Below are 57671 nucleotides of genomic sequence, written 5' to 3' on the forward strand. Positions count from 1 at the left end.
CGGCATGATCCTGACCGTCTTCACGATGCGCATCGCCGCGGCAATCGGTTTCCTGCAGATGAAGCGGTGGGGACACCAGTGGATGATCATCACCTGCTGGATGGGCATCTTGATCTGGTGCCTCTACGTGTTCAACATGACGATGTACGCCGACGTGCGCTATGCCGGTGTCGTCCTGCCCGTGGTCGGCTGGTGGCTCTACGACATCTTCTACATCACCCCGTTCCTGGCGATCCCGTATCTGCACTCGGTCAACCGCGAAATCTTCTCGGATTGAGCTCATGTCCAGACTCATCGACCACACTCAGCGACTCGGCCATACGAGCAGATGATGGCGCCCCAGGTCAGGCAGACGGCACGGGAGTTGCGCAGGCTGCAGACGCGCGAACGGATCCTCGGCGCCGCGATCGCCGAATTCCAGGCCTCGGGGATGGCGGGCGCCGACATCGGCGCGATCGTCTCGGCGGCCGGCGTCGCGCACGGCACGTTCTTCTTCCATTTCCCGAGCAAAGAGCATGTCCTGCTGGAGCTGGAGAGGCGTGAAGAGTCGCGTATGGCAACGGAGTTCGCGCGATACCTGGACAAGAAGCACGACCTGGCCTCGGCGCTCGCAAAAGTGGTCGAGCTGATCTCCGCGCTGGAGCGACGCTTCGGCCCGCTGCTGTTCAAAGAACTACTGGCGCTGCACTTCTCGCCGACACGGCCGAGCACCGACGAATGGTCCGACCACCCCGTGATCGTGTCGCTCGTCGGCGCGATCGAGCGGGCCCGCGGCGACGGGGAGATCCACCCCGAAGTCGACGCGTTCTACAGCGCGGCGTTCTTCCTGCTCGGCATCTACGGCGTGCTGACCACCGTCGCCCGCGGCGACATTCGCGACGCGATGCTGGCCAACCTGATCACCACCGCACGACGAGGACTGGAGACCCGATGACCACCCCGAAAAATCCACTCAGCGAGGGGAACTGACATGACCGGATGGATCTGGGAGATCTTGCGTTACGTCGCCGCCTGGGGCGGCACCGGACTGATCATCTGGTTCTGGTACTGGATGTTCTCCAACATCGGCACCTTCTGAACAGATGTCCGAACTCTCCGATGCCCACGCCATGGCGGTCGAACGCAGCTGCGCGCTGACCGCGGTCGCGCTGAGCGGGCAGCGCCGCACGGGCGCATACCTCGTGAGCGGCAGGCATCGTGGCTTCGGCATGAGCTCGATGCTCGACGTCGTGCACGTCCCCTACCCCGTTCGGACGCCGGACTGGACCCGCCGCACGCTCACCTGCGGCATCGCCCTGCAGTGCTCGCCGTCGAAGGACCGGATCACCGACTACCGTCTCAACGAGCTGTCCGCGCGCGAACTGAGCGCGCTGCATCTCGTCGAGGCCGGCGTCGCACTGGGCTGGGTGGCCGCGACGTGGCCGGGCCTGGTCCCCGAGTTCCGGCGGGTCCTTCCCGAACTCGCCCCCGCCGATACCGACATGGACGCCGAAGAGATGCTCAACCGGGCGATCGCACTGGCGCGCACCGGTCAACCGCTGACTGTCGATCCGCTCATCGGGCGCCTGCCGCGGGCGTACACGCTGCCTCAGGGGCTGTCCGACAAGCTGCGGCGCTCGTTCGGGCGACTGCCGTGGACCACCAACCAGAAGCGGGTGCCACAACCCCATTCCGTGCCCGCCGGCGGCGACGGCGGGGTCCGCAACCCCAACCTGCCTCCGCCGAGCCGCCCGCAGGACAACGACCTCGACGTCACTCCCGAGCACCGCCCGGGCATCCCGTATCCGGAATGGAACGCGTGGACCGAGAGCTTCATGTCCGACCACGTCGCCGTGCTGGAGCGGGCGCACGACGGACGGTCCGGCGAACCCGGAGCCGTCGCGGTCGACGTGCGCAAGTGGTTCGAGAAGAACACCCACCGCGCGATGAAGAACCGCCTCGAGGACGGCTCCGACCTCGACGTCGACCAGTACGTGTGCCACTACATCGACGTGACCACAGGAGAAGCGGTCGAGCCGCGGATCTTCCGCGAACTGCTGCCCGCCAGCCGGGACGTCTCGACGGCCGTGCTGCTCGACGGCAGTTCCTCGCTCGGGGTGCACGGCGGCACGGCCTTCAAGCTGGAACTCGCCTGTGCCGACGCGCTGTCGCGGGCGATGACGGCCGCGCGTGAGCGCCACGGCATCTTCGTCTTCACCGGCAACACCCGCCACCGCGTCGAAGTGACCTGCCTCAAGGACTTCGCCGATCGCCGGTTCGTCCCGCCCGGCGGCCTGGGCCTGGCGACCGGCGGCTACACCCGTCTCGGCGCGCCGCTGCGCCACATGACGAGCAGGCTGCTCGCGCAACCCTCGGAGCGGCGTCTGCTGATCGTGATCGGCGACGGGTTGATCTCCGACGAAGGCTACGAGGGTCGCTATGCCTGGGCCGACGCCGCCCACGCCGTCGAGGAGGCCCGCGACGCCGGGGTCTCGATGTACTACGTCGGGATCGGCCCGGTGCGGGTCGACCCGCTGCCGGAAGTGTTCGGCCCCAACCGGTCTCAACGAATCCGGCGCGTCGAAGACCTTCCGCGCGTCCTCGCCCACGTCCACAAGGAGCTGGTGGCAGCATGACCGAGCAGACATACCTCGCCAACGGCAACGAGGTTCGGCTTTTCGAGCAGGCCTGTCGGCAGCGTCTGCCGGTGATGCTGACCGGGCCCACCGGATGCGGAAAGACGCGCCTGGTCGAGCACATGGGTCTGCTGCTGGGCCGTCCCGTGGTGACCATCAGCTGCCACGACGACCTGACGAGCTCAGACCTCGTCGGACGGTTCATCGTCACCGGCGGCGACGTGGTGTGGACGGACGGACCGCTGACCCGGGCGGTCAAGGCCGGCGCCATCTGCTACCTGGACGAAGTCGTCGAGGCCCGGCACGACTCGCTGGCCGTGCTGCACTCACTGACCGATCACCGGCGCACGCTGTACCTCGACCGGGCCGGTGAAGTCGTGCGGGCGCCGGAGGAGTTCATGCTGGTCTGCTCCTACAACCCGGCCTATCGCAGTTCTCTCAAGGAACTCAAACCGTCGTTCCGGCAACGGTTCGTCACGCTGCCGATGTGTTACCTGCCACCCGACCGGGAAGCCGAGGTGATCGTCGCGGAGGCCGGCATCGGACTTCCGACCGCCCAGCGCCTGGTCCGGTGCGCCACCGCGATCCGCACCGCCGACGAAGCGTTTCACTTCGAGCCGCCCTCGACCCGCGTCCTCGTCACCGCGGCACACCTGATCGCCGCAGGCGCATCGGAGTTGGAAGCCGCCGAGGCGTGCGTACTCGCACCGCTGTCCAGCGACGGCGGCGTGTCCGAAGGCCTGCGTGAGGTGGCCGCGGCCAGCCTCGCCGACGCCGACAGCCCGAACCCGAACCGCTAGGAAGGAACCGACACATGGTTGACCAGAAGGAAAAGAACCGCAAGAAGGCCCTCATCATCCTGCAGGTCGTGGTCTACGGATACCTGCTGGCCATGTTTCTCATCCAGCTCTACATGTCGTTCGCCCGGGGCTGGTGGGAGCTGTGAACATCCCACTCCTGAACCGCAAGCCGGCCCCGACGGTCACCGCGTCCGTGCCGCTGACCGGCTCGGTGAACCTGGAGGAGCACCACGACGAATCACGACTTGCCCAGCGCCGCGCCGACAAGTGGATGATCGTCGGCGCCGCGCTGATGGGAATGTGGGCGCCCGGCCTGATCGGCCTGCCCATCTTCATGCGCGGGGTGTGGTTGCAGCGGCAGGCATTACGGGCAGGGCTGTCGGTGCGCCCGATGATCGTCACGCTGATCGGCTATCTGGTGCTGATCGACGGCATGCTCAACAGCCTCGGCTGGGCACTCGACCTGGTCGCCAACCACACCCTGATCAACCGGGTGCTGATGGTCGGCTGGGGCGCGATGTTCGACGCGGGCTACTTCTGGCACTACAACGAGGCGTGGATCGGCGGCGCGGCCGCGCCCGGTGAGAAGTCGATGGTGTTCGGCATGATCCTCACCGTCTTCGCGATGCGCTGCGCCGCGGCGATCGGGTTCCTGCAGATGAAGCGCTGGGGACACCAGTGGATGATCATCACCTGCTGGATGGGTGTGCTCATCTGGTGCCTGTACGTGTTCAACATGACGATGTACGCCGACGTGCGCTACGCGGGGGTCGTGTTCCCGGTCATCGGCTGGTGGCTCTACGACATCTTCTACATCACACCGTTTCTCGCGATTCCCTACCTGCACACGGTCAACCGCGAAATCTTCTCGGACTAAAGGAGTTCAACTGTGACGACTTCTGTGGGCAACACCGAAGAGAAGACCGAGGATCTGCCCCCGGGCACCACGCCGTACTACGCGCGAATGCACAAGTGGATCAAGCGCGCCGTGCTCGTGTGCCTGGTCGCGCTCGTCATCGAGGGCGCGTTCACCCTGCCGTTCATGGCGGTCTACTACGGGTACCCGACGCTGAGCCTCACCGAGATCTGTAGCGAACTGCTGAAGGTGCGCTACTCCGACGACACGCTCGAATGCCAGGTGCCCTATCCGATTCTCGGACCACCGGAAGGTGCCGAGGGCAAAGACACCGCCCAGGACGAATGGGGTATCCAGCCCGTCCCGAAGTACAACCGGATCGGGTTCCGCGAACTGGTGCAAATCCATCAGGAACGTGAAGCGCGCGTGGCACGGGAGGCCGCGCAACAGGAGTCGCCGTGACCCGGACACCGGAACGGCATGCCGAGAACTGGGATCTGCGGCATCCGGACTTCAACGACAACGATTTCCTGTATGACGTGTACGCGGTGATGCGCGCCAAGTCGCCGTTCGCCCGGACCGACAACCCGTTCCTGAGCGCGACGCCGGCGGGAGCGTGGGTGGCGGTGCGCTACGCCGAATGCGTACAGATCCTCCAGGATTGGGAGCACTTCTCCAGCAACCCGACCCCGGAGGGTGCCGAGCAGCTCGCCGGTGATCTGGTGATCACCCTCGATCCGCCGCGACAGCAGAAGTTCCGCAAAGTGCTCAACCCGTACTTCTCGCCGGCCCGGATGAAAGCCCTGCGGCCCGAGATCGGCGTCGAAACCGACCGCCTCATCGACGATTTCATCGAGACGGGTTCTGGTGACCTCGCCGCCGTCGCGTGGCGCCAACCCGGCATCGTGTTCTTCAAGTACCTGCTGGGCATGCCCGTCGACGACGTTCCGCTGTGCGTCGAGCTCACCGACACCGCGCTCAACGGGGCCACCGAACAGGACCGCATGCCGGCCTGGGGCGGGTTGTACCAGCACCTGCACGATGCCGTGACCGCACGGCGGGGTCAACCACCGCGCGACGACATGATCGACGTGCTGCTGTCCGCCGAGATCGACGGAGAGCAGCTGGCGTTCGCCGACGTCGTGTCCAACGCGATGCTGCTGGTGCAGGCCGGCCTCGAGACGACCGCCAGCGCGATGTCATTCGCCTACCACTATCTGGCCACCAACCCCGCCGAGCGGGACCGACTCATCGACGACCCCGACCTCCTCACCCGCGCGGTCGAGGAGTTCATCCGCTTCGCCGGATCGATTCACGGCATCCCACGCACCGTCGCGAGAGAGGTCGAGCTGAGCGGCTGCACCTTCTCCCCCGGCGAATCGGTGATCGTCAACTACGCCGCCGCCAACCGCGACGAGCAGGAATTCCCCGACGCGCACCGCTGCATCCTCGACCGTCGCGACAACCGGCACCTCGGATTCGGCGCCGGCGTGCACCGTTGTCTGGGGTCCAATCTCGCCCGTCTGGAATTTCAGGTCGGCCTCGAGCGGGTGTTGACCCGGATGCCCGACTTCGCCCTCTCGCCAACCTCGAAGGCCGAATTCCACGGCAACTCGGTGACGCGCGGGTTCCGCTCGGTACCAGTAGTTTTCACACCCGGGAAGCGGGTGACTGCGTGACCTACCGCGTCGTGCAATGGACAACCGGCAACGTCGGCCGGAAGTCGGTGCATGCCGTCATCGCCAACACCGGTCTGGAACTGGTCGGCTGCTATGCGTGGTCACCCGACAAGGTCGGCAGGGACGCCGGCGAACTCTGCGGTGTCGGCCCGATCGGGATCACCGCCACCGACGACGTCGACGCGCTGCTCGCGCTGCGTCCGGACTGCGTCGTCTACAACCCGATGTTCGCCGACGTGGACGAACTGATCCGCATCCTCGGCGCAGGCGTCAACGTCGTCACCACCTCCGAGTTCATCAACGGTCACCGTCTGGGCGCCGACCGGGACCGGATCGTCGACGCCTGCCTGCGGGGCAACGCCACCCTGTTCGGCAGCGGCATCAACCCGGGCTTCATCCAGCTGTTCGCCGTCGTCACCGCAGGGATCTCCGATCGCGTGGACCGGATCTCCATCGTCGAGTCCTTCGACACCACGATCTACAATTCGCCCGCCACCGAAATCCCCATGGGCTTCGGCTATCCCATCGACCACCCCGATCTTCCGGCGATCACCGAGGCCGGGTCCGGCATCTTCGGCGAGGCGGTACAGCTGGTCGCCGACGCGCTCGGCGCCGAACTCGACGACATCCGGTGCGAGACCGAGTACGCCCAGACCACCGACACCCTGCACCTGCCCGGCGACTGGACCATCGGCCCGGGCTGCGTCGCGGGCATCGACGTCCGGTGGATCGGCAGCATCGACGGCCGTGACGTCATCGACATCCGCGGAATCTGGACGAAAGGCCAGGCGCTGGAACCGGTCTGGTCAACAGCGTTCGGCTACACCGTCACTGTCGAAGGCCGGCCGTCCATCAAGAGCACGCTGAGCTTCGAGCCTCCCCCGGACTTCGTCGCCGAGACCCTCGACGATTTCGTCATGCTCGGGCTCACCATCACCGCGATGCCCGCGATCACCGCGATACCCGCCGTGGTCGCCGCGCCCGCGGGTATCGCCACCTACACCGACCTGCCGCTGCTACTTCCCCGCGGAGTACTCGCACCACGCTGAAGGGTGATCCCATGTCGCAGAGGACCTATCGAGTGATCCAATGGATGACGGGCGATGTCGGGCGGGTCGGTGTGCGGCACTTCGCCGAGAACCCGGTGTTCGACCTGGTCGGTGTGCTGGTGCACAGCAAGGACAAGGTCGGCAGGGACGCCGGCGAGATCGCCGGCACCGGCCCGATCGGCGTCGCCGCCACCGACGACGTCGACGCGGTCATGGCCCTCGACGCCGACTGCGTGTTCTACACGCCAATCATCATGGATGTCGACACCGTGTGCCGGCTGCTGCGCACGGGCAAGAATGTGGTGACGACGGCCGGTTTCTTCCATCCCAGCAGGGACTTCCGCGAAGCCGGCGAGCAGATCCGCGCTGCGTGCGCCGACGGTGGCGCGTCGTTCCACGGCGGTGGGATTCACCCCGGATACGCCGGCGACATCCTGCCCTTGACCCTGGCGCGCGTGATGAGCCGGATCGACAGCATCCACGTCTACGAGGTCGTGGACGTCCTCAAGGATGCGCCGGTCGATCACATCGACTGGATGGGCTTCGGCAAGGACAAGGACGCATTCCTGGCCGAGCCGACAATTCTGGGTCTGGGTCTGCCGTTCTTCGCCCAGTCCATGCACATGGTCGCCGACGGTCTCGGCGTGACGATCGACGAGGTGACCGCCGCCGACATCGAGGCCGCCACCGCCGTCGAGGACATCCCCCACGCCGAGGGCGCGATTCCGAAGGGCACCGTCGCCGCGCAGCGGCACGAGTGGACCGCGTGGGTGGACGGCAGGCCGCTCATCGTCTTCCACGCGATCTATGTGTCGGCGGGGCCCGATCTCCTGGACCCGCCGTGGGACTGGGGTGAGACCCGCTACGAGATCGTGATCGACGGCGCCCCCCCGACCGAGCTGACCCTCAAAGGAGTACGGCAGCCCGACGGCGCCCTGTCGCACCCCGGCTACGAGTGGACGGCCATGGCCGCGATCAACGCGATTCCCGCGGTCTGCGACGCCCCACCGGGCTGGCTCAATCACCTCGACCTCGGCCTCATCCGCCCCCGCGGTCTGGTCCGCCCATGACCGCCGATCCGAAGCTGCACCACGTTGTCTTCGCCGTCGCACCCGACCGCCGGGCAGCAGCCGTACAGATGTTCACCGACCTCGGATTCGCCTTCAACACCGCCGAACTCGCCGAACTCGGCATTCACGTCCACCTGGACTGGGACCGCGGCATCGAACTGATCAGTCCCATTCCGGGGTCTGACGGGTCGGTGGCAGCCTCGGTCACCGAGTTCCTCGACCGTCACGGCGACGGCGTCTACACGGTGGTGATCCGTGTTCCGGACGCCGCGGCGTCGGAGACGGTGGCCGAACGGTTCGGGTCGGCCACCCGGTTCCGGCAGAGCTTCTCCGGCGGGGACTCCTACCTCGACGAGATCGACCTGTCGGTGCTCGGCCTGCCGCTGACCCTGCTCTCCACCAACGTGTCATGAGCGCGCTGCCGCACGTCCTCTACAGCGACCTGCCGATGGCCGCCGACCGGGGCGCAGGCTGGGCGACGCTGCGCGAGTTCGGTCCGGTGGCCTACGGGGACGGCTGGTACTACCTCACCCGACGCGACGATGTCCTTGCTGCCCTGCGCAATCCGGAGGTGTTCTCGTCACGGATCGCCTATGACGACATGATCAGCCCGGTGCCGCTGGTGCCGCTGGGTTTCGATCCACCCGAGCACACCCGGTACCGCCGGATTCTGCACCCCTTCTTCAGCCCCCAGGCACTAGGGGTGCTGTTACCGTCGCTGCAGGCACAGGCCGCCGATATCGTCGAGACGATCGCGCAGCGCGACGCGTGCGAGGTGATGGCCGAGCTGGCCACCCCGTATCCGTCACAGGTGTTCCTGACCCTTTTCGGGCTTCCGCTGCAGGACCGGGAACGCCTGATCGCGTGGAAGGACACGATCATCGCGTTCAGCCTGACCAACGACCCCACCAGCGTCGATCTCACCCCTGCGGTCGAGCTGTATGGCTACCTCACCGAAGCTGTTGCCCGGCAACGCGAAAAGCCACGCGAAGGCATCCTGTCGCATCTGCTGCACGGTGACGAGCAGCTGACCGACAACGAGGCGGTCGGACTGTCGCTGGTGTTCGTCCTGGCCGGGTTGGACACCGTCACCTCCACCATCGGCGCCACCATGCTCGAGCTGGCCCGCCGCCCCGAACTGCGCGCGGCGCTGCTCGGGGACCCCGACGGTATCGCGGGTTTCGTCGAGGAGATGATCCGGCTGGAGCCGGCGGCACCCGTCGTCGGACGCGTCACCACCCGGGAGGTGACGGTCGCCGGCGTGACGCTGCCCAAAGGGGCCGAAGTGCGGCTGTGCCTCGGCGCGATCAACCGCGACGGTGCCGACGAGCATTCGGGGGACGACTTCGTGCTGGACGGAAAGCTGCACAAGCACTGGGGTTTCGGCGGCGGCCCGCACCGTTGCCTCGGCTCGCATCTCGCCCGGATGGAATTGCGCCTCGTCGTCACCGAATGGCTCTCCCGCATCCCCGACTTCGAACTCGCCCCCGGCTACGTCCCGGAGATCACCTGGCCGTCAGCGACGTGCACACTGCCCACGCTTCCGCTGATCCTGACGAGTAAGACGCCGTGACCGCGGCCGCCACCAAACCGAGCGTCTTCGACGCCGGCCTTCCGACCCTGAGCTACGACGTCACCGACACCCCGCAGCAGATCTATCCGCAGTTCCGGGAAGCCCAGCGCATCGCACCGATCGCGCTGGGACCGATCGGCCCCGAGGTGCTGTCCTACGAGATGGCCCGCACCGTGCTGCGCGATCCGCGGTTCGTCATCCCGCCCGGCATCCACCTGTCGGCGCACGGCATCACGTCGGGACCGTTGTGGGACAAAGTGACACGCAGCATCCTCAACATGGAGGGTGACGAACACCGTCGGCTGCGCAGTCTGGTTTCGCGGGCCTTCACGCCGCGCGCCACCGCGCGCATGCACGACGCCATCCACCTGGTGGTGAACGAACTCCTCGACGCCATCGGTGACGCCGGGAAATGCGAGTTCGTCGCCGAGGTGGCCCGCCCGTACCCGATCCCGATCATCTGTGCCCTGCTCGGCGCACCCCGCGAAGACTGGCAGTTGTTCTCGCGTTTGGCGGAGGACATCTTCAAGATCGTCAGCTTCGACTGCGATCTCGCCCAGGAAGAGCCGGTCGTACTGAAGGCGTGGGCTGAGTTCGACGACTACATCGACGGCATGATCGCCGACCGGCGCCGGCACCTGAGCGATGACCTGCTGTCCGACCTGATCCGCATCGAGGACGGTGGCGACCGCCTCGACGCCACAGAACTGCGGATGCTCGCGTTCTCCGTCCTGGTCGCCGGAACCGACACCACGCGCAGTCAATTGGCGGCGTCTGTGCAGGTGCTGTGCGAGCATCCCGACCAGTGGGCGCTGCTGCGTGCCGATTCCGACCTGGCGATGCGCACCGTCGAGGAGACCATGCGGCACTCGCCGTCGATGTGCAGCACCGTCCGCAGCGTCACCGCTGACGTCGAGGTCGGCGAATACACCTTCCCTGCAGGGACATTCATCCTCGTGAACACCTACGCAGCCAACCGGGACCACACCGTGTACGACGATCCGACCCGCTTCGACATCACCCGCGAGGACCCGCCGCCCATCCTCACCTTCGGCGGCGGCGTGCACCACTGCCTCGGCGCCAACCTGGCGCGGCTGGAACTCGCCGAAGCCCTCAAGATCCTGTCCCACCGATTCCGCTACGCACGCCGGACAGGACCGGTGCCGTGGAAGCCCCTGCTCGGACTCAGCGGACCGACCAGCCTGCCGTTGGAGTTCGGCCAGTGAAGTTCAGGGTTGATCCGGACGTGCTGCACTCGGTGGCCGAGCAGGTGGCCGGTCTGCCGCTCGACGGTGGCGAACTCATCACCCGCACCGTGGAACTGTTGGCCGACGCATATCCCGGCCTGATCGACGACGGACCCGGGCGCTGGGTGGGCAGTAAGGCCGGTGGCGTGCTCGGCAAGGTCCGCTTCCTGTACTTCAGCCCGCGCGAGTACCTGGTGATCTTCGGATCTCCCACTGGTACACAGGGCTTTTCCGGACGCTACAAACACGTCGACATCCACAAGTTCCTGCTGGCGGGCCGGATCGACTCCTACGACCTCGAATCCGACGACACCACCGCACTGCCCCCGCTGCTGCCCGGCGGGCACACCTGCCTGGACCGCGGCCACGCCCGCGGCTTGACCATCCACCCCGGGTCCTGGCACCTCGAATACGGCCGCGGCGCCGTCGCCACCACGCTTCCGTTCGCGATGGTGGATACATTGTTGGTGTCGCTCGAGTTCGAATCGGTGCGCCGTTCGACAGTGGAGTTCGCGAAGCTGGTGCGGCGCCGGAGGAGGTAGGCCGCATGCGGGTCGTCATCGCCGGTGGTCACGGCAAGATCGCGCTGATCACCGCACGGCTGTTGTCCGTGCGCGGTGACTCCGTGGCGGGGTTGATCCGCAATCCCGACCACGCCGACGATCTCCGCGTCGCCGGTGCGGAGCCTGTCGTGGTCGACCTGGAGAACACCACCAACGGCGTGGTCTCCACGCACCTGCGGGGCGCCGACGCCGTGATCTTCGCCGCCGGCGCCGGACCGCGCAGCGGCGCCGCCCGAAAAGAGACCGTCGACCGCGACGCCGCGATCCTGCTGGCCGACGCCGCCGAAGCCGCGGGCGTACCGCGCTACGTGATGGTCTCGTCGATGGGTGCCGACGCCGCCGCACCCGACGACGCGGGGGACGACGTGTTCGTCGCCTACCTGCGCGCAAAGGGTGCTGCCGACGACGTGATCCGGGCGCGCACAAGCCTTCTCGCCACCATCGTGCGACCAGGGTTGCTCACCGACGACGAACCGACCGGACGGGTTCGGATCGCCGAGCACACCGGCCGCGGCAGCATCCCACGCGCCGACGTCGCCGCCGTGCTGGTCGCGGTGCTCGACACACCGGACACTGCGGGCCGGACGTTCGAGGTCATCTCCGGCGACGCCGCGGTCGCGGACGCGGTGGCCGCCCTGACGTAGGCGCGGCCCCGCGTTGAGCGGTCAGGACGGCGCGAAAACCGTCCGGAAGCGGTCCAACGACTCCTGGATGTCGCCTCGCAGCGCGCCGGCGACCACCATGCCGATCGGGCCGAACAGCGCGGGCCCACCGAGGTGGATGTCGAACGTCACCGTCGACGCCGTCGGTTCTTGCTCGCTGGGCATGATCTTGCCCATCAGTTTCACCTTGACCCCGCCGACGCCGTGGCCGTTCAGCGTCATCGCCTCCGGCGGGCGGTAGTGCACCACCGTCCAACTGATCCGGTTGGGCATGCCCTTGACTTCGACGATCGAATCGAGCTGAGTGCCCTTCTCGATGACATCGGGCAGCTTGGACCGCCACACCCGGTGGATGGACAGCCACTCCCGGTAACGGGACAGGTCCGACGCACTCTCCCACGCCTTCTCGGGCGGCAGCGGCACGTCGACGGACACCGAAAGCTTGGCCATGCTGCGACCGACCTACGAGGTGGGCGGGGCCGTCGGCGGCTGCTGCTGCTGAGGGGTGGTGGGCGGCGGCTGGGGCGGCGGAACGTGCCCCGACTGCTGGCCCGGCGGCACCGGCCCGGCGTTGTCGGCGACGGCCTTCTTGGCCGCCTCCTGCACCTTGTCGACGGTCGAGGCGTACTTGCCCTGTGTCTTCTTGTCGACGAGGTCACCGGCCTTGTCGATCACGGTGTCGACCTTGTCGGCATTCTTCGAGAGAAGATCCTTGGCCTTGTCGAGAAATCCCATGGAGGCAACTTTACCGCTCGCGGACACGCCACAATCTGCGGTGTTCTCCCAGCACACGGCCCTGCACCCACCAGATCACCTCGATGGCGACTGCGGCGGCCAGCCCGATTCCCAGCGCCATCGACGTGAGCGCCGTGTTCGACGGGTCGAGGATGAACAGCTCGCGGGCCAGCGGGATGCTGAAGATGACGACATAGGCCAGACCGGACACCGCGACCAGCGCCACCCGCCACCATTCGTAGGGCCGCGCCACCACCGAGAGCACCCACACCCCGGCTACCAGCAGCGTGATCAGCGCCGCGGTGGACGCCTGCGTCTGCTCGGCCTCCGTCGCGGCCCGGCCCTGGTATGCCAGCAGGTACGACGTGAACGTCGCCGCGCCGACGACGATCCCCGAGGGCAGCGCCGAGGTCATCACCCGGCGCACGAAGCCGGGATGGGCGCGTTCGTTGTTGGGGGCCAGCGAAAGGACGAAGGCCGGGATGCCGATGGTGAACCAGGCCGCGATGGTGACGTGGATGGGCTGGAACGGGAACAGCAGCGGGTCGGAGCCGAACAGCTTCGCCGACAACCCGCCCAGGCCGACGAGCACCGCCAGCAGCACCGAGTAGACGGTCTTGGTGAGGAACAGGTTGGAGACGCGTTCGATGTTGCCGATCACCCTCCGGCCCTCGCCTACCACGTACGGCAGCGTGGCGAACTTGTTGTCCAACAACACGATCTGGGCCACCGCGCGCGACGCCGAGCTCCCCGAGCCCATCGCGACGCCGATGTCGGCGTCCTTGAGGGCGAGAACGTCGTTGACACCGTCGCCCGTCATCGCGACGGTGTGGCCACGGGACTGCAGCGCGTGCACCATCGCGCGCTTCTGATCGGGCCGCACCCGGCCGAACGTGGTGCACTGCTCCAGCGTGTCGGCGAGGGCGTCGGGCTGATCCGGCAGCCTGCGCGCGTCCATCGTCTCACCCCCGAGACCGAGCGAGCCGGCCACCGCGCCCACCGACACGGCGTTGTCACCGGAGATGACCTTCACCGAAACTTTCTGCGACGCAAAGTAATCGAGGGTGTCGCGGGCGTCGGGGCGGATCCTCTGCTCGAGCACGACCAGCGCTGACGGGGTCACGGTGCCCGGCGCGTCCGGCGCGTCGACGGAGCGGTCGCTTGATCCGAGCAACAGCACGCGCAGGCCCTGCGCGCCGATCCGCTCGGCCTCCTCGGCGGCCGTCGAGGTCGGGTCCAGCAACACATCGGGTGCCCCGATCACCCAGTTGCCGTGATCCCCATAGGAGGTACCGCTCCATTTGGTCGCGGACTTGAACGGGGCGGTGGCGGTCGCGGTCCAGCCGGGCGGCATCTTGTAGGCCTCCGCGATGGCGGCCATGCTGGCGTTGGGCCGGGGGTCGTCGGCGGCCAGCTGCGCCAGCACGTCGGCCACCGCGCCCATCCCCCGGTCGCTTCGCTCCCCCCCTGCGAGCCGCGCATCGATCCTCTTCACCTCGCTGACCCGCATCCCGTTCTCGGTCAGCGTCCCCGTCTTGTCCGCGCACACCACGTCGACGCGGGCGAGGCCCTCGATCGCCGGCAGCTCGTTGACCAGGCACTGCCTGCGGCCCAGCCGGATCACCCCGACCGCGAACGCGATCGAGGTCATCAGCACCAGCCCCTCGGGAACCATCGGCACCAGCGCCCCGACCATCGCGAGCACCGCGCGCCGCCACCCGGCGTCGGTGGTGAACAACTGTGTGTAGATGGTCAGCGCGCCCGCAGGCACCAGCAGGTAGGTGATGAACTGCAGAATCTTGTTGATCCCATTGCGCAGTTCGGATTTCACCAGGGTGAACTTGCTGGCCTCCTCCGCCAACTTCGCCGCGTAGGCCTCACGGCCGACCTTGGTGGCGCGGTAGGCGCCGCTGCCCGCGACGACGAAGCTTCCCGACATCACGTGATCGTCGATGCCTTTCGCGATGGCGTCGGCCTCACCGGTCAGCAGGGATTCGTCGATCTCGAGGTTGGACTCCTCCAGGATCACGCCGTCCACCACGATCTGGTCTCCTGGACCGAGCTCGATGACGTCGTCGAGCACGACCTCGCTGGGCGCCAGCGGCAACGAGACGGATCCGGTGCCGGATTTCCTGCGCACCAACGGTTTCGCCTGTCCCACGATGGCGAGCTTGTCCAAGGTCTGCTTGGCACGCAGCTCCTGGATGATGCCGATCGCGCTGTTGGCGATGATGAGCAGACCGAACGCGCCGTTGATCACCGAACCGGTGGCCAGCACGATGATCAGCAGCACACCTAGGATCGCGTTGATGCGGGTGAACACGTTGCCGCGGACGATCTCCGAGACGCTGCGTGCCGCGCGGGTGGGGACGTCGTTGGTCTTACCCTCGGCGACGCGCTGCGCCACCTCGGCCTCGGACAGGCCGGTGACCACAGAAACCGTCATCGGGTGAAGACTCCCTTGCCCTCGTCGTCGAAATACTCCAGCGTCAGGGAGCCTGCATCGAACGTCGCCGCCGAAACCGTTCCGGGAGGGGCGTTCTCGGACGAGACCGGGAAAGTGAAGACGTTTCCGTCCCAGGGCTGCAGTTTGAACACACCGCGCGGGCCGAGTGCCAGCTCAAGGTGCCCGTCGCGTTCGGTGACCGTGGCGGGGCCCCAGTAATCGTTGCGGTACACGCCGGTGTAGGCCGCCAGCGGCCCGTGCGTCCGCGCGTTTGCGGGACGCTGCTGTCCGACCAGCGATCCCACCGGCTTGTCCATGTCCTCGAAAGCCTTGGCGTACAGCGCATACCAGTCCTGGCGGATCTCGCCGAACTGGACGAGATCGGCGAACTGGGCGGTCAGCGTCTCGGGAATACCGGTCGGGGTGGCGTTGGTCAGCGCGACGATCGCGACGTCCGCCGACGGCAGGAAGAGGACGTTGGTCGCGGCGCCGAGTTCGAAGGCCCCGGAATGGCTGAGCTGGGTGCGTGCGGCCGACGTGGTGCCCACGTTGAAGCCGTATCCGTAGAAGCCGGACCGCATCGCCGGTTCGCTGCCGCGGGACGAGGTCACCTGTGGGGTGATCGCGGGCAGCAGCGCCGTCGGATCGATGAGCTGGTTGCCATCGTGCCGCCCGTCGGCCAGCACCATCGCCATCCACCGCGTCATGTCATTGACCGACGAACTCGCTCCGCCGGCGGGCGACTGGGCCTGTGCGTCACGGACGAACCGCGGTTGGTATCCGCCGTCAATGCGGATGTGCCCCACCGCCCTGTCCCGCCGGGACTCGTAGTCGCTGAACCGGTAGCTCGTCGCACCCATTCCCAACGGGCGCAGCAGGGTGTCGGCGGCGAGATCCTCCCAGCTCTTCCCGGCACCCGTCGCCACCGCTTCGGCACCGGCGGTCAATCCGAAGTTGGTGTAGGCGTATGACGTCCGGAACTGGTCGAGTGGGAGCTGGCGCAGCCGCTCCAGCACCTGGCGACGGTCGTAGCCGAGGTCTTCGAGCTGATCTCCGGCGTGGTCGGGCAGTCCGGAGCGGTGCGAGAACATGTCACCGACCGTGACCATCTGCGTGACGGCCGGATCGGAAAGGGCGAACCAGGGCAACCGTGACACGATCGGGGTGTCCCAGCTGACCTGGTTCTGCCCGACCAGCGCCGCCACCGCCGTCGCGCTCAGCGGTTTGGACAGCGAGGCCAGCTGGAACACGGTGTCGGCATCGACCTCGTTGTGAGGCTCGTCGGACATCGTGTTGTTTCTGACGCCGAAACCCTTGGCGTACACAGCTTTTCCTCCGTGTACCACCGCCACCGCCATCCCTGGAATGCCTGATTTGGACATCAGGTCCTCGGCGAGGCCGTCGAGTTTCGCAACGGCATCGGCGACCGCGTTCTCCGGCAGCGGCATCGCAGGCACCAGCGGGGGTGGCACGTCGGATGCCGGGCTGGGCGCCGGCGTGCTCGACGCGGCGGGTTCGGCGCCTTCGGTGCCGCACCCGGCCAGCAGTGCGGCCGTCAGCGCGAGCGCGGCCACCCGGGCCCGGGGTTTCATGGTCAGCACCGTAACGCGTCGAGGCGCCCTAGAACCGCCACCACGGGTCGAATGTCGACTCCGGGACCACCCGCTGGCCCGGCATCGGCACCGCGACACGCACCCGCTCGGCGTCGGCGGCGGTCAGCAGGCGCTCGGCCGGCTCGGCCCACGGATGCGGCGCCAGCCGGAACGTCGCCCAGTGGATCGGCACCATCAGGCTGTTGTCGACGTCGGCCAGGTCGAGGTGGGCCCGCACCGCTTCCTCGGGGTTCATGTGGATGTCGGCGAACGCCGGGTGGTAGGCGCCGATCGGCAGCAGCGTGAGATCGAACGGACCGTGCTCGGCGCCGATCTCGGCGAAGCTCTTCGTGTAGCCGGTGTCGCCGCCGAAGAACGCCTTGTGCGTCGGCCCGGTGACCACCCACGACGACCACAGCGTGGAGTCGCGGGCGAACAGCCGTCCGGAGAAGTGCCGCGCCGGTGTGCAGATCAGGGTCAGGTCCCCGATGCGGTGGGCCTCGTTCCAGTCCAGCTCGACGATGCGGCTCTCGGGGATGCCCCATTTGCGGAGGTGAGCGCCGATGCCCAGCGGTACCACGAACGGGGCGCGCTGGGTGTGCGCGAGCGCGACGATGGTGTCGATGTCGAGATGGTCGTAGTGGTCGTGGCTGATGATGACGGCGTCGACCGCGGGCAGCGCCTCGATCAGGACAGGCACATCGTGCATCCGCTGCGGGCCGACCGCGCGCGACGGGGAGCACCGGTTGCTCCACACCGGGTCGGCGAGCACGCGGTAGCCGTCGACCTCGATCAATGTGCTGGAGTGGCCGTACCAGCTGGCTGCGGCGGGCGCAGGCGTCGGATCGACCACCGGCGGGTCGGCCAGCGGGATGGGGCCCGGCGGCGTGCCCTGCGACGCGAAGTTGGCGAGGTCACGCAGCAGCATGCGCTGCAGGTCGCGGTCCATCGTGATGCCGGACGGCGGCTCCAGGTTGACGAACTTCCCGTCCTGGTAGTGCGGCGAGCGGCGCGCGACCGGCGCGATCTCCGGCGGGGTGGCGCCGAGTGCGGCGGGAGTCCCCTGCAGCGCCCGCAGCACCCACCCGCCGGCGAACAGCGAGGCCGTCCCGAACCCGAATCTCAGCGCCGTCCGCACCTCCATCAGGCGCCCTGAAACCTCGGGGGCCGCTTCTCGATGCGCGCCACCTGCGCCTCGATGATGTCCTGGCTGGACCAGGCGCGGTCGAAGAGTTCCTGATGCGCGGGCCACGGCTCCTCGTAGGCGCCGTCGTCGTTGAGGACCCGCTTGGCGTGCTGCAGTGCCAGCGGAGCGAACCCGGCGATCTCCTGCGCCCAGGCCTGCGCGTCGGCCAGCGTGCCGATCCTGTTGGCCATCCCGGTGTGCAACGCCATGTCCGCGGTGAGCCGCTCCGCGGCCAGCAACATGCCTCTGGCCCGGCCCGCGCCCACCAGCGACGTCAACCGGCGGATGCTCCAATTGTCCAGGGCGATACCGTATTTCGCGACGGGGAACTGGAAGTAGGCTTCCGGTGCCACCACCCGCAGGTCGCAGATCATCGACAGGATGACGCCCGCGCCGATCGCCGGGCCGTTGACCGCGCCGATGACGGGAAACGGAGCCCTGTCGATCGCCAGGTTGAGCTCCCTAGCCTTGTCGGGCAGCTCGTCGGCGACACCCTGGCCGCCGGACAGGTCCGCCCCGGAGCTGAACACGTGGCCCGCCCCGGTGAGGACCATCGCGCGGACCTCCTCGGCGGCTGCCTTCTCGATCGCCTCACGCAGACCGTCCACCAGCTCTGCGTTCAGCGCGTTGCGCCGTTCGGGTCGTTGTAGCTCCAGCGTCATCACATTGCCGTCGCGGGTCACTCCGATCATCAGCACAGCCTAGTTAACCTTTCCCTGTGAGCCGGATCCGCGCCCTGGCACTTCGTGACGCATTGCTGGACGAAGGGTCGTTCGCCAGCTGGGACGGGCCGCCGCTGGCCGTCCCGACGTCCGCCGAATACCGCAGGGAACTGGCCGAGGCCGAGGCCGCGACCGGCCTCGACGAATCGGTGCTGACCGGCGAGGGCCGGGTGTTCGGCCGGCGCGTGGCGCTGATCGCGTGCGAGTTCGACTTCCTGGCCGGGTCGATCGGGGTGGCGGCCGCCGAACGCATCATCGCGGCGGTACAGAAGGCGACCGCCGAGAGGCTGCCGCTGCTGGCCTCACCGAGTTCGGGCGGTACCCGCATGCAGGAGGGCACCGTCGCGTTCCTGCAGATGGTCAAGATCGCCGCCGCCGTCGAGCTGCACAAGAAGGCGCACCTGCCCTACCTGGTGTACCTGCGCCACCCCACCACCGGCGGGGTGTTCGCGTCCTGGGGTTCGCTCGGGCACGTGACCGCCGCCGAGCCCGGCGCGCTGATCGGGTTCCTCGGGCCGCGGGTGTACGAGCACCTCTACGGCGAGCCCTTTCCCGCGGGTATCCAGACCGCCGAGAACCTGCACCGCCACGGCGTCGTCGACGCCGTCATCCCGCCGGGAATCCTGCGCGCCACGTTGGACCGCGCCCTGAGGGTCGTTTCGGACGCCCCCGACGTGCCACCCGCCGCGCCAGACGCTGAACCGCTGCCGGACGTCCCGGCCTGGGAGTCGGTGGAGATCTCGCGACGCCCGGACCGCCCGGGGGTCAGTGCGCTGCTGCGGTACGGAACCACAGACCGGGTGCTGCTGTCAGGCACGGGGCAGGGTGAGGCGGCGACGACGCTGCTGGCGCTGGCGCGGTTCGGCGGGCAGCCGGCGGTCGTGCTCGGACAGCAGCGGGTGGTCGGCGGCCTGGTCGGCCCGGCCGCGCTTCGCGAGGCGCGACGCGGCATGGCGCTGGCCGCCGGACTGAAGCTGCCGCTGGTCCTGGTCATCGACACCGCGGGCCCGGCGCTCTCGACCGAGGCCGAGGAGGGTGGGCTGGCCGGTGAGATCGCGCGCTGCCTGGCCGAACTGGTCACCCTCGACACCCCGACGGTCTCGGTGCTGCTCGGCCAGGGCAGCGGCGGCCCCGCGCTGGCGATGGTGCCCGCCGACCGGGTGTTGGCCGCGCTGCACGGCTGGCTGGCGCCGCTACCGCCGGAGGGGGCCAGCGCGATCGTCTTCCGCGACGTCGACCACGCCCCGGAACTGGCTGCCGCGCAAGGCATTCGGTCGGCAGATCTGCTGCGCAACGGCATCGTCGACGCGATCGTGCCCGAACATCCCGACGCCGCCGACGAGCCGCAGGCATTCACCCAGCGGCTGTCGGCCACCATCGCGGTCGAACTGCACCGGCTGCGCACGGTGCCCGACGAGCAGCGACTGGCCGCGCGGCTGGAGCGCTACCGCCGCATCGGCCTCCCCTGACCGCCGAAATCGGCTACGACGCCACGATCTCGGGCATGGTGCCTACCGGGGCGGCCGAGATGAGCCCGGCGAAGTAGGAACCCACCCACATCCACAGGCCGGATTGCAGGCGCAGCGAGCTGCGACCGAGATCGACATCTCTGTCCGCGTAGGCCAGCATGCTCGACAGTGTCGCGGCCTTGGTGACCATCAAGAAGGCCGAGCTCAGGTCGACGAGAGCGTTGTAGGTCGTCGGTGAGAAACCACCGGTCAGTCCAGTGATGACCTTCCACACGGAGCGGCCCACGCCTGCCGCCCCCTCGATGAACTTCGTCCAGACCGCCATCTCCCCCCAACGCAGAGTCGCCGGAGCGTCGAGACGGTCGAGTGCGCTGTCGTAACGAGTGGCCAGTTCCAGCGGAAAAGCAGTCGAGTTGCAGTCGAGGAATCCAGCGCAGGTAAGGGAGTCTTTTCTCGACGGGACACCTGGAGGCGGATTTTCCAGCACGAATTCCAGATAGCCCCGGTTGTACCCGTAGAGGAAGAGCTGCACGGGCACCGCGATGCGCGCCACCGTCCTGACCACCCACGGATGCTTGCCGGCCGCCGCCTTGTTGAGGAACGTCGCCAAGGCGTCGAAGAGCCGGATTGCGATCGCCGCCGGGGCGAGCGTGGCGGTGGCAGCCTCATCGAGGGGGCGCTCGTCGCGGCTGTCATCGGCCGGCGCCGGCGTATCGGCGCCAGTTGCGTTGTCGCGCAGACTGTCCCGTAGCCAGAGTCCGCCGAAATAGCCTGACGCCGTCAGGTTGCCCAGAAGCAGGCGCGCCTCTTCGGGCTGCACGTTCGGATTCACCAGGGCGTCGAGACTTGCCACCGCGAGGTCGCCGAAGAAGAAGCGCGCATTGTCCGTCGGGTCACCGCCTCGGGCCAGGTAGTCGGCGACGAAGCCCTCCATGAAGTCGGTTGAAACCGTGAACGACGAGCCCTCGGTGACGGGCATCGGCGGCAGATCCACCACGGCCGTGTCCGACACCGAGTCGGCGTCGTCTTGCACCGACGGCGGCCCTTCGGCGACGGCCACAGGACCTGGGAGCACGACTGCCTGCCGCTTCACAACGGACTCACGGTGGGCGCCCGCGAGCAGTGTCCAGACGGCGCCAGGAGTATCTGGTGTCTGCGGCTCGTCTTCGGAGGGACCTGGGGGCGCACCGTCGGCAACGTCGACGGTGACCATGGGAACCGGTGTCGGTACCACCTCGGCCGTCGAGGCAACAGCCGTTTCCGAGGACACTTCCGACGGGATCGACTGGTGTGGGCTCGACATCTCCGGGGTGGCCGTCGACGGGTCAGCCTCGGCCAGTCGCGAAGCGCGCGCTTCAAGCCGACCGCGTGAGCTGGAGGATCGGGCAGCCGGCTTCGCCTGCGGGGTCTCGGGTGTCTCGGCATCCGGGGAACCGGCCCGCGACGCGTCCTGTGCGTCATCGGAGGAGTCCGGGGATCGGTGGTCGCCTGCGGCAGAGGATGAGGTGCTCGGCTGCACCGTCCCGCGATCGTCGGTCGACGCGCTGCCGACCGACTCTGACGTCTCTGCGGAGGATTCGGTATCCGGTGCGGCGGAGGCGACGCCGTGCCCCGAGAACACGACAGCCCCCAACCCGAGCGCGACCGCCAGTCCCCCGACACGTCCGACGTAGCTCGACGCTCCCACGCTTCCTCCTACATGACGGGGCTGACTCCTTCGCCGACGCTATAACCGACTCTGTCTCGATATCGGGTCTTCGACCAACACGCCGAATCACACCTCGATCGGGGGGTGCAGGCGCTCCATCGTGTACTGCCGATTGCGCCGCGCCGACCATGCACTCGCCGCCAGCGACGCCGCCAGCAGGCCCGCGAGCACGGCGATCGCGGTCCACAACCGCGAGTCCACCCCACCGACGGTCAGCTGACGAAGCCCGTTGACCGCATACGTCATCGGGTCGAACGGGTGGATGATCTGGAACGGTTTGGCTGTCGTCTCCACCGGATAGATGCCGCCCGCGGACACCAGTTGCAGCATCAGGAACGCCAGCGTCACCACGCGGCCGACGGCCACCCCGAACACGGCGTTGAACGCCTGGATCATCGCCAGGAACGTGGCGGCGATCAGCACCAGGAACGCGACCGTCGCCAGCGGATACTCGGCCTGCAGGCCGAGCCCGAAGTGCACGACGGCGTACATCACCACGACCTGGCACACCGCCACCAGCAGCCCGGGCCAGTAGGAGGCCAGCACCACCCGCAGCGCACCCAGCCCGTTGACGATCGGACGGGACTGCAAGGGCGTCAACAACATCCAGATGATCAGCGCGCCGATGAACAACGCCAACGGCATGAAGAACGGCGCGAAACCCGTCCCGAACGTGGCCGCCGGGTTGGTGTTGACCAGATCCAGACCCACCGGCGTCACCAGCGTCTGCGCCATCTCGGTGCGCTGCTGCGGCGTCCACGACGGGACCTCGGCGGTGCCCTGGCGCAGCTTGGTGGCCAATTCCTGCCCGCCGGCCCGCAACTTCTCCGTGCCGTCGGCGAGTTGGCTTGCCCCGGAGGACAGCTCACGGCCACCGTTGGCGAGTTGCACCAGCCCGGCGTTCAGCCGCTGCGCACCGGAGTTCAGCTCGTCCACCCCGTCGCGCAGCTTGGCGACGTCGGAGCGCAGCCCGCCGTCGAGCGCGCGGGCCAGGAACACCCGCAGCTTGCTGTTGGGGTCGCCGAGCTCGCCCTCCAGTCGGGATGCGCTGTCCCGCAGCCGGATCAGACCCTCGTCGGTGGTCGGGTCGATGTTCTGGGCGCGCAGCAGTCGTTGTGCCCCGGCCAACGCGTGCCCGGCGTCGCGCACCGCCGGGTCCGGGTTGGCCTGCAGGAAGCCGACGGCCTGATCGACGATCGCGGCCGCCTGCGCGCTGTTGACGTTCAGCGCGGCGATCCGGTCGGTCGTGGAGCGGACCGCCCCGGACAGATGCTGCGCGGCGGCCGCGACCTCGTCGGGGTTCAGGCTCAGGCCGGCGACGCGGTCCAGCATCTCCAGCAGCGGCCCTGTCGCGGTGTCCACGGTGCCCGCGAGCTGCCTTGTGCCTTCGGCGAGTTGGGCGGATCCGGCGCGGGCGCTGTCCAGGCCCGACGACAGCGTGCCTGCGCCGGTGGCCAGACGCTGGGCGCCGTCGTCGGCGGTGTCCAGACCGGTGGCCAGTTGCTGCGCGCCGTCGGCGGCCTGCTCGAGCCCCTGGCCCGCGTCGGTCAGACCGGTCAGCACCGTGCCGACCGTGCGCTCGCCGATCTTCGCGTTGACCTGGTTGAGCACCTCGCGGGACGCGTTCTGCCCGATGATCGTCGCCAGATAGTTGTTGGCGTCGTTGAAGGTGAACCGGATCTGCGCCTGCTGCGGGTCGTCGCCCGACGGCGACGCGACGCGCTCGCTGAAGTCGGGCGGGAGCGTGATCGAGAAGTAGTAGTCGCCGCGCGCCACCCCGTCGGCGGCCTGCTGGGCCGACACCTCGGTGAGGTCGAGTTGGCCCGACTGCATCAGCGCGGTCGCGACGTCGTCACCGGCGCGCAGCGGCTGGCCCTGCGCCGAGGCGCCGCGGTCCTCGTTGACCAGCGCGACGGGCACCTTGTTGACCTCGGCGAACGGATTCCAGAACGCCCACAGGTACATCGCGCCGTACAGCAGCGGCATCAGGATGATGGTGATCAGCGCGATGCGCGGCATGAGGCCGCGTGAGTAGCGCTTGAGGTCGGTGCCCAACGACATTCCGGCCAGCGCCATCAGGCACCACCTTTCTGCTGGTTCGCGAGTTCGGCGCGGGTGGTGTTCTCGACCTCGATCTGGACCACGGGATGGTCGCTGACGCCGTTGACACCGGCGGTGACGACGGTCTGTTCGCGGCCCAACTCGACCAGTCGGGAAACCAGCAGGTCGCGTTCGGGATCACTGGTGACCTGCTCGAGGTTGCCGACCACCAGCAGCGGCGGCCTGCCGGTGTTGGCCAGCGCGATGCGCAGCAGCAGCCCGTCGAGCTCGGTGAGCTCCTCGACGTACTCGGACAGCGGGGGCAGCGGCAGGTCACCGAACACCGGCCCACACACCCGCGCCACGTCGTCCTCGCCGGCGCGGCGAATCAGCTTGTACCAGTCGGCATCCCAGCGCAGCTGCTCGGTGATCAGGTCCCGCACCGTCACCGACTCGGCGACCGTGTCGAGTTCGTCGATGCCGGCGAGCGCGGCGTGGGCGAAGATGTCGTGGACGCGGGTGCGCCCGAACACCGACAGCGAACCCGACGCGGGACGCATCCGGCCGGCCAGCGTCATCAGCAGCGCGGTGCGCCCCGAACCCGGCGGGCACACGAGCACCGTGACGCCACCGGCGGCGATGTCGAGGTCGACCGGACCGTAGACCGGGCCCCAGAGGCCTCGCATCGTGATCGCCCGCGCGGTGACTGCGACGTCGGGCGCTGAACTGTCTGGCACCAGGCAATCCCATCACACCGACGGGTCGCCCTCGGCCAAGACGGGCGCTCCTTCTACGGCGCCGCAGCGCCGGGTTAGCCCTGTTACTTCAACCTCAGATATCCGCCTTCTGCAGACGGTTACTCGAACTTCTCCTGACAACCGTGGATAGGTATGACTGCCGGGAATGCGGTCGCGCGAATTCGCGGGTCCCGATCAGGTGCCCGGCACCGAGAATCGCCGCCGTCACGCCGAGACCCGACCTCAGGCCAACGCCAGCGCGGTCAGCATCGCGCACGAGGTGACCGCCAGCAGCGGCAGCCGAAGCAGATTCTTCCGCGTCCACCTGACGGCTGCCCGCTCGTCGACGTCGGCGGGGTCCGTGCGTTCGAACTCCGCCGCCTTGGGGATCAGGTCGAACAGCGCCCACAACCTCATCGCCGCGTGGCTGGCCAGGGCGACCAGCAACGCCGTCCCGACCGTGGCATCGCCCCATGTGACCACCAGCGTGACGACGAGCAGCACCTCGAAGATCAGCGGGGCAGGCAACCAGAACCGCACCCGTGAGACGCCACCGTTGCGCGACTGGATGATGCCGGGCCGCCTGGGCCAGTACGGGTCGACGACGAGCGCCTCGTAGACGGCTCCGCCGAGACACAGGCAGGCCGCCAGCGTCGTCGCGGCGATCAGGATCAGCGTCGGGGTCTCCACAACCCCCGATTATCCAAGTGTCAGGATGTGCCATGGCCCACATTCAGCCGTTCCGGATCGCGATTCCCGACGCCGACCTCGCCGACCTCACGGCACGCCTGCAGCGCACCCGGTGGCCGGAAGCCGAATGCGTCGACGACTGGAGCCAGGGCATCCCGCTGTCCTACACCCGCGAGCTCGCCGCCTACTGGGCCGACGAATATGACTGGCGCGCCAGGGAAGCCAGCCTGAATCGGTTCGAGCAGTTCACCACCGAGATCGACGGGCTGCCCATTCACTTCATCCATGCGCGGTCGACCCGTCCCGACGCCTTCCCGCTGATCATCACCCACGGCTGGCCGGGCTCGGTCGTCGAGTTCCACAAGGTGATCGAGCCGCTCACCGACGCCGGCTTCCACGTCGTCTGTCCGTCGTTGCCCGGCTACGGTTTCTCCGGCAAGCCCCGGTCCACCGGGTGGGGTGTGGAACGCATCGCCGCGGCGTGGGACGAGCTGATGGTGCGGCTCGGCTACCGGCGCTACGGCGCCCAGGGTGGGGACTGGGGTGCGGCGGTCACCACCCAGATCGGCCGCAACATCGGTCACTGCGTGGCGATCCACACCAACATGCCGATCGGCCGGGCCCCCAAGGATCTGAGCGATCCGACCCCCGACGAGCAGGCCGCCCTCGAACGGCTCGGCTACTACCAGCGCTGGGATTCGGGCTATTCCAAACAACAGTCGACCCGGCCGCAGACCCTGGGTTACGGCCTGGTCGATTCCCCGGTCGGGCAGCTGGCGTGGATCGTGGAGAAGTTCTGGTCGTGGACGGACTGCGACGGCCACCCCGAGAACGCGCTCACCAGGGACGAACTGCTCGACAACGTGATGCTGTACTGGGCGACCGGCACCGGCGCATCGTCGGCGCGGCTGTACTGGGAGAGCTTCGGCAGTTTCGCCGGCGGCGGGGCAGTCACGCTGCCCACCGGTGTGGCGGCGTTCCCGTTGGAGATCCTGCGTTCCCCACGGCACTGGTGCGAACCCCACTACAACATCACCCGGTGGACCACCATGCCGCGCGGCGGGCACTTCGCGGCGTTCGAGCAGCCCGGGCCTTTCGTCGAGGAGGTCGGCAGCTTCTTCGCCGACTTCCGTTGACCGGAACCGGGATTCATCCCAGATGGCTGACCTTGCCCTCCAGCCGGTGCCACAGCAGCTGGGTGATCCCACGCTCGGACGGGGTGAGCGCGACGAACGTCTCGAAGACGCCACCGTCGTGGAAGGGGCCACCGCCGTGCGAAATCACCACCGCCGGTGCGCTGTTGACCGTCACCCAGGTCAACACCGCGTCGGCGAACACGCGCCGGCGGAACGCGCAGACGAACCGGGCCACGGTTTCGCGCCCGACGACGGGGTGCCGTGCCGCGTTGCGGATACCGTTGCCGTCGGTGTAACTGACGATGTCCTCGGCGAACAGGCTCTCCAACGTAGCCATGTCCCCGTTCTGCGCCGCCGCCACGAAGGCGGTGAGCAGTTGGCGCTGTTCGGCGGGGTCGACGTCGTGACGGCGCGCCTCGGCCAGATGCCTGCGGGCCCGGCTGACGAGCTGACGGGCATTGGCCTGAGAGGTTTCGATCGTCTCGGCGATCAGCCCGTACGGGTAGTCGAAAGCCTCCCGTAGCACATAGGCCGCACGTTCGGCCGGCGTGAGCCGCTCCATCAACATCAACGTCGCGAACTCGAGCGCCTCGGCCCGTTCAGCGCCCAGCGTCGGGTCGGCACCGGTGTCCACCGGGTCGGGAAGCCAAGGGCCGATGTAGGTTTCGCGACGCGCCCGGGCGGACTGCCGCTCGTTGATGCTGAGGCGGGTGGTCGCCGTGATCAGGAACGCCGCGGGATCGCGCACCGCCCGGCGGTCACACTTCTGCCACCGCAGCCACACTTCCTGCAGGACGTCCTCGGCTTCGGCGACACTGCCAAGCATCCGGTACGCCACACCGAAGATCCGCGGTCGCACCGCGGTGAACGCTGCCACCGCATCGGCGAGATCACCGTCGGCATCACCGGTCCGGGCCTCAGACACGCCGACAGTCAAGCATGATTCTGTGTTGCGGGCGGGGCTCATCGCACACCTTCCGGATCGCACACGCAGGTCTGAGCCTTCAAACGTTCACTCGCAACCGATTCCATCCCCGAAGCTTGTCGGGGTTGAGCACGATCCACACGTGGTGGACCCGGCGGCGCCTGACGTCGAGGGCAAGCACCGCGACCACCTCCGCACGGCGGTACACTGCCAGCCCGACGGCCCCGTTGACCCAACGCTCGGTCATCGCCAACTCGGGCTGAGAGGCGAACAGCCCGCGGAGGAACCCGTTGACCCTCACGGCGCCCCGCACCGGTGCCGGATCGAGCCGGAGACCACCGCCGGTGTCGGCGACGGAGGTCACCGACTCCGCCAAGAGCGCGTGCAGGGCGGCCCCGTCACCGGCGCAACACCCCGCCGCGAAGGCGTGGACCACGGCGTCGTGCGCATCCTCGGCGGCCGGGCCGTCATCTGTGACGATGGGTGGTTGCGCCCCGACCGGTGCCGCCGAGCCCGTCACGTCCGAGCAGATTCGCCCGGCCACCCGCGCCAGCCAGTTGCGCGGGTCGCCGATCCGGGCGCGGTCGTGGGGCGCCAGCGCGAACCATCTGCGGTAGGTCAGGCGCACCACCAGCTCCGCGTGTGCCGCCCACCCGGGGGTGCCGGTGACCATGTCGAGCAGGTACCTGCGCTCGTCGAGCAGTTCGACGAGCGTCGGCCCGCGGGCGTCAACACCCGTCATCCGCCGACGACCGCGGTCGTTGCCATCTCCGTTGCCTGTTCTGTCGCATCCCGACGTCGTCACCGAGTACCACACTGACCGGACAGCACCGCGATCTGTGACACCGAAAACGCACCGATGCGCGGGATGAATCGGGTGCGCGGCGGCCCTTCTGGGCATCGGAGCGGTGATCGGTCACCGCCGCAAGTCCCAGGCACGAGAGAAGGGTTGTCGGACATGTTGATCGTCGTTATCGGGGGCACCGGCCTGATCGGCTCGAAGCTGGTACGCCAACTGTCGGAGCACGGCCACCGGGCGGTCGCCGCCGCACCGTCGACCGGCGTCGACACCGTCACCGGCGACGGGCTGGCCGACGTGCTGGCCGGCGCGGACGTCGTCGTCGACGTGTCGAACTCGCCGTCGTTCGACGATGACGCCGCACTGGAGTTCTTCGAGAAGTCCACCGGGAACCTGCTCGCCGCCGAAGCGCAGGCCGGCGTCGGCCATCACGTCGCGCTGTCGGTCGTCAACACCGACCAACTCGCCGAACAGAGCGGATACTTCCGCGCAAAAGCACTGCAGGAGCGTCTGATCCGGCAGTCGCCGGTGCCCTACACCATCGTCCACGCCACGCAGTTCTACGAGTTCGTCAAGGGCATCGCCGACGCGGCCACTGACGGTGACATCGTGCGACTGGCACCGGTACTGATCCAGCCGATGGCCGCCGCCGACGTCGCCGAGGCGATGGCGATCGCCGCCGTCGGGAAACCGCAGAACCGCATCGTGGAGGTGGCAGGCCCGCAGCTGTACCGCCTCGACGAGCTCATCCACACGGCGCTGACCGCCCACGGCGACCCCCGCACCGTCGTCGCCGACGCGGCCGCGCGCTACTGGGGAGCCGAACTCGCAGAACGCTCCCTGGTCCCCGACGGCGACGCGCTCCTTTTCGACACGCGGTTCGAGGGCTGGATCCTGGAGACACTGACCACCTCGTAGCGGTCCCCGTCGGGCCACCCTGTCACAACGTCGCCCCCCACCCGGTCCTTACAGGTACGGACATGTTCGACCTGCGACTCGAGACGGGAGTGGCTGCGCAATGGACACTCGGCTGGACACCCGGCATCCCGCGGGCAACCGCGCCCGGCCGCCGCTGCGCGGACGCGGTCACGAGTGCCGGGAACTGCAGAACCTGATCGCCGCGGTGCGCACCGGCGCCAGCCGGTCCCTGGTACTGCGTGGCGATGCAGGCATCGGAAAGACCGCGCTGCTCGACCACGTGGTGGCGCAGGCCGAGGGTTTCCGCATCGCCTACGTCGCAGGTGTGGAATCGGACATGGAGCTCGCCTTCGCCGGGCTGCACCAGCTGTGCGCCCCGCTGCTCACCCACCTTGACGAGCTGCCCGACCCGCAGCGGGACGCCCTGACCGTCGCGTTCGGTCAGGGCGCCGGCGCCACCCCGGACCGCTTCCTGGTCGGGTTGGCGGTGCTCAGCCTGATGGCTGCCGCGTCGACCGGTGAGCCGCTGCTGTGCGTCATCGACGACGCCCAGTGGCTCGACCAGGTGTCGGTGCAGACGCTGGCGTTCGTGGCGCGCCGCCTGCTGGCCGAACCCATCGCGATGGTGTTCGCCGCCCGCGACACCGGCGCCGAGGCGCTGAGCGGTCTGCCCGAGCTGGCCGTCCCTGGTCTGTCCGACGGCGAGGCCAGGGACCTGTTGGACTCGGTGGTGGTGGGGCGGCTGGATGACCGGGTGCGCGACCGCATCATCGCCGAGACGCGGGGCAACCCGCTGGCACTGCTCGACCTGCCGCACAACCACGTCGGCACCGAGCTGCCCGGCAGCGTCGCCACCCCGGGCAGCCGCCCCCTCGCCCGGCGTCTTGAACAGAGTTACGCGCGCCGCATCAGGGCCCTGCCGCCGCAGACCCAGCTTCTGCTGCTGGCGGCTGCGGCCGAGCCGGTCGGCGACGCTGCGGTGCTGATCCGGGCGGCCGCGCAACTCGGCATCGCGGTGGACATGCTGACACCCGCCGAGGCCGCGGGGGTGATCGAACTCGGTACCCGGGTGCGATTCCGGCACCCGCTGGTCCGGTCGGCCGCCTATCAGGCCGCCGACCTGGCCGACCGGCGCACGGTCCACCGCGCGCTGGCCGAGGCGACCGACCCGGCCACCGACCCCGACCGCCGCGCCTGGCATGCCGCCAACGCGGCGACCGGACCCGACGACGCGGTCGCCGCCGAGCTCGAAGCGTCCGCCGCCCGCGCGCAGGCCCGCGGCGGCGTGGCGGCTGCGGCGGCCTTCCTGGAGCGCGCGGCCGCACTGACCTCCGATCCCGCGCTGCGCGGCGCCCGTGCACTCGCCGCCGCCCAGGCCAAGCGCGACGCGGCGGCCCCTGCCGAGGCCCAGGAACTCCTCGCCGCCGCCGAGCTGGGGCGGCTCTCCGAACTTCAACAGGCGCAGGCGGCGCGACTGCGCGCACAGATGGAGTTCACCCGGCGCCGCGGCGGCGATACCGGCGCCCGCCCACTCGACGAGACGGCATCGCAATTGCTCACGGCAGCAGCCAGTTTCGAACAACTCGACGGCTACGTGTCGCGGGAGGCCTACCTGGAGGCGCTGGCCGCCGCGATGTTCGCCGGCCGGCTCGGTGACCCCGGTGCGGTTCCGCGGATCGCCGCTGCCGCGAGTGCAGCGCTGGACCGTCTCCCCGAATCAGCGCGCCCCGTCGACGCGCTGCTGCGCGGCATCGTGGCGCGAATCACCGGCGGCGTCAGCGCCGGTGCCGCACCGCTACGGCTCGCGATGGACCTCATGCAGGAGCAGGCGCGCAACAACGACCACCGGGTGGCGCGCTGGATGGTGCCCGCGTTCCCGATCATGCAGGAAACAGCAGCGCTGGAGCTGTGGGACGAGACCGTTGTGCACCACCTCGCGTCCGTCGTGGTGCGCCGCGCCCGGGACGCGGGTGCCCTTGAGGCACTCCCCCAGGTGCTGGCCTACCGTGCCGGCTCGCACCTACTCGCCGGTGAGCTGTCCTCGGCGGCAACACTTCTCGAGGAAGCCGCATCGATCACCGCGGCGACCAACAACTACACACCGGTGCGCTACCAGACGCTGACCCTGGCGGCGTGGCGCGGCGAACCCGCCGACGCGGAGGCGGTGATCGAGGCGGCCATCACCGATGCCAATGCCAGAGGTGAGGGCCGCGTCCTCGGCGCCGCCGATTATGCGTTCGCGGTGCTGTACAACGGTCTCGGGCGTTACCAGGAGGCGTGCAGCGCTGCCCGGCGGGCCTGCGAGTACGAGGATCTCGGCGTCCACAGCTGGGTGTTGGCCGAACTGGTCGAGGCCGCGGACCACTGCGGTGACACCGCGTTGGCGGTGTCGGCGCTCGAGCGCCTGCAGGAGCGCACCACCGACACCGGGACCGACTGGGGCCTGGGGACTCTGGCGGGAGCGCAGGCCCTGGTGGCCGACGACGATCACGCCGAAGCCCTGTTCGAGGAATCGATCGACCGCCTGGCACGCACCCGGGTGGCCGTGCACCTGGCCCGCGCGCATCTGCGCTACGGCGAGTGGTTACGGCGGGCGCTGCGCCGCAACGACGCCCGCGAACAGCTCACGCTGGCCTCCGGTATGTTCACCCGATTCGGTGCCGCCGCCTTCGCCGAACGGACCCGCCGTGAGCTGATCGCGACCGGCGAGAAGGCCCGCCGGCAACCGGTCACCTCCGGCGCTCAGCTCACCGCCCAGGAGTCGCAGATCGCGCGGCTCGCAGGCGACGGGCTGACCAATCAGGAGATCGGGGCCCAGCTGTTCGTCAGCACCCACACCGTCGACTGGCACCTGCGGAAGGTGTTCGTCAAGCTCGGCATCACCTCACGCAGGCAGTTGCGCAGCGCGTCGTGGGCGAGTTGACCGGGGCGCGGACCTCGTAGTCCGCCCCGACCACGCACCACACCACGCATTTCCGAGGGTCCGCCCGTCGGCCCGAATCGGGAGCCTTGAGAGGTGGCCGCGCCACCGCGGCACCCCACCACCGGAGAGGCCCCCCGATCATGACGATGACGATCTCGACACCGGCAGACCGCGAAACCGCCACCGCCGATTCGGACCCCGAACTGGCCGCCCGATTCGAACGCGAGGCGCTGCCGCTGCGCGATGTGCTGCTGCGCGGCGCGCGGCGGCTGACGACCAACGAGGCCGACGCCGAGGACCTGCTGCAGGACACCCTGCTGGCCGCCTACAAGGGTTTCCGGACGTCCACCCCGGGGACGAACATCCAGGCCTGGCTGTTCCGCATCATGCAGAACCGCTGGATCAACAACTTCCGGCGCAAGCAGCGCCGCGTCGACGAGGTGACCATGGACGGCATCACCGAGGGGGCGCTCGCGGCCGGAACCCGACGCGCACCGGCGGCACCGCACTCGGTGGAGGCGGAGCTGTTCGGCGGGATCGCCGACGACGACGTCACCGCTGCCCTCGGTGCACTTCCCGAGGGTTACCGACTGGTGCTGTACTACGCCGAGGTCGAGGGATACACCTACGCCGAGACCGCCGCGATCCTGTCCATTCCGCCGGGCACCGTGATGTCCCGCGTCTACCGCGCCCGGCAGCGGCTCCGGATCGCCCTGGCGCACAAGGCGGTCGGGCGAGGAGCCGAGCTCGACGACGAGATCGCGGCGTAGCCCGTTACAGCATGGTGACCGGCGTGAAGGTGTGCACCGTGGTCACGTAGCTGCCGTCGACCCGTTCCGACACCGTCACGTACGGGGTGCCATCGGGTCCGAACTTCACGGGCTCGACGAGCTCGCCCTGTCCGAGGTCGAGCTCGAGGACCTTGACCGGACCCGTCGACGTCAATGCCCAGACCCCTTGATCGGCACCGGTGAGTGTGGCGTACGGGGTGCCGTCGGGTCCGAACACGACTCCCTCCTGCCAGAACACGTAATCCTGCTGCGCCGACTGGAGGAACCCCGAGAGGTCCGCGGTGGCGATCGTCGCGCCGTCCTGGTCGAACCGCAGGAAGTGGTACTCGAACGGCGACTGGCCGGTCTCCACGGTGATGAGCACCCCACTGCCGTCCGGGCCGAACTGGATCGACGGGTAATTCGGCTGCAACGGGGCACCCGGCAGCATGGGCGTGACCGTGTCGGTGGACAGCGCGAGCACGGCCCGCGAAGTGACCCGCCCCTGCTCGTCGCGTGTCTCGATGACCTGATACGCCGCGCCGTCCGGGCCGAAGTCGACCGGGGTGGCGACGACGGCGCCGGCGGGCAGTGTGACGGTGCGCGCGATCGTCCCGTCGGGGTTCACCACCGCGAGATAGCTGACGCCGCCGGACTGGTAGGCGACGTAGCCGTTATCGCCGATGTTCGGGTTGGCGTCATCGCCGGTGACGGCGGGGCTGACACTCGGCAGCACCGGGAAGATCGTGCCGGGAATGTCGACCGTGGTGACCTCACCGGAGGTGCTGATGATCGCCACGCTGTCGGTCCCGGTCGCGGAGTTACGTACCGCCACGTACACCGTGCCGTCGGGGGTGACGCTGATCGGGTTGATGACGCGCCCGTCGATGGGATCGGACGTTTCGATTGTGTCCGCGGTGATCCGGGAGATGTAGGACTTCCCGGTCGACTCGTCGTAGGTGTACTGGTAGACACCGTCTGCGGTGATCACCTTCGCGCCGTCCGGATTGCCGGGGATCTCCCGCACGGTGTTCGACGTCCCGGTGAACGTGTACACGCGAGTTGTCTTGGTGCCGAATACGTTTCGCTCGACGGTGAGATAGCCACGGCCGTCCTGGCCGATGACGACGTCGTTGACGGTGTCGGCGCCCAGGGGTAGTGACACCCGCCGCGAGTTGCCGCCCGGCCCGACTGCCAGCACCGACGTGACGCCGAACGAGCGGGACACGATGTAAACGCTGCCGTCGGGCGCCACGCTCGGCGAGTCAGCGGCCACCCCGAGCTGATACACGCGCAGCCCACCCGTTGCCGAGACGCGGACCAGCCGGTCGCCGGATCCGGACGCGAACTGTCGGGTCTTGAAGAACACTGCGCCGTTCGGCGCGACCGTCATCGGCGCCGACGGCTGCCCGATCACCGTTCCGAGGGTCTTCACCTCACCCTGGCCGTCCACGATGGAGACGGTGGAGGTGTTCGAGGACGCCTTGTACGTGGTCACCAGGAGGCTGCCGTCGGGCCGGACGACCGGAAGCGCTTGTTCCACCGGGTATCCGGGGATGACGTCGGTGGTCTTGAGCACCTGGCCGTCCTCGTCGAGGATGCTGACGCGGGTCCGGATCGGGTTGTTGGTCGAGTCGAGGTCATACGTGACCTGATAGATGGTGCCGTTGGAGCTGACGAGGACGGGGCCGGCCGCCCGCCCCGGAGTCGACGCGCTCGACTCGGCGTAGGCGGCGACGATGACATCCACCGTGGCCGTGCGGATCCCGCCGTGCCCGTCGCTGATCGTGAAGGTCAGCGTGTCGATTCTGGCGTCGTCCGGTGCGTCGGGGTCGCTGGCGGCTTCCCGGGCCGCGGCGGTCGGCGTGTAGGTGAACGTCCCGTCGCCGTTGTCGACGAGCTCACCCTTACCGGTCGAGAGCGGTCCGGTGATGTCGAGCGGGTCCCGGTCGAAGTCGTAGGCACTGACCCTGATGATCGCGGTGCCCGTGGTCAGGCTCGGGTTGTCGGCACGGGCGCGCGCGCCGAACGGATCGGCGTTGCGCGCCAGGATGTCTACGGTGACGGGGACTTCGACCGCGTTGCCTGCGGCGTCTTTGACCGTGACCGTGAAGGTGTCGGTCTTGGCCTCGGTGGACGCCCCGTCTGCAGCAGCGGCGTGGCGCGCCGTGGCGCTCGGGGTGTACCGGAACGTGCCCCACGGGGTGACGGTGACGGTGCCCTTCTCCGTGCTGGTCGATCCGCTGTACGTGAGCCAACCGCCGTCAGGATCGGTCGCCTTCACCTGTCCGCGGACGGTGCCGGTGAAAATCCCGGGGTCCCCCTTGGTGACCTCGCCGGGCTCAGGCACCGCGGCGGCGCCCGGGTCCACCAGTTCGGTGGTGCCCGTCGGCGTACCGCTGTCACCGATTTCGGTCCGCGGTTGACCGAACTGGCGCCGCGCGAACGCCAGCAGCGTCCACAGCAGTGGCGACTCGACCGGATCGGCCGGCGCGGTGTCACCCCACGACTTCGGCGCGAACAGCGCCGTGACGATCGAGGACGGCGCCGATATCGGTGATTCGACGGGCTCGGGTGCATCGTCGGAGACCTCGGCGGGCTGTTCCACCGCGACGTCGTCTGCGACTCCGGGCTCGGCCACTTCGGCTGGATCCCCACCGTCGGCCTCGTCGTCGGCCTCGTCAGCGATGGGCTCCGCTTCGGGGGCGACCACGTCGACGTCGGCCTCGGTGTCGGTGTCCTCCCGGTCGGCCCGAGCCTCGTCGGCGTCCTCTCCGGTTGATATGACTTGAGCTAGTCCTTCACAAACGCCTCCGGGGGTGTCAGGAAGGGATTGTCAAAGATTCCTATGAGGACCTGAGCGTGGGTGCGCTCTTGGTCCTCCTGGCACGCCCCGGAGGTGTTGTTGTGTCTGTGCAGAGTGCTCCAGTCACGTCGTCCACGATCGTCGTTGCCGTCGATGTCGGCAAGACTTCGGCGACGGTGTCGGTCACCGACGGCGCTCGTCGGCGGTTGATGGGCCCGGTTGAGTTCGCGATGACCCGGTCGGGTCTGAGGGCTGCGACGCAGCGCGTGTTAGCCGTGGCGCCCTCGTGTCCGCAGATCAGGGTGGGTGTGGAAGCGGCTGGCCACTACCACCGGCCCGTGGTGGATTACCGGTGGCCGCCGGGCTGGGAGGTGCTCGAGCTCAATCCCGCTCATGTCGCCGAGCAGCGCCGAGTGATGGGCCGGCGGCGGGTCAAGACCGACGGAATCGACTTGGAGGCGATCACCGAGTTGATGTTGGCCGGTCGTGGCCGGGTGGTCGGTGAGCGGGAGGTGCTCATCGGCGAAGTAGCGGCGTGGGCCCAGCATCGGTCGCGGCGAGTCGCTACCCGGACGGCGACCAAGAACCAGCTGCTCGCACAACTCGATCGGGCGTTTCCCGGACTGACGCTGGCGTTGCCGGATGTGTTGGGCACCAAAATCGGCCGCCTGGTCGCCGCCGAGTTCGCCGATCCGGCGCGGTTGGCGACGCTGGGAACGACCCGGTTGATCCGATTCGCCGCCGCCCGTGACGTCCAATTACGCCGCCCGCTCGCCGAGCGTCTGGTGACCGCGGCCAAGGACGCGTTACCGACTCGCGACGCAGTGGTGGCTCGACAGGTGCTGGCTTCTGACATGGCTTTGTTGGCTGACTTGAGTTCCCGGATCGCCGATGCAGAGACTGAATTGGCACGGCTGTTGCCACTGAGCCCGTTCAGTACCCTGACCTCGGTGCCCGGCTGGGGCGTCGTCCGTGTCTCGAATTATGCTGCTGCCCTTGGTGATCCAACACGGTGGCCGGGACCCCGGCAGATCTATCGCGCGTCGGGGCTATCTCCGATGCAGTACGAGTCGGCCGGTAAGCGCCGAGACGGATCGATCAGCCGCGAGGGCAGTGTGGCGCTGCGTCGAGCGTTGATAGATCTCGGTATCGGATTGTGGCTCACCGAGCCATCGGCCAAGTCCTACGCCCACGGACTCAAGGACCGCGGCAAGCGCGGTGGCGTCATCGCCTGCGCGCTGGCGCATCGCGCTAATCGCGTCGCCCATGCCCTGGTCCGCGACCACGCCGTCTACGACCCCGCCCGCTGGACCTGAAGAACCAGACCCCAGCCCAGGAAGGAGCCGTTACCTAACACCCCCTTCACAACCCTCGTCGGCAGTGCCACGCTGAAGGAGCGGGACGAAGGGCCGGATCCGATGCCGCTCCGGTTATGGCGGACCCACCGGGTTACGCCGCATCTAACTTGGCACCCGGCCCTTCGCCTCCACGGCAGCCCGAACGACGCCAGATGACCCACACCTCGAGGTCGCATAAGTCAACGTGGGCGCCCGGCACCCGCCCCCCAAACCCAAAGCCTCACCGCCGACACCAGAGCATCACCACCACACCCGAAAACCCCGGATGTCGACCCATCACGCCCAAACCGGTTCTTGACACGACCTACAGCCAGTTAGCTCGCCTTCTGAACGATTGCTGCCATACGAGCCGCGCGTCTTTTTCTCGGGTTGTCCGCCGTCCTCGTCGCTGCCATCGCCGCCGTCCTCGGACTGCGGAGCCTCCTCGTCGTGGTCCTCGCCGGAATTGACTTCGTCGTCAACCGCGTCGTCGGGCCGCGCGTCATCGGCGGCGGTCGAATCCTCGGCTGTGTCCTCGGCTTTGGTGTTGTCGGCACTGCTCGACGACGCGGCGTCGCTCGGCTCCGCCCACGCCGCCCCGGGCAGTGCAACCGTTGCCGCCCCCACCCCGAGCGCGACGGCCAACGCCCCGACCCGACCCACGAACTGCGCATAACCCATGCGATCCCCCCAGAATTTGCTGATGAACGAAGGCCAGCCTAAGGCCGAACGCTCGCGGGGGGGTGGGATTTCGCGGAAACCAGACGCGTGGCTACGCCAGCGACTGCACCCAGGACCGGTGCAGCGCCGCATAGTGCCCGTGGTCGCGCGCGGTGAGCTCGTCGGGCGCGCCGTCTTCGACGATCCGTCCGTGCTCCAACACCAGCACACGGTCGGCGATCTGCACCGTCGAAAGCCGGTGGGCGATGACGACAGCGGTCCGGTCGGCCAGCACGGTCTCCAGCGCGCGCTGCACCATCCGCTCGCTCGGGATGTCGAGCGACGACGTCGCCTCGTCGAGGATCAAGACCGCGGGATCGGCCAGGAACGCCCGCGCGAACGCGACCAGTTGACGTTGTCCCGCCGACAGCCGTCCGCCGCGCTTGGCGACGTCGGTGTCATACCCGTCGGGCAGTGCCCCGATGAACGTGTGTGCCCCGACCGCGCGTGCTGCCGCGCGCACCTCGTCATCGGTGGCGTCGGGCCTGCCGAACCGGATGTTGTCGGCGACAGTGCCTCCGAACATGAAGTTCTCCTGCGTGACCATCACGACGTGGCGGCGCAGCTCGGCCTGTGCCACGTCACGCAGATCGATTCCGTCGAGCATCACCGTGCCTGCCACCGGATCGTAGAACCGGGTGATCAACTTCGCGATGGTCGTCTTGCCCGCGCCCGTGGTGCCGACCAGCGCGACGGTCTGTCCGGCCGGGATCACCAGATCCAGTCCGGGCAGCACCGGCCGACCCGGCACATATTCGAATGTCAGGTCACGCAGCGCGATTTCACCGCGGACCTCACCGAGCGCGACCGGGTGGGGCGGGTCGCTGATACCCGGCTTCTCGGCGAGCACCCCGGCGAGCTTCTCCAGCGCCGACGCCGCGGACTGGAACGTGTTGAAGAACTGGGAGATCTCCTGCATGGGTTCGAAGAACATCCGCAGGTACAGCAGGAACGCCGCCAGCGTGCCGATCGTCATCTCGCCGTGCAGCACCCGGTAGCCGCCGTAGAGCAGCACCACGCCGGTGGTGAGGTTGCCGACCAGTTTCACACCGGGCATGAACACGGCCAGCAGCTTGAACGTCTTCTCGTTGATGACGCGGTAGCGGTCGGCGATGTCCTCGAAGATCTGCTGGTTGCGCGGCTCGCGGCGGTAAGCCTGCACCGCTTTGATGCCCGTCATCGTCTCGACGAACTGCACGATCACTAACGCCGAGATCTCACGGACCTCGCGGTAGGTCTTCGACGACTCGCGCCGGAACCACATCACCAGCAGCACCAGGATCGGGAACGCCGCCAGGCACATCAGACCGAGCTTGACGTCGAGCACCACCAGCAGCACCGCGGTGCCGACAAGCGTGAGCACCGCGGTGATCAGGCTGTCGAACCCGGTCTCCAGCATGTCCTGGATGGCCTCGACGTCGTTGGTGGAGCGGCTCACCACCCGTCCCGAGGTGTAGCGGTCGTGGAAGGCGATGTCGAGACGGCCGAAGTGGCGGAAGACCCGGCGCCGCAGTTCCAGAAGGACTTTCTGCCCGATTCGGCCTGACCGGCGAAGGAAGTACATCCGGCTGCAGGCCTGCACCACGACGACACCGCACAGCGCGGCCACGATCGTCAGCAGGGTCGTCGCGCGCTCGCCCGCGAGCAGCGGCGGGATCCCGTCATCGATGCCCTTCTGCACGAGCAGCGGGACCGACAGGCGGGCAGCGTTTTCCACCACGACGACGACCGCGAGCGCGAGCACCACCCAGCGGTACGGGCGCAGCAGCGAGTACAGCATTGACCGCGCCTCACGCCGCCGCGGCACCGTCTCGTCGATCGGGAGGTCGGTGTGTTCGTCGTACTTCCCGCGCCATTCCCCGTCGGCACTCATGCGCGCCTTCCCAGCACCTCGTGGTCGACGCGGGCGCATTCCTCGTCGCGGTCCAGCCGGGCGCGTTCTTCCTGCTCTTCCCAATCACATTCGCGTTCGCTGCCGTCATCGAGCTCGTCGTCGGCGGCCAACAGATAGCGGTACTCGGGCACGTTGGCGAGGAGTTCGGCGTGGGTGCCGACGTGGGTGATGGTGCCGTTTCGCAACAGCGCGACCCGATCGGCGAGCAGCACGGTGGAGGCGCGATGTGCGACGACGATGGCGGTCACGTCGTGCAGCACGCGACGCAGCGATTCTTCGACCACTGCCTCGGTGTGCACGTCCAGTGCCGACAGGGTGTCGTCGAGCACCAGGATCCGCGGGTCGGCCAGGATCGCGCGTGCCAGCGAAATCCGTTGACGCTGACCGCCGGACAGGCTCATGCCCTGCTCACCGATGCGGGTGTCCAGCCCGAAGGGCAGGTCGTAGACGAACTGCGCGGCGGCGACGTCGATGGCCCGGCGCAGGTCGTCGTCCGTCGCCTCCGGACGTCCGAGTCGGAGGTTCTCGGCGACCGACATCGAGAACAGCGTCGGATCCTCGAACGCGGTGGCCACCGTGCGGCGCAGTGCGTCCAGCGACAGTTCGCGGATGTCCTGGGCGTCGATGCGGATCTCGCCCTCGGTGACGTCGTAGAGCCGGGACAGCAGTCCCGCCAGCACCGACTTTCCCGATCCGGTCGCGCCGACCAGTGCCAGCGTCTCCCCCGGTTCGACGGTGACGGTGACGTGGCGCAGTGCCCAGTCCCCGGACGCGGAGTCCGGGAAGCGGAAGCCGACGTCGACGAGTTCGAGCCGGCCGCCGCGGGGTGCCTGATCGCGCGGGCCGTCGGTGATCTCCCGTGGCGCGTCGAAGATCTCGGCGATGCGGTTCGCGGCGGTGAACGACTCCTGGGTCATCGACAGCAGGAAGCCCAGCGACGCGATCGGCCACACCAGCGACAGCATCATCGTGATGAACGCCACCAGGGTTCCCATCGTCACGTAGCCGTGGCCCGCAGCGTAGGCACCGAAACCGAGCACGACGATCAGGGTCAGGTTCGGGATGATCTCCAGCAGAGTCCAGAACTTCGCCGACACCGACACGCGGCTGACCTGGGTGTCGTACAGGTCGGTGAGTTGGTCGTCGAAACGCTCGTAGACGTAGTCCTCGCGGCCGAACGACTTGATCACGCGCAGCCCGAGCGCGGCCTCCTCGACATGGGTGGCGACGTGGCCGGCCTGGTCCTGCGCGAGCCGCGACAGCCGGGTGTACTCCTGCTGGAAATGCAGCACCGTCAGCGTGATCGGCACGATCGAGACCAACACGACCACGCCGAGCGGCCAGTACATCGCCAGCAGGATCGCGGTGACCACGGCGATCTGCAGCACGTTGAGCATCAGGAAGATCAGGCCGAACGACATGAACCGCCGAATCGTGCTCAGGTCGTTCATGATTCGCGACAGCAACTGCCCGGACTGCCACTGGCCGTGGAACGACATCGGCAGGATCTGCAGCCGCGCGTAGAGCTGCTTGCGGATGTCGGCCTCCACGCCCATCGTCGCGCGGGCCACCAGCCAACGCCGGATGAACCACAGCACCGCCTCGGTGACTCCGACACCGACGGCTGCGGCTCCGACCAGCCAGAGGCCCTGCTGATCCTGGTGGCGCACCGGCCCGTCGATCACGGCCTTGGTCATCAGCGGGATCGAGATGGTGGCCGCGAGGCTGGCCAGCGCGACCACGATCATGACGATCCAGCGGCCGCGGTAGGGCAGCAGGTACGGCATCATCCGCCACAGATCCGAACTCGGCTTCACCCGTTTCGGCGGCGGCCCGATCGAGGGCGCCGCACGTAGAGAGTCGAACCCGGTATCAGCCACTTAGGACATCTTCCCATTGCACGCAAGCGGTTAACTCTCCCGCCGAACCTGCATTCCGGCAGCGAAAGTTCGAGTGCGGGCCTGCCGGAATGCAATTTCGGCGGGGGTTGCTGCCGAACTGGGTGCGGTACAGGTCGGCGTAGCGACCGCCGCGGGCCAGCAGCTCCTGGTGCTTACCGCGCTCGACGATGCACCCGTCCTCGACGACGAGGATGACGTCGGCAGCCCGCACGGTCGACAGCCGGTGGGCGATGACGATCGACGTGCGACCCTTCAGCGCCTCGGCGAGGGCCTGCTGCACCGCGGCCTCGGACTCCGAGTCCAGCGACGCCGTCGCCTCGTCGAGGATCACCACCTGCGGCGAGGCCAACAGCACACGGGCGATCGTCAAGCGCTGCCGCTGCCCGCCCGAGAGCCGGTAGCCGCGCTCCCCCACCACGGTGTCGAGGCCGTCGGGCATGGCGGCGACGACATCGTCGAGTCGTGCCCGCCGCAGGGCCGCCCAGAGCTCGTCATCGGTCGCGTCCGGAGCCGCCAGCATGAGATTGGCGCGGATGGATTCGTGGAACAGGTGCCCGTCCTGGGTGACCATGCCGACGGTGTCCTTGAGCGACGCGAACGTCACGTCGCGGATGTCGGTGCCGTTGAGCCGGATCGCCCCCGACTGGATGTCATACAGGCGCGCCGCCAGTGACGCGATCGTCGACTTGCCCGCTCCGGAGGGCCCGACCAGAGCCACCACCTGCCCGGGCTGTGCGGTGAACGAGACGCCGTGTAGCACTTCCTCCCCGCCGCGATGGTCGAGTTCGGCGACCTCTTCCAGAGAGGCCAGCGACACCTGGTCTGCGGCCGGGTAGGAGAACCGGACGTCGTCGAATTCCACGGCGACCCCGCCGCGATCCGGCCCCCGCGGCACCTCGACCGCGCCAGGCCGTTCCCGGATCAACGGGACCAGATCCAGCACCTCGAACACCCGCTCGAAGCTGACCAGCGCGGTCGCGATCTCGACGCGCGCGTTGGCCAGCGCGGTCAGCGGCGCGTACAGCCGGGTCAGCAGCAACGCCAGCGCCACGATCTGCCCCGCCTGTAGATGCCCGCCGAGGGCGAGCGCTCCACCCAGCCCGTACACGAGGGCCAGCGCCAGCGCCGACATCAACGTCAGCGAGTTCATGAACGTCGACTGCAGCATCGCGGTGCGCACGCCGATATCGCGCACCCGTCCGGCCCGCACCGCGAACTCCCGCGACTCCGCCGCGGTGTCCCCGAACAACTTCACCAACGTCGCGCCAGGCGCCGAGAACCGTTCGGTCATCTGGGTGTTCATCGTCGCGTTGTGGGCGGCGGCTTCCCGCGACAACCGCGCCATCGCGGTGCCGATGCGGCGCGCGGGAATCAGGAACAGCGGCAGCACCACCAGCGCCGCCAACGTGATCTGCCATGAGATGCTCAGCATCACCGCGAGCGTCAACGTCAGCGTGACGAGGTTGGCGACGACCCCGGACAGCGTGTCGGAGAACGCGCGCTGGGCCCCCATCACGTCGTTGCCGAGCCTGCTGACCAACGCGCCGGTGCGGGTGCGGGTGAAGAACGCGACCGGCATCCGCTGCACGTGGTCGAACACCGCGGTGCGCAGGTCCAGGATCAGACCCTCGCCGATGGTCGACGACAGCCACCTCGTCAGCAGTGAGACCGCCGCCTCGGCGAAGGCTACCGCCGCGATCACGACGGCCAGCATGACGACAACCCCGGCGCTGCCTGCCCCGGTGATCTGGTCCACCACCCGGCCGGCCAGCAGTGGCGTGGCGACCGTCAGCGCCGCCCCGACGACGCTGACCCCGACGAAGACCGCCAGCCGCCGGTGATGCCGGGCGGCGAACCGCCAGATCCTGCCGAGTAGCCGACGGTCGGCCAGGGAGTGCAGGTCACCGCCCCGCGCGTGCGTCTGCCGGTACAGCGACTGCCGGGCAACCGTTTCCAAGCTCATGTTTTCACCGTAGAACCTCAACGAACATTGAGGTCAATGGCTTCCCGCGGCCGCCCTGGGGTATACATGCACGTTCTGCAGACGCACCAAGTGGATCACGACCCGACCCGGAGGGAGACGTCGTTGTGGTGACGGCCGAGCCGAAACTGGCGGTCTGGGAGCGCCGCACCGAGTGGCCCCTCGCCGCAATGGCAGTGGTGTTCCTCGCCGCCTACACCGTTGACGTCCTTGATCAACCCGCGGGCGTGGCCGCCGCCGCGGTCAGGGTGTCGATGGCCGTTGCCTGGCTGATGTTCGCCGTCGATTACGTCGTCCGACTGAACCTCGCCGGGAACCGATGGAGCTGGTTCTACCGGCACCTGTTCGACCTCGCGATCGTGGTGCTGCCGCTGCTGCGGCCATTGCGGTTGCTGAGGTTGGTGACGCTGGTCGCCGTGCTGCAGCGCGCGGTCGGCCACGCCATTCGGGGACGGGTCGTGATGTACACCGTCTCCGGCGCTGTGCTGCTCGTGTTCGTCTCATCCTTGGCGGTACTGGAGAGTGAACGCGGGCAACCCGGAGGGCAGATCACGAATTTCGCCGAGGCCCTGTGGTGGTCGATGGAGACGATCACCACGGTGGGATACGGCGATCTGACGCCGGTCACCTCCACGGGTCGGGTGATCGCGGTGCTGTTGATGATCGGCGGCATCAGCCTCGTCGGCTCGATCACCGCGACACTGGCCTCGTGGATAGTGCAACGGGTCGCCGACGAGGACACCGCGGGACGCGTCGTCACCACCGCGCACATCGACAGACTGCTGGAGGAGATCCACCAACTCCGAAGCGAGGTCCAGCGCCTTGGCGATGCATCGCCGGCAGGCGACGGGCCACACGGATAAGAGGCCAGGTTCCCGCAGCGACGGCCCCACATCAGGCAAGATTGCAGGCATGGACAGTGGTGCCGGCTCACCCAAGGTGCTCGTGGTCGACGACGATCCCGACGTCCTGGCCTCACTCGAGCGTGGCCTCCGGCTGTCCGGGTTCGACGTCTACACCGCCGTCGACGGCGCCGAGGCGCTGCGCAGCGCCACCGAAACCCGTCCGGACGCGATCGTCCTGGATATCAACATGCCGGTTCTCGACGGGGTGTCCGTGGTGACCGCGCTGCGGGCGATGGACAACGACGTGCCGGTCTGCGTCCTCTCGGCCCGCTCGTCCGTCGACGACCGTGTCGCCGGTCTGGAGGCCGGCGCCGACGACTACCTGGTCAAGCCATTCGTGCTGGCGGAGCTCGTCGCGCGGGTCAAAGCGCTGCTGCGCCGGCGCGGGTCGACCGCGACGTTCTCGTCGGAAACCATCACGGTCGGCCCGCTCGAGGTGGACATCCCGGGCCGGCGGGCCCGGGTGGACGGCGTCGACGTCGACCTGACCAAGCGTGAGTTCGATCTGCTGGCCGTGCTCGCCGAACACAAGACCGCGGTGCTGTCCCGCGCGCAGCTGCTCGAGCTGGTGTGGGGCTACGACTTCGCCGCCGACACGAACGTCGTCGACGTCTTCATCGGCTACCTGCGGCGCAAGCTCGAGGCCAACGGTGCACCGCGACTGCTGCACACCGTCCGCGGGGTGGGATTCGTCCTCAGGCAGCAGTGATGAGCGCTTGCGCGAAGAACAGAGAACTCAGATGAGCGCTTGCGCGAAGAACAGAGAACTCAGATGAGCGCTTGCGCGAAGAACAGACAGCAGTAGGCGGCAGCCGTGATCGCGCTGTCCCGCATCTTCCGTCGCACGCCGTCGCTGCGCACGCGGGTCGCGTTCGCCACCGCGATCGCCGCCGCGATCGTCGTCGGCATCGTCGGCACGGTGGTGTGGGTCGGCATCACCAACGACCGCCAGGAGCGGCTCGACCGTCGACTCGACGAGGCGGCCGGTTTCGCGATCCCGCTGCTGCCGCGCAGCCTCGACGAGATCCCCAAGTCCCCGAACGGGCAGGACGCGCTGATCACCGTCCGCACGGGCGGACAGGTGACGTCCAACTCGAACGTCGTGCTACCCGAGCTGGAGCCGGGCTACGCCGACACCTACGTCGACGGGGTGCGTTACCGGGTGCGCACGGTCGCGCTGTCCACACCCGAACCGATGTCGGTGGCCGTCGGCGCGACCTATGACGCGACCATCGCCGACACCAACAACCTGCACCGCAGGGTGCTGATCATCTGCACGCTCGCGGTGGGCGCCGCCACGTTCGGCGGATGGCTGCTGGCGGCGTTCGCGGTGCGGCCGTTCAAGCGGCTCGCACAGCAGACCCGCCAGATCGAGGCAGGCGGTGAGGCACCGGACATCGACATCCGCGGCGCCACCGAGGCTGTCGAGATCGCCGACGCGATCAAGGGACTGGTCGAGCGGGTGTGGGAGGAACAGGGCCGCACCAAGGCGGCGCTGGCGTCCGCGCGCGACTTCGCGTCGGTGTCCGCACACGAGCTGCGCACCCCGCTGACCGCGATGCGCACGAACGTGGAGGTGCTCGCGACGCTCGACCTTTCCGAGGAGGGCCGCAAGGAGGTCGTCAACGACGTCATCCGCACCCAGTCGCGGATCGAGGCCACGCTCGGCGCGCTGGAGCGGCTGGCCCAGGGCGAGCTGTCCACCGAAGACGACCACGTGCCGGTGGACATCACCGAACTGCTCGACCGCGCGGCGCACGACGCGATGCGCGTCTACCCGGATCTTGAGGTGTCGCTGGTGCCCGCCCCGACGGTGATCATCGTCGGGTTGCCCGCGGGTCTGCGTCTGGCGGTCGACAACGCGATCGCCAACGCCGTCAAGCACGGCGGCGCGAGCCGGGTGCAGTTGTCCGCGGTCAGCTCCCGAGAGGGCGTGGAGATCGCGATCGACGACGACGGTCTCGGGGTGCCCGAGGAGGAACGCACGGTGGTGTTCGACCGCTTCTCGCGCGGTTCGACTGCCTCACACTCGGGTTCGGGCCTGGGCCTGGCACTGGTGGCCCAGCAGGCCGAATTACATGGTGGCACCGCGTCTTTGGAGGCCAGCCCGTTGGGCGGGGCGCGGCTGTTGCTGCGGCTGCCCGGCCCGCGCTAAGCCCCGGCCCGCGGTAAGCCCCGCCGAAATTGCATTCCAGCAGAGCTTGTGCGAGTGCGCGCCTGCTGGAATGCAATTTCGGCGGGAAGGGTCATCGGGTGGCCAGCAGGTCGATGACGAAGATCAGCGTCTTGCCCGAGAGGCGATGCCCGCCGCCGGCGGGGCCGTAGGCCTGCTCCGGCGGAATCGTCAGCTTGCGTCGGCCGCCGACCTTCATCCCGGGGATGCCGTCCTGCCAACCCTGGATCAGGCCGCGAAGCGGGAACTCTATCGACTCGCCACGGTTCCAGGAACTGTCGAACTCCTCGCCCGTGTCGTACTCGACACCGACATAGTGGACCTCGACGTTGGCACCCGGGACCGCTTCCGGGCCGTCGCCGACGACGATGTCTTCGATCACCAGCCCCGCCGGTGCCGGGCCGTCGGGAAATTCGATCTCGGGTTTGGTTGCCATCCGACCACCCTAGACCGCGGACGTGGCCGCGAAATAGCTGCACACTGGTCACCGTGGCCACGAATAACACCGGAAACACAGACCAGGACATCCTGACGCAGGTGCACGAGCTCGTCGCCGAGGAGCGCGAGCTGCGCGAGAAACTGCAGCAGCGCGAGATCGACCAGTCCGAGGAACACACCCGGCTGCGGTCGCTCGAGGTGCAGCTCGACCAGTGCTGGGATCTGCTGCGCCAGCGGCGCGCACTGCGCGCCAGCGGCGGCGACCCCGACGACGCGCAGGTGCGGCCCGAGGGCGAGGTCGAGGGCTACCTCGGCTGAGACCTACTGGGAGCCGTCGGGCGGGCAGTTGATCGACACCCAGGCGGTGGGCGGCGCGGAGGTGTCGATACGGGTGACGGTGCACTGCGACAGCGGAATGTTCGAGGGTTGGCCCGCCACCCAGTTGATCTGGACATCGAAACCCTGATTGGTGAGTTCCCGAATCGTGTCGCCGGGCGACTCGGAGCCGGCCACCGGTGCGGGCGGTTGGGTGAAAGCCGTCGGCGCCGTCACCGCCGAAGCAATCAACCCCCCGGCCAGGGTCAGGGCCGCGAAGTACGGCAAGCGCGCCATCAGGGTTCTCCTTCGATCACACCAGTCGCCCGGCCTCATGGTGACTCATCCGTATGCTCCGTCTGCGACGCATCGGACGTGCCGTCATTATCGTCGGTTTGGCGTTCATCCCCGTTACCGTCGTTGCCGACCGCCGACGGATCCTCGGGCGTGGAAGCAGTGTCGGGGTCGACGTCGGCGTCCTCTTCTTCAGCCGGTACCACGTTTCGATCTTCGTCATCGTCCTGCTCGGGAGCCTCGACGTCGGTTGCCACTGGCGTCGTGTCAGCCGCGTCGTTGTCCGAATCCTCTGCCTCGTCGATCTCGCCGGCCGTGCCGTCGACGGATTCGGCCGGATCGCCCACCGACGCGCCGGGTCCGGGCCCTTCCGACGCGCTTCGTTCGGGACGGTTGCGGCCATCGTCGGAAACCAGCGCATCGGAGCGGGTGTCCTGCGCAGCTTCGCGTGTTCCTGTCGGAATGGGCGGGATGGAGCGACCGACCAGGGCCAGAATGGTGTTCACCGCGGTGATGATGTTGTTCAGCGAGGTCACGATCGCCGACCGTTGACCGGTGAGCAGCTGCAACGGGATTGTGAACAGCAGCGACGGGACCGCGAACGCGAGGTAGGCGGCGGCCCCGACCGCGTTGGCGAACTCGATCGGCGCGGGTGTGACGGAGTGCGCGAGCGGTGATTCGTCAGACGCCAGGGAAACCAGCACGGACCGCGACGGCTGCGCAGGCGCATCCAACCGCTCTGAGTGCACGACGAGAACCGGCTGAGCCGACGATGTATTCCTTTGCGCAGCAACGGCAATCGGTGTCACAGACGTGACAACCAGGCAGGCGGCGGATACCGCGGCAACCGAGGAGCGGCGCAGGGCGCGTAGGGTCATGACATCCTCACGGGTTGGGTTCCAATGGTTTTCCCACTTGTTCCACCGGGCGCCGGCCGATCAGGCCGCCCTCCAGGCCACCGGCCCGGTAGCTCTCGTAGAGCCGCTTGAGGTAGTCGATTCCTGAAATGTCGGCGTTCTCCTGGCCGGGCTCGACGCCGAACAGCACTCCTTCTCCGGGCGCCGAAGGCACCAGGTGTTGCGGCAGCAGGTACTGGTTGTTGAAAGGATTCAGGTGCGGCGGGGCAGCGGGTGCCGAGCCCGGGGCGGACGGCACCGCGTGCTGGCCGAGGACGAACTCATTGCCCGTGTGCCCTGACAGATCGGGCAGTGCGGGAAGCCCTCCGACTGTGACCGGAGATCCGTTCTGCGCCAACGGGAACAATGGATTCGCCGCGGGCGGGACGGGTGGCGGCGGAGGCGGCGACGGCTCAGCATCGGCGTTCGCCGCCGCCATCAGACCGACGCCGACCACCGCAACGGCCGAGATCACCCTCCGCAACACATCACACCGCCTTGGCGATGCCGTAGTACGCCACGATGTCGTCGGCGGTGTCCGTCGAACTGGTCAGGATCGCGTACGAGCGCAGGAACGACTGGCCGATACAGCCGTCGATCTTGACGTGGACGTCCTTGACGGTCACCCGCGGGTCGGTTCCCTCGAACTCTTTCTGGGTCAACTGAACGGTGATGACCTCACCCGGCTGGGGAAACACCTCGATCTGTGCGGTCACCGGAATTCTGGTGTTGCCCAGGCCCGTCGGCGTCACCGAGGGGGTGATGCCCACCGATCCGTTCAGCTTGACGACGTTGAGGCTGATCCCGCAACCGATTTGGTATCCGACTTCCAGGGTGCCGCCGGCGAGCCCGCTGGTTCCTGATCCCTTCACACTGCCGGTGAACGTGGCCGCCACCAGATATTCGCGCGACGACAGAGCTGTCGTCAGTGGCGCCACCGCCACCTGGTATTCGTCTCGTGCGGCCACCGTCAGCTCCCACCCGTCCGGCGTGAGGACGGTGCCCGCGGGCCCGGACGGCACGGCACCGGCAGGCGGCGGCACGGCGCCGGTCGGCGGCGGGACTTCGGCGACGGGTGGGGGGACATCAGCGACGGGCGGCACCCGAGTGTCGGGCTGCGCCGGTGCGGGCGGTATCTGCCCCGCGAACCCCAACGCGCACAGCAGAAGAGCGAGCCCGAGGACCCTCGCCGCGATGACAGACATCTCAGACCACCTTGACCTGGCCGGCATAGGTGACGATGTCCGACGTGTCCGTGGTGGAACCGGTCAACGTCGCGTACGACTGTAGGAACGACTGCCCGACGCAACCGTCGACCTTCACCCGGAAGCCGGTCACGGTCACACGAACATCGCTGCCCTTGAAGCTCTTCTCCCCGACTGGCACCACGGTGACGGTTCCGGGGCGGAGGTTCACCTTCGCCTGGCCGTTGACGGGGAACTCCACCGCGCCGAGTACGGCGTTGGGCCCGATGTTGGGATTGGCGCCCACGGTGGCGAAAAGCTCCACCGGGCCGCCGACGATGCCACAACCGATGCGATACCCCACCACGAGCGAGCCGCCGGACAGCTCGGTGCTTCCCGCCCCGGTCACGGTCCCGGTGAACGTCCCCCCGACGAGGTACTCCCGTGTGGTGAGCGCCGTCGTCAGGGGCGCCACGGGAACCTGCGTCTCGTCCCTGGCGGCCACGGTCAACTCCCAGCCGTCGGGAGTCGCGAGGTAGCCGGGCGGGGACGACGGCACAGCCGCCGGTGATGGCGGCAGCGCCGGGACCCCGTCGACCGCAGGCGGTGACCCGGGCTCCGGGGCCGGCTGTGCAACTGCCCGCGGCATCGCGCCCACGGGCGCGAGCACACAGATCGCCGCCAGGACGAGCGACCATATCCGCATTTACCGGGGCCTTCCGACGCGTCAATTCCGTTGAATGATCACGCCAGAGGGTTTCCGGACAGCAAACGGACGAAGAATTGTCCGGTCAGGCTTCGCCCGCCGAACGGCCTTTCACGCGCTCCCTGCTCATCATCGGAAGTTCATCATCGTGACCGTTTGACCGTCGATGGTGAACCTCCGTTCCATCCGATGACGGGAGGCCGGTCATTTCGGGTATCCGGGTGCTCACCGCGACGGCGGTCCTGTGCAGTGCGCTGGGTTCCGGTGCAGCGACTGGGCCGACCGCGTCGGCGCAACCCGCGCAGGCGCCCGCCGAGGCGATCGCGGCATGCACGCAGTTCGCTCGCGCCCTGGACCTCGCATCGCTGACCTACTCCGGGTTCGCCAACGTGATCGCACTCGGAGAGGTGTATCCCGACTACTCCGACCCGCTCGTGTCCTCCACCAACACCTCCGGCAGGACGGGACTGCGGGCGGCCGTGAGCACGGCGTTGTCGGCATCGCGGACGCCCGGGCTGGCACCCCAGCTCGCGGCGCCCATGCGATCCTGGGCGCTGGCCGCGACGAAACTGCTGTTGCTGATGGGCCTGCGCGCCGATGTCGACCGCTTCAATGCGGCAGCAGCCCAGGTGAACGAGGACACCGAGAACGCGCAACGGGCTTGCGCGGAAGCGGGAACGCGCGCCTGACGGGACGGCACACTGATTCCATGTCAGAGGGACGCGTCGACACCGTCATTGTCGGGGGCGGACACAACGGCCTGGTGGCCGCCGCGTACCTGGCCAAGGCCGGCCGCAGTGTCCGGGTTCTCGAGCGTCTCGGCCATGTCGGCGGCGCGGCGGTTTCGCTGTATCCGTTCGACGGGATCGACGCCCGACTGTCCCGCTACTCGTATCTGGTCAGCCTGCTGCCGCGGCGCATCGTCGACGACCTCGGCGCGCGGATCAGGCTGGCGCGGCGGCGGTACTCGTCCTACACGCCCGACCCGTCCGACGGCGGCCGCAGCGGCCTGCTGATCGGACCGGAATCGACGTTCGGGGCCGTCGGCGCCGCCGCAGACGAGGCCGGTTTCGGCGAGTTCTACCGGCAGTGCGCAACGGTCACCTCCGCGCTGTGGCCGACGCTGACCGAGCCGCTGCGCACCCGGTCGGAGGCGCACCGCGCAGTGGTCGGCGCCGGAGGCCGCGACGCGTGGCAGTGGATGATCGAGCGTCCGCTGGCCGAGGCGATCACCTCGGCCGTGGGCGACGATCTCGTCCGCGGTGTGATGGCGACAGACGCGTTGATCGGAACGTTCGCCCGGCTCGACGAGGAATCCCTGGTGCAGAACCGGTGCTTCCTCTACCACCTGATCGGCGGCGGCACCGGCGACTGGGACGTGCCCATCGGCGGGATGGGGGCGGTCAGCGAGGCGATGGCGGCCGCCGCCACCGGCTTCGGCGCCGAGATCGTCACCGGCGCAGACGTTTACGCGATCGACCCGGAGGGCCAGGTGCGCTACCGGTGTGCCGACGACGAACATGTCGTGGCCGCCCGGCACATCCTCGCCAACGTGACGCCCGCGGTGCTGGCCCGCCTGCTCGGGGAGGCCGAACCCGAACTCGCCCCCGGCGCGCAGGTCAAGGTCAACCTGATGCTCACCCGGTTGCCGCGACTGCGCGACGAAAGTGTCACCCCGGAACAGGCTTTCGGCGGCACCTTTCACATCAACGAGACCTACCGTCAACTCGACGCCGCCTACCGGCAGGCGGCCGCCGGTTCGGTGCCCGATCCGCTGCCGTGCGAGATCTACTGCCACACCCTGGCCGACCCGACGATCCTGTCCGATTCGTTGCGGGCCGCGGGCGCACACACGCTGACGGTGTTCGGCCTGCACACCCCGCACAGCCCGGCCGACTCGGCCACCCCTGACCGGCTGCGCGACACTCTGACCTCGGCGGTGCTGACCTCGTTGAACTCTGTTCTGGCCGAGCCGATTCAGGACGTCATCATGCAGGACTCGTCGGGCCGGTTGTGCATCGAGGCCAAGACGACGTCGGACCTCGACGATGCCCTGGGTATGACCGACGGCAACATCTTCCACGGCGCGCTGTCGTGGCCGTTCGTCGAGGACGACGAGCCGCTCGCGACGCCGGCCCAGCGATGGGGTGTCGCCACCGCGCACGATCGAATTCTGTTGTGCGGGTCCGGTTCCCGTCGGGGCGGAGCCGTGTCGGGCATTGGTGGCCACAACGCGGCGATGGCGGTGCTGGAGCGCTAACCCGCGTCGAGTTTGTCCAGGATGACGCGCAGAGCGGCGAGGTCGTCGTCGCCGAGGGCGGCCAGCATGTCCGGGGCCGGATCGTGCACGGCGTCGATGGCTCGGAGGGTATCGCGACCCGCCTCGGTCAGCGACACCGTCTTGCACCGCCGGTTCGACGGATCGACGGTGCGCACGACCAGCCCGCGCTGCTCCAGGTCGTTGACCGCGACCGTGGCTGCCGGGGCGTCGATGGTCGCGGCCTCGGCCAACTGTTTGACCGACATCGGCGTCTTGCTCAGCCGCTTGAGAATTCGAATCCTGCTGAACGGCAGGCCCGATTGTTCCACGACCGCGCGCTTCCACCCGTCGCGGTGGTCGAGCACCAGTGAGGCGAGGTCGCGCCAGACGTCGTCGGCGAGCGGGTTACCGGACATGGGCACCACCCACCGGTTCAGGCGCTCCCGACACCAGCGGCGCCAGTCGCTCGGCGGAGCGCAGCGCCCGCTGCGACGTCGCGAACAGGCCGAGGCCGAGGATCACCAGACCCAGGGCCATGCAGACGAACCACAGTGGCCGCGCGGCGGTCGCGAAGTCCGCACCACCGGTGGCCATCGCCGATCCCGCCAGCGAACCGCACAGCGCCACACCGATACTCACGCCGACCTGGCGGCTCGTCGAGGTCACCGCGGACGCCGCGCCGGCCCGGTCGAGTGGCATCCCGCTGACGGCGGCATTCGTGACCGGCGCATTGACCATCGAGAAGCCGATACCGAAGACCGCGAACACCATCAGCAGCGACCACACCGGCGTCGTCGCGGTCAGGAATGTCAGCATGGTCGCCGCGGCGGTGATCGTCACCCCGGCGATCACCAGGGACGGCCGCGCGCCATAGCGGCCGACGAGGCGGCCGGACAACGGCGAGAAAAGCAGTGCCCCGATTGCAATCGGCAGGTAGATCAGACCGGTGTGCATCGCCGAGAAGCCGCGTTCGCCCTGCAGGTAGAGCGACATCAGGAACAGGAACGCCCCCCACGCGGCGAAAGCGCTGATCGCGATGACCGTCGCCGTCGTGAACGGGATGCTGCGGAAGAAGCGCAGATCCAGGAACGGGTCGTGGCGCCGCGATTCGAAGCGCAGGAATGCGACCAGGGCCAGCGCCACGACAACGGCCGCCACCACCACCCGCGGATTGGTCCAGCCCAGCACCGGACCCTCGATCAGCGTGAAGACGGTGCCGAACAGGAACATGATCGCCAGTCCCTGACCGATCGGATCGACGTTGCGCATGGTCTGCGATTTCGACTCGGGCACAAAGATCGCGGTGAGAAGAATGGCCGCGGCGCAGATCGGCAGGTTGATCCAGAACACCGACCGCCAGCCGATGGTGTCGATCAGCAGGCCGCCGACGATCGGGCCCGCCGCCATCGAGATGCCGGTCACCCCGCCCCAGATGCCCAGCGCCCGGGCACGCTCCACCGGCTGGGTGAAGATCTGCGAAATGATGGACAGCGCAACAGGATTGAGCATCGATCCGCCGATGCCCTGTAGCAGACGGGCGCCGATCAGCGCGTCGATGGTGGGCGCCAGGCTGCAGGCCAGTGACCCGAGCGCGAAGACCGCGAGGCCGATCTGGAAGACCCGCCTGCGCCCGAACCGGTCTCCGGTGGCGCCCGAGAGCATGAGCAGCGAGGCGAGCACGAGGGTGTAGACGTCGACCACCCACTGCATCTGCGCGGGTGTCGCGGACAGATCGTCGCGTATCGACGGGATGGCGACGTTGACGATGGTCGCGTCCATCGACACGATGAGCAGGCTCAGGCAGCAGGACACCAGGATGATGGCCTTGCGCCTGGGCGTCATCGCGCCAACGGTTGTGTTCACACAACTATTGTGAAACTACAACCGTCTGCTTGGCAAGTCCGCTCCCGTGTGACGTTCGCCGGGCACGAGCGTGCGTCATCTGTGACGTTCACCGGGCACGAGCGTGCGTCATCTCGGTGATGTTCACCGGGCACGAGCGTGCGTCATCTCGGTGATGTTTGAGGCGTGTCGGCCTCAGACACGCACGCTCGCGGGAATGTTCGCGGGAATGCTCGCGGGAATGTCTCTACCTGGAGTCGAAGCCGGCGTAGTCGCGTTCGGTGTAGCCGGTGTAGATCTGGCGCGGCCGGCCGATCTTGTTCGGCTCGCCGTGCATCTCGCGCCAGTGCGCGATCCAGCCCGGCAGCCGGCCCAGCGCGAACAGCACCGTGAACATCCGGGTCGGGAAGCCCATCGCCCGGTAGATCACGCCGGTGTAGTAGTCGACGTTGGGGTAGAGCTTGCGCTCGACGAAGAAGTCGTCGGTAAGCGCGATCTCCTCGAGCGACTTGGCGATGTCGAGCAGGTCGTCCTGCACGCCGATCTTGCCCAGAATCTTGTCGGCCTGCTCCTTGACGATGCGGGCGCGCGGGTCGTAGTTCTTGTAGACGCGGTGACCGAAGCCCATCAGCTTCACGCCGTCCTCGCGGTTCTTGACCTTGCGGACGAACTCCTTGACGTCGCCGCCCTCGGCGCGGATCTTCGACAGCATCTCCAGCACCGCCTGGTTGGCGCCGCCGTGCAGCGGGCCCCACAGCGCGTTGATCCCGCCGGAGATCGACGTGAACAGGTTGGCCTGGGAGGACCCGACCAACCGGACTGTTGATGTCGAGCAGTTCTGCTCGTGATCGGCGTGCAGGATGAACAGCATGTCGAGCGCCCGCACGATCTCGGGGTCGACCTCGTAGGGCTCGGCCGGGAAGCCGAACGTCATCCGCAGGAAGTTCTCCACCAGCGTCAGCGAGTTGTCCGGGTACAGGAACGGCTGCCCCTCGGACTTCTTGTAGGCGTACGCCGCGATCGTCGGCAGCTTGGCCAGCAGGCGGATGGTGGACAGCTCGACCTGCTTGGGATCGAACGGGTCCAGGGAATCCTGGTAGTAGGCGCTCAATGCGTTGACCGCGCTGGACAGCACCGGCATCGGGTGCGCGTTGCGCGGGAAGCCGTCGAAGAACCGCTTCAGATCCTCGTGCAGCAGGGTGTGCCGCTGGATCTTGGTGGTGAAGTCCTCGAGCTGGTCGGCGGTCGGCAGCTCCCCGTAGATGAGCAGGTAGCTGACCTCGATGAAGTTCGACTTCTCGGCGAGCTGCTCGATCGGGTATCCGCGGTAGCGCAGGATGCCGGCGTCACCGTCGATGTAGGTGATCGCGCTCTTGGTCGACGCGGTGTTGACGAAACCGCCGTCGAACGTCGTGTAGCCGCTCTTGGCCAACAGCGAACCCAGCGCTATACCGTCTGCGCCCTCGGATGCTTTGACGATGTCGAGTTCGAGCTCGCCGCCTGGGTAGACCAGGGTGGCGTGCTCCTGCCCGGCGTCGGCGTTATCGGCCACTGGGATCCCTTCATGTCTGTCGGGTCAATCGCGCAAGTCGCGGAGTCTGCCTACAGAAGGTAGTCGCATTCCAGCAGTGACGCCCGCGGGGGGCGGGTACACCCGTCACACGGGCTGCACGACACCGGCGATTTCCCCCGCGAACTCCGCATAGGTTGCCTCGACCGCCGCGATGACGTCGTCGACGCCGAAGTCGACGGCGCTGCGGCACACGTCCTGCAACGCCGTCATCAGCACCACACCCCACACCGCCGCGACGAGCTTGACCCGCCGGTCGTCGACCGTGGCACCCATCCGCTCGGCGACCACCGCGTCGACGGGCCCGGCCCGGTAGCCGACGGCAGCCTGCCGCAACGTGGGCGACGACACGATGATCCGCAGGATCTGCAGCAGGCGCTGCGCCGACAGCGCGCCCGGGGGCGCCAGCTTGGAGGCCTCGGCCATCGCCACGTAGGCGCGCCGCAGCGCTTCCATGTGGGGCAGATACCGGGGCTGGCGAACCAGTTCGACGGCCGTGTGGACGAGCACCTCGTCGATGAGTGCGAGGGCGATGGCGTCCTTGGTGGCGAAATAGCGGCTGAACGTCCTGGGCGACACCTCCGCGACGTGGGCGATCTGGTCGACGGTGGTGGCGTCGTAGCCCTGACGGTCGCACAGGCCCACCGCGGCGTCGATCAGCGTGGCACGGGTGCGGCGCTTCTTACGCTCGCGCAAACCGAGAGCCGGCTCCCCCCACGATTCAGCCACGTCCCGGATGCTATCCCGTCAGGCCACGCGCCGCGGGCGGAAACGGCACGTTAGGACGATTGTCGACAGAGATCATCGGTCCGGGCCGGTCGCGTCGTCGGCCACTGCGACGGGCCGCGCCGGCGCGCCCAGCAACCTCGTCCGGTCAGGGCTGCAGACGTTCGACCTGCCCGCCGCACACCCGGATCCTGTTGTGCACGCGGTTTTCCCGCCCCTGCCAGAATTCGACCACCTCGGCGGCGATCAGATAGCCACCCCAGTGCGGCGGCACCGGAATCTCCTCGACGTCGGCGAACCGCTCGGTGACCTCGGTCAGTTGCTGCATCAGCGCGGCCCGTGACGCGATGGGCAGGCTCTGCTGGGACGCCCACGCCCCCAGCTGGGAGCCGCGCGGGCGCTTGCTCCAATAGTCGGCTGTCTCCTCCGCCGACACCTTCGTGACGGCGCCGTGGACATGGACCTGGCGGCCGACCAGATACCACGGGAACGTCGCCGACGCGTAGGGCGCGGCGGCCAGCTGCCGACCTTTCTCCGAGTCGTAGTTCGTGTAGAAGGAGACGCCGGACGCGTCGACGCTCTTGCACAGCACGGTGCGGGTGACCGGCCTGCCCCGGTCGTCGACGGTGGCGACCACCATCGCGTTCGGCTCCGCGGCGCCCGCCTGCTCCGCTTCGGCCATCCATTGGTGAAGAAGCGTGACCCATCCTGTGGCCGGGTCCGGGCCGAGCCAGTCGACGTCCAGGTCGCTGCTGCCGTCCTTCTCCACCGACCCGTATTCGACGCGCATCCGCGCCAGGTAATCAGAAGTGC

55 protein-coding genes (1 of these 55 only partly in view) are annotated in these 57671 nt (G+C 68.4%); 27 read left to right on the top strand and 28 right to left on the bottom strand.

Going from position 1 to position 57671, the window contains the following annotated elements; all coding sequences use genetic code 11:
- The 15 genes from BN976_RS13420 to BN976_RS13490 all read left to right on the top strand — a co-directional run.
- Positions 1–277: the 3' end of a hypothetical protein gene (locus BN976_RS13420; RefSeq protein WP_011782116.1), read on the top strand. Its footprint begins 446 nt before the window's first position; the window shows 277 of its 723 coding nt (coding positions 447–723); its start codon lies beyond the left edge, outside the window; the stop codon is at positions 275–277.
- Positions 278–331: 54 nt separating this feature from the next.
- Positions 332–934: a TetR family transcriptional regulator gene (locus tag BN976_RS13425; protein WP_036371463.1), complete on the top strand. Its 603-nt coding sequence runs from the start codon at positions 332–334 to the stop codon at positions 932–934.
- A 148-nt stretch (positions 935–1082) separates the two neighbouring features.
- Complete coding sequence (locus tag BN976_RS13430) at positions 1083–2615, top strand: nitric oxide reductase activation protein NorD (protein WP_036371204.1); 1533 nt, start codon at positions 1083–1085, stop codon at positions 2613–2615.
- The gene (locus BN976_RS13435; RefSeq protein ID WP_011782119.1) at positions 2612–3415 is read left to right on the top strand and encodes a CbbQ/NirQ/NorQ/GpvN family protein; all 804 of its coding nucleotides are present in this window, start codon (positions 2612–2614) and stop codon (positions 3413–3415) included. The genes BN976_RS13430 and BN976_RS13435 overlap by 4 nt, the downstream gene beginning before the upstream one ends.
- 14 nt (positions 3416–3429) lie before the next feature.
- A complete protein-coding gene (locus BN976_RS34605; protein WP_011782120.1) occupies positions 3430–3561 on the top strand; it encodes a hypothetical protein in 132 nt (43 codons plus the stop codon).
- Positions 3558–4292, top strand: a complete 735-nt coding sequence (locus tag BN976_RS13445) for a hypothetical protein (RefSeq protein ID WP_011782121.1) — start codon at positions 3558–3560, stop codon at positions 4290–4292. The genes BN976_RS34605 and BN976_RS13445 overlap by 4 nt, the downstream gene beginning before the upstream one ends.
- A gap of 24 nt (positions 4293–4316) precedes the next feature.
- Positions 4317–4733, top strand: a complete 417-nt coding sequence (locus tag BN976_RS13450) for a hypothetical protein (protein WP_086008456.1) — start codon at positions 4317–4319, stop codon at positions 4731–4733.
- Positions 4730–5950, top strand: a complete 1221-nt coding sequence (locus tag BN976_RS13455; RefSeq protein WP_036371208.1) for a cytochrome P450 — start codon at positions 4730–4732, stop codon at positions 5948–5950. The genes BN976_RS13450 and BN976_RS13455 overlap by 4 nt, the downstream gene beginning before the upstream one ends.
- Positions 5947–6999, top strand: coding sequence for an NAD(P)H-dependent amine dehydrogenase family protein (locus BN976_RS13460; protein WP_036371210.1), 1053 nt, complete (start codon positions 5947–5949; stop codon positions 6997–6999). Before BN976_RS13455 ends, BN976_RS13460 begins: the two co-directional genes overlap by 4 nt.
- Before the next feature lie 11 nt (positions 7000–7010).
- On the top strand, positions 7011–8069 hold the full coding sequence (locus BN976_RS13465) for an NAD(P)H-dependent amine dehydrogenase family protein (protein ID WP_036371213.1): 1059 nt from the start codon (positions 7011–7013) through the stop codon (positions 8067–8069).
- Entirely contained in the window at positions 8066–8482 is a 417-nt protein-coding gene (locus BN976_RS13470; protein ID WP_036371217.1) for a VOC family protein, read from the top strand. The genes BN976_RS13465 and BN976_RS13470 overlap by 4 nt, the downstream gene beginning before the upstream one ends.
- A complete protein-coding gene (locus tag BN976_RS13475; protein ID WP_036371221.1) occupies positions 8479–9642 on the top strand; it encodes a cytochrome P450 in 1164 nt (387 codons plus the stop codon). Before BN976_RS13470 ends, BN976_RS13475 begins: the two co-directional genes overlap by 4 nt.
- Positions 9639–10868, top strand: a complete 1230-nt coding sequence (locus tag BN976_RS13480; protein WP_036371223.1) for a cytochrome P450 — start codon at positions 9639–9641, stop codon at positions 10866–10868. Before BN976_RS13475 ends, BN976_RS13480 begins: the two co-directional genes overlap by 4 nt.
- Positions 10865–11431 (top strand): isomerase, encoded by a 567-nt coding sequence (locus BN976_RS13485; RefSeq protein WP_036371226.1) that lies wholly within the window; start codon positions 10865–10867, stop codon positions 11429–11431. The genes BN976_RS13480 and BN976_RS13485 overlap by 4 nt, the downstream gene beginning before the upstream one ends.
- A 5-nt stretch (positions 11432–11436) precedes the next feature.
- Positions 11437–12096 carry an NAD(P)H-binding protein gene (locus BN976_RS13490; RefSeq protein ID WP_036371230.1) on the top strand — a complete coding sequence of 220 codons (660 nt, stop codon included), beginning with the start codon at positions 11437–11439 and terminating at the stop codon, positions 12094–12096.
- A gap of 21 nt (positions 12097–12117) precedes the next feature.
- Here BN976_RS13490 and BN976_RS13495 read toward each other — a convergent pair whose 3' ends face one another.
- Genes BN976_RS13495 through BN976_RS13520 form a run of 6 tightly spaced genes read right to left on the bottom strand, consistent with a single transcriptional unit; the run spans position 12118 to position 18765 of the window.
- Positions 12118–12564: a type II toxin-antitoxin system Rv0910 family toxin gene (locus BN976_RS13495; protein WP_036371233.1), complete on the bottom strand. Its 447-nt coding sequence runs from the start codon at positions 12562–12564 to the stop codon at positions 12118–12120.
- Between the two features lie 12 nt (positions 12565–12576).
- Positions 12577–12849: an antitoxin gene (locus BN976_RS13500; RefSeq protein ID WP_036371235.1), complete on the bottom strand. Its 273-nt coding sequence runs from the start codon at positions 12847–12849 to the stop codon at positions 12577–12579.
- Between the two features lie 10 nt (positions 12850–12859).
- Positions 12860–15295, bottom strand: coding sequence for an HAD-IC family P-type ATPase (locus BN976_RS13505; RefSeq protein ID WP_036371240.1), 2436 nt, complete (start codon positions 15293–15295; stop codon positions 12860–12862).
- Positions 15292–16887 (bottom strand): serine hydrolase, encoded by a 1596-nt coding sequence (locus tag BN976_RS13510; RefSeq protein ID WP_036371467.1) that lies wholly within the window; start codon positions 16885–16887, stop codon positions 15292–15294. The genes BN976_RS13505 and BN976_RS13510 overlap by 4 nt, the downstream gene beginning before the upstream one ends.
- 28 nt (positions 16888–16915) lie before the next feature.
- Positions 16916–18031, bottom strand: coding sequence for an MBL fold metallo-hydrolase (locus BN976_RS13515; RefSeq protein ID WP_011782135.1), 1116 nt, complete (start codon positions 18029–18031; stop codon positions 16916–16918).
- The gene (locus BN976_RS13520) at positions 18031–18765 is read right to left on the bottom strand and encodes an enoyl-CoA hydratase (protein ID WP_036371468.1); all 735 of its coding nucleotides are present in this window, start codon (positions 18763–18765) and stop codon (positions 18031–18033) included. Before BN976_RS13520 ends, BN976_RS13515 begins: the two co-directional genes overlap by 1 nt.
- A 26-nt stretch (positions 18766–18791) precedes the next feature.
- Here BN976_RS13520 and BN976_RS13525 point away from each other — a divergent pair, with 26 nt between their 5' ends.
- The gene (locus BN976_RS13525) at positions 18792–20264 is read left to right on the top strand and encodes an acetyl-coenzyme A carboxylase carboxyl transferase subunits beta/alpha (protein ID WP_036371243.1); all 1473 of its coding nucleotides are present in this window, start codon (positions 18792–18794) and stop codon (positions 20262–20264) included.
- Positions 20265–20277: 13 nt separating this feature from the next.
- Here the strand turns inward: BN976_RS13525 and BN976_RS13530 are convergent, their stop codons facing one another.
- The 4 genes from BN976_RS13530 to BN976_RS13550 all read right to left on the bottom strand — a co-directional run bounded on the left by BN976_RS13530 (position 20278) and on the right by BN976_RS13550 (position 25439).
- Positions 20278–21951: a hypothetical protein gene (locus BN976_RS13530; RefSeq protein WP_145977947.1), complete on the bottom strand. Its 1674-nt coding sequence runs from the start codon at positions 21949–21951 to the stop codon at positions 20278–20280.
- A gap of 87 nt (positions 21952–22038) precedes the next feature.
- Complete coding sequence (locus tag BN976_RS13540; RefSeq protein WP_036371253.1) at positions 22039–24048, bottom strand: YhgE/Pip domain-containing protein; 2010 nt, start codon at positions 24046–24048, stop codon at positions 22039–22041.
- A complete protein-coding gene (locus tag BN976_RS13545; RefSeq protein ID WP_375167667.1) occupies positions 24048–24698 on the bottom strand; it encodes an ATP-binding cassette domain-containing protein in 651 nt (216 codons plus the stop codon). The genes BN976_RS13540 and BN976_RS13545 overlap by 1 nt, the downstream gene beginning before the upstream one ends.
- 294 nt (positions 24699–24992) lie before the next feature.
- Positions 24993–25439, bottom strand: a complete 447-nt coding sequence (locus BN976_RS13550; protein WP_036371259.1) for a hypothetical protein — start codon at positions 25437–25439, stop codon at positions 24993–24995.
- Between the two features lie 32 nt (positions 25440–25471).
- Between BN976_RS13550 and BN976_RS13555 the strand changes: the two genes are divergently transcribed.
- Complete coding sequence (locus tag BN976_RS13555) at positions 25472–26575, top strand: epoxide hydrolase family protein (protein ID WP_036371261.1); 1104 nt, start codon at positions 25472–25474, stop codon at positions 26573–26575.
- Positions 26576–26588: 13 nt separating this feature from the next.
- Here the strand turns inward: BN976_RS13555 and BN976_RS13560 are convergent, their stop codons facing one another.
- Positions 26589–27500 (bottom strand): RNA polymerase sigma-70 factor, encoded by a 912-nt coding sequence (locus BN976_RS13560; protein WP_235622046.1) that lies wholly within the window; start codon positions 27498–27500, stop codon positions 26589–26591.
- Between the two features lie 79 nt (positions 27501–27579).
- Complete coding sequence (locus BN976_RS33785) at positions 27580–28242, bottom strand: sigma-70 family RNA polymerase sigma factor family protein (RefSeq protein WP_051558418.1); 663 nt, start codon at positions 28240–28242, stop codon at positions 27580–27582.
- 216 nt (positions 28243–28458) lie between these two features.
- On the opposite strand from BN976_RS33785, the gene BN976_RS13570 reads away from it, so the two are divergent.
- The 3 genes from BN976_RS13570 (at position 28459) to BN976_RS13580 (ending at position 32910) form a co-directional block, all read left to right on the top strand.
- A complete protein-coding gene (locus BN976_RS13570) occupies positions 28459–29217 on the top strand; it encodes an SDR family oxidoreductase (protein WP_036371471.1) in 759 nt (252 codons plus the stop codon).
- Between the two features lie 100 nt (positions 29218–29317).
- Positions 29318–32140 carry a helix-turn-helix transcriptional regulator gene (locus BN976_RS13575; protein ID WP_051558419.1) on the top strand — a complete coding sequence of 941 codons (2823 nt, stop codon included), beginning with the start codon at positions 29318–29320 and terminating at the stop codon, positions 32138–32140.
- Positions 32141–32280: 140 nt separating this feature from the next.
- Positions 32281–32910, top strand: a complete 630-nt coding sequence (locus BN976_RS13580) for a sigma-70 family RNA polymerase sigma factor (RefSeq protein ID WP_084182300.1) — start codon at positions 32281–32283, stop codon at positions 32908–32910.
- Positions 32911–32914: 4 nt separating this feature from the next.
- Here the strand turns inward: BN976_RS13580 and BN976_RS32085 are convergent, their stop codons facing one another.
- Entirely contained in the window at positions 32915–35623 is a 2709-nt protein-coding gene (locus tag BN976_RS32085) for a cadherin-like domain-containing protein (protein ID WP_051558420.1), read from the bottom strand.
- Positions 35624–35817: 194 nt separating this feature from the next.
- Here BN976_RS32085 and BN976_RS13590 point away from each other — a divergent pair, with 194 nt between their 5' ends.
- Positions 35818–37032, top strand: a complete 1215-nt coding sequence (locus BN976_RS13590; protein ID WP_036368701.1) for an IS110 family RNA-guided transposase — start codon at positions 35818–35820, stop codon at positions 37030–37032.
- A 318-nt stretch (positions 37033–37350) separates the two neighbouring features.
- Here BN976_RS13590 and BN976_RS13595 read toward each other — a convergent pair whose 3' ends face one another.
- The 4 genes from BN976_RS13595 to BN976_RS13610 form a co-directional block, all read right to left on the bottom strand.
- Positions 37351–37698 carry a hypothetical protein gene (locus BN976_RS13595; protein WP_145977949.1) on the bottom strand — a complete coding sequence of 116 codons (348 nt, stop codon included), beginning with the start codon at positions 37696–37698 and terminating at the stop codon, positions 37351–37353.
- Positions 37699–37825: 127 nt separating this feature from the next.
- Positions 37826–39646: an ABC transporter ATP-binding protein gene (locus BN976_RS13600; RefSeq protein WP_036371263.1), complete on the bottom strand. Its 1821-nt coding sequence runs from the start codon at positions 39644–39646 to the stop codon at positions 37826–37828.
- Complete coding sequence (locus BN976_RS13605) at positions 39643–41547, bottom strand: ABC transporter ATP-binding protein (protein ID WP_036371264.1); 1905 nt, start codon at positions 41545–41547, stop codon at positions 39643–39645. The genes BN976_RS13600 and BN976_RS13605 overlap by 4 nt, the downstream gene beginning before the upstream one ends.
- Positions 41540–43531 (bottom strand): ABC transporter ATP-binding protein, encoded by a 1992-nt coding sequence (locus BN976_RS13610; protein ID WP_036371265.1) that lies wholly within the window; start codon positions 43529–43531, stop codon positions 41540–41542. Before BN976_RS13610 ends, BN976_RS13605 begins: the two co-directional genes overlap by 8 nt.
- Before the next feature lie 128 nt (positions 43532–43659).
- Here BN976_RS13610 and BN976_RS13615 point away from each other — a divergent pair, with 128 nt between their 5' ends.
- From BN976_RS13615 to BN976_RS13625, 3 genes are all read left to right on the top strand, one after another.
- Positions 43660–44412, top strand: a complete 753-nt coding sequence (locus BN976_RS13615; protein WP_036371476.1) for a potassium channel family protein — start codon at positions 43660–43662, stop codon at positions 44410–44412.
- A 49-nt stretch (positions 44413–44461) separates the two neighbouring features.
- Positions 44462–45163, top strand: a complete 702-nt coding sequence (gene prrA, locus BN976_RS13620; protein ID WP_011782153.1) for a two-component system response regulator PrrA — start codon at positions 44462–44464, stop codon at positions 45161–45163.
- Positions 45164–45268: 105 nt separating this feature from the next.
- Entirely contained in the window at positions 45269–46609 is a 1341-nt protein-coding gene (locus BN976_RS13625) for a HAMP domain-containing sensor histidine kinase (protein WP_036371266.1), read from the top strand.
- A 91-nt stretch (positions 46610–46700) separates the two neighbouring features.
- Here the strand turns inward: BN976_RS13625 and BN976_RS13630 are convergent, their stop codons facing one another.
- Positions 46701–47063, bottom strand: coding sequence for an FKBP-type peptidyl-prolyl cis-trans isomerase (locus BN976_RS13630; protein ID WP_011782155.1), 363 nt, complete (start codon positions 47061–47063; stop codon positions 46701–46703).
- A gap of 53 nt (positions 47064–47116) precedes the next feature.
- Between BN976_RS13630 and BN976_RS13635 the strand changes: the two genes are divergently transcribed.
- On the top strand, positions 47117–47383 hold the full coding sequence (locus BN976_RS13635) for a DUF2630 family protein (RefSeq protein WP_011782156.1): 267 nt from the start codon (positions 47117–47119) through the stop codon (positions 47381–47383).
- Between the two features lie 3 nt (positions 47384–47386).
- On the opposite strand, the gene BN976_RS34390 is transcribed toward BN976_RS13635, so the two are convergent.
- From BN976_RS34390 to BN976_RS13660, 5 genes are all read right to left on the bottom strand, one after another.
- A complete protein-coding gene (locus BN976_RS34390) occupies positions 47387–47677 on the bottom strand; it encodes a hypothetical protein (RefSeq protein ID WP_011782157.1) in 291 nt (96 codons plus the stop codon).
- Between the two features lie 35 nt (positions 47678–47712).
- Positions 47713–48243, bottom strand: a complete 531-nt coding sequence (locus BN976_RS13645) for a midas domain-containing protein (RefSeq protein ID WP_133167674.1) — start codon at positions 48241–48243, stop codon at positions 47713–47715.
- 316 nt (positions 48244–48559) lie between these two features.
- The gene (locus BN976_RS13650) at positions 48560–49057 is read right to left on the bottom strand and encodes a hypothetical protein (protein WP_036371268.1); all 498 of its coding nucleotides are present in this window, start codon (positions 49055–49057) and stop codon (positions 48560–48562) included.
- 1 nt (position 49058) lies between these two features.
- Positions 49059–49775 (bottom strand): MspA family porin, encoded by a 717-nt coding sequence (locus BN976_RS13655; RefSeq protein ID WP_011782160.1) that lies wholly within the window; start codon positions 49773–49775, stop codon positions 49059–49061.
- 1 nt (position 49776) lies between these two features.
- Positions 49777–50460 carry an MspA family porin gene (locus BN976_RS13660; RefSeq protein ID WP_036371270.1) on the bottom strand — a complete coding sequence of 228 codons (684 nt, stop codon included), beginning with the start codon at positions 50458–50460 and terminating at the stop codon, positions 49777–49779.
- 221 nt (positions 50461–50681) lie between these two features.
- Between BN976_RS13660 and BN976_RS13665 the strand changes: the two genes are divergently transcribed.
- Together BN976_RS13665 and BN976_RS13670 are read left to right on the top strand one after the other, a co-directional pair.
- Complete coding sequence (locus BN976_RS13665) at positions 50682–51149, top strand: Rv2240c family protein (protein ID WP_199558938.1); 468 nt, start codon at positions 50682–50684, stop codon at positions 51147–51149.
- 20 nt (positions 51150–51169) lie between these two features.
- Positions 51170–52720 (top strand): phytoene desaturase family protein, encoded by a 1551-nt coding sequence (locus BN976_RS13670; protein WP_036371272.1) that lies wholly within the window; start codon positions 51170–51172, stop codon positions 52718–52720.
- Here BN976_RS13670 and BN976_RS13675 read toward each other — a convergent pair.
- From BN976_RS13675 to pdxH, 5 genes are all read right to left on the bottom strand, one after another.
- The gene (locus tag BN976_RS13675) at positions 52717–53136 is read right to left on the bottom strand and encodes a MarR family winged helix-turn-helix transcriptional regulator (protein WP_036371480.1); all 420 of its coding nucleotides are present in this window, start codon (positions 53134–53136) and stop codon (positions 52717–52719) included. The genes BN976_RS13670 and BN976_RS13675 overlap by 4 nt on opposite strands.
- A complete protein-coding gene (locus BN976_RS13680; RefSeq protein WP_036371273.1) occupies positions 53126–54562 on the bottom strand; it encodes an MFS transporter in 1437 nt (478 codons plus the stop codon). The genes BN976_RS13675 and BN976_RS13680 overlap by 11 nt, the downstream gene beginning before the upstream one ends.
- Positions 54563–54809: 247 nt before the next feature.
- A complete protein-coding gene (locus tag BN976_RS13685) occupies positions 54810–56114 on the bottom strand; it encodes a citrate synthase (RefSeq protein WP_011782166.1) in 1305 nt (434 codons plus the stop codon).
- A 105-nt stretch (positions 56115–56219) separates the two neighbouring features.
- A complete protein-coding gene (locus BN976_RS13690) occupies positions 56220–56861 on the bottom strand; it encodes a TetR family transcriptional regulator (protein ID WP_036371274.1) in 642 nt (213 codons plus the stop codon).
- Positions 56862–57006: 145 nt separating this feature from the next.
- The gene (gene pdxH / locus BN976_RS13695; protein ID WP_049778152.1) at positions 57007–57648 is read right to left on the bottom strand and encodes a pyridoxamine 5'-phosphate oxidase; all 642 of its coding nucleotides are present in this window, start codon (positions 57646–57648) and stop codon (positions 57007–57009) included.
- Positions 57649–57671 lie beyond the last annotated feature (23 nt).

Source organism: Mycolicibacterium austroafricanum (assembly GCF_000612725.1).
In the GTDB taxonomy this organism is placed as follows: domain Bacteria; phylum Actinomycetota; class Actinomycetes; order Mycobacteriales; family Mycobacteriaceae; genus Mycobacterium; species Mycobacterium austroafricanum.

Excerpts from the sequence above, each read along its gene's own strand:
- BN976_RS13430 (WP_036371204.1), top strand. The coding sequence starts at position 1,083 with ATGTCCGAACTCTCCGATGCCCACGCCATGGCGGTCGAACGCAGCTGC.
- BN976_RS13545 (WP_375167667.1), bottom strand. The coding sequence starts at position 24,698 with ATGCGAGGCCTCTGGGGCCCGGTCTACGGTCCGGTCGACCTCGACATC.
- BN976_RS13670 (WP_036371272.1), top strand. The coding sequence starts at position 51,170 with ATGTCAGAGGGACGCGTCGACACCGTCATTGTCGGGGGCGGACACAAC.
- BN976_RS13630 (WP_011782155.1), bottom strand. The coding sequence starts at position 47,063 with ATGGCAACCAAACCCGAGATCGAATTTCCCGACGGCCCGGCACCGGCG.
- BN976_RS13510 (WP_036371467.1), bottom strand. The coding sequence starts at position 16,887 with ATGAAACCCCGGGCCCGGGTGGCCGCGCTCGCGCTGACGGCCGCACTG.
- BN976_RS13435 (WP_011782119.1), top strand. The coding sequence starts at position 2,612 with ATGACCGAGCAGACATACCTCGCCAACGGCAACGAGGTTCGGCTTTTC.
- BN976_RS13580 (WP_084182300.1), top strand. The coding sequence starts at position 32,281 with ATGACGATGACGATCTCGACACCGGCAGACCGCGAAACCGCCACCGCC.
- BN976_RS13425 (WP_036371463.1), top strand. The coding sequence starts at position 332 with ATGGCGCCCCAGGTCAGGCAGACGGCACGGGAGTTGCGCAGGCTGCAG.
- BN976_RS33785 (WP_051558418.1), bottom strand. The coding sequence starts at position 28,242 with ATGACGGGTGTTGACGCCCGCGGGCCGACGCTCGTCGAACTGCTCGAC.
- BN976_RS34605 (WP_011782120.1), top strand. The coding sequence starts at position 3,430 with ATGGTTGACCAGAAGGAAAAGAACCGCAAGAAGGCCCTCATCATCCTG.
- prrA (WP_011782153.1), top strand. The coding sequence starts at position 44,462 with ATGGACAGTGGTGCCGGCTCACCCAAGGTGCTCGTGGTCGACGACGAT.
- BN976_RS13555 (WP_036371261.1), top strand. The coding sequence starts at position 25,472 with ATGGCCCACATTCAGCCGTTCCGGATCGCGATTCCCGACGCCGACCTC.
- BN976_RS13475 (WP_036371221.1), top strand. The coding sequence starts at position 8,479 with ATGAGCGCGCTGCCGCACGTCCTCTACAGCGACCTGCCGATGGCCGCC.
- BN976_RS13465 (WP_036371213.1), top strand. The coding sequence starts at position 7,011 with ATGTCGCAGAGGACCTATCGAGTGATCCAATGGATGACGGGCGATGTC.
- BN976_RS13570 (WP_036371471.1), top strand. The coding sequence starts at position 28,459 with ATGTTGATCGTCGTTATCGGGGGCACCGGCCTGATCGGCTCGAAGCTG.
- BN976_RS13680 (WP_036371273.1), bottom strand. The coding sequence starts at position 54,562 with ATGACGCCCAGGCGCAAGGCCATCATCCTGGTGTCCTGCTGCCTGAGC.
- BN976_RS13500 (WP_036371235.1), bottom strand. The coding sequence starts at position 12,849 with ATGGGATTTCTCGACAAGGCCAAGGATCTTCTCTCGAAGAATGCCGAC.
- BN976_RS13655 (WP_011782160.1), bottom strand. The coding sequence starts at position 49,775 with ATGTCTGTCATCGCGGCGAGGGTCCTCGGGCTCGCTCTTCTGCTGTGC.
- BN976_RS13470 (WP_036371217.1), top strand. The coding sequence starts at position 8,066 with ATGACCGCCGATCCGAAGCTGCACCACGTTGTCTTCGCCGTCGCACCC.
- BN976_RS13505 (WP_036371240.1), bottom strand. The coding sequence starts at position 15,295 with ATGACGGTTTCTGTGGTCACCGGCCTGTCCGAGGCCGAGGTGGCGCAG.
- BN976_RS13515 (WP_011782135.1), bottom strand. The coding sequence starts at position 18,031 with ATGGAGGTGCGGACGGCGCTGAGATTCGGGTTCGGGACGGCCTCGCTG.
- BN976_RS13675 (WP_036371480.1), bottom strand. The coding sequence starts at position 53,136 with ATGTCCGGTAACCCGCTCGCCGACGACGTCTGGCGCGACCTCGCCTCA.
- BN976_RS13495 (WP_036371233.1), bottom strand. The coding sequence starts at position 12,564 with ATGGCCAAGCTTTCGGTGTCCGTCGACGTGCCGCTGCCGCCCGAGAAG.
- BN976_RS13660 (WP_036371270.1), bottom strand. The coding sequence starts at position 50,460 with ATGCGGATATGGTCGCTCGTCCTGGCGGCGATCTGTGTGCTCGCGCCC.
- BN976_RS13610 (WP_036371265.1), bottom strand. The coding sequence starts at position 43,531 with ATGAGCTTGGAAACGGTTGCCCGGCAGTCGCTGTACCGGCAGACGCAC.
- BN976_RS13490 (WP_036371230.1), top strand. The coding sequence starts at position 11,437 with ATGCGGGTCGTCATCGCCGGTGGTCACGGCAAGATCGCGCTGATCACC.
- BN976_RS13540 (WP_036371253.1), bottom strand. The coding sequence starts at position 24,048 with ATGGCGCTGGCCGGAATGTCGTTGGGCACCGACCTCAAGCGCTACTCA.
- BN976_RS13575 (WP_051558419.1), top strand. The coding sequence starts at position 29,318 with ATGGACACTCGGCTGGACACCCGGCATCCCGCGGGCAACCGCGCCCGG.
- BN976_RS13600 (WP_036371263.1), bottom strand. The coding sequence starts at position 39,646 with ATGAGTGCCGACGGGGAATGGCGCGGGAAGTACGACGAACACACCGAC.
- BN976_RS13520 (WP_036371468.1), bottom strand. The coding sequence starts at position 18,765 with ATGATCGGAGTGACCCGCGACGGCAATGTGATGACGCTGGAGCTACAA.
- pdxH (WP_049778152.1), bottom strand. The coding sequence starts at position 57,648 with ATGCGCGTCGAATACGGGTCGGTGGAGAAGGACGGCAGCAGCGACCTG.
- BN976_RS34390 (WP_011782157.1), bottom strand. The coding sequence starts at position 47,677 with ATGGCGCGCTTGCCGTACTTCGCGGCCCTGACCCTGGCCGGGGGGTTG.